This is a genomic window from Pseudomonas sp. MUP55 (assembly GCF_034043515.1).
Taxonomy (GTDB): Bacteria; Pseudomonadota; Gammaproteobacteria; order Pseudomonadales; family Pseudomonadaceae; genus Aquipseudomonas.
Window position 1 is genome coordinate 3,607,969 of record NZ_CP138214.1, and the last position, 57,671, is coordinate 3,665,639.

The 57,671-nt window shown below is 62.1% G+C and carries 50 protein-coding genes (2 of these 50 only partly in view); 23 read left to right on the top strand and 27 right to left on the bottom strand.

Translation table 11 applies throughout. The features are described from left to right. The 3 genes from SC318_RS16160 to SC318_RS16170 form a co-directional block, all read right to left on the bottom strand. A protein-coding gene (locus tag SC318_RS16160; protein ID WP_320427604.1) for a translocation/assembly module TamB domain-containing protein crosses the window boundary here: on the bottom strand, positions 1-800 show its 5' portion. The gene continues 2,887 nt to the left of window position 1, outside the view; only the first 800 of its 3,687 coding nucleotides appear in the window; the start codon lies at positions 798-800; the stop codon falls past the left edge of the window. After that, positions 800-2,527 carry an autotransporter assembly complex protein TamA gene (locus SC318_RS16165; RefSeq protein ID WP_320427605.1) on the bottom strand — a complete coding sequence of 576 codons (1,728 nt, stop codon included), beginning with the start codon at positions 2,525-2,527 and terminating at the stop codon, positions 800-802. The genes SC318_RS16160 and SC318_RS16165 overlap by 1 nt, the downstream gene beginning before the upstream one ends. Positions 2,528-2,591: 64 nt before the next feature. Beyond that, complete coding sequence (locus SC318_RS16170) at positions 2,592-3,242, bottom strand: GNAT family N-acetyltransferase (RefSeq protein WP_320427606.1); 651 nt, start codon at positions 3,240-3,242, stop codon at positions 2,592-2,594. 170 nt (positions 3,243-3,412) lie between these two features. Between SC318_RS16170 and xthA the strand changes: the two genes are divergently transcribed. Both xthA and SC318_RS16180 read left to right on the top strand, forming a co-directional pair. Then, positions 3,413-4,225 carry an exodeoxyribonuclease III gene (gene xthA, locus SC318_RS16175; RefSeq protein ID WP_320427607.1) on the top strand — a complete coding sequence of 271 codons (813 nt, stop codon included), beginning with the start codon at positions 3,413-3,415 and terminating at the stop codon, positions 4,223-4,225. A gap of 199 nt (positions 4,226-4,424) precedes the next feature. After that, the gene (locus SC318_RS16180; RefSeq protein WP_413817646.1) at positions 4,425-5,756 is read left to right on the top strand and encodes a substrate-binding domain-containing protein; all 1,332 of its coding nucleotides are present in this window, start codon (positions 4,425-4,427) and stop codon (positions 5,754-5,756) included. Positions 5,757-5,876: 120 nt separating this feature from the next. Here the strand turns inward: SC318_RS16180 and SC318_RS16185 are convergent, their stop codons facing one another. After that, positions 5,877-7,106, bottom strand: coding sequence for an acyl-CoA dehydrogenase (locus SC318_RS16185; protein WP_320427609.1), 1,230 nt, complete (start codon positions 7,104-7,106; stop codon positions 5,877-5,879). A gap of 151 nt (positions 7,107-7,257) precedes the next feature. On the opposite strand from SC318_RS16185, the gene SC318_RS16190 reads away from it, so the two are divergent. From SC318_RS16190 to SC318_RS16200, 3 genes are all read left to right on the top strand, one after another. After that, positions 7,258-8,193, top strand: coding sequence for a LysR family transcriptional regulator (locus SC318_RS16190; protein ID WP_320427610.1), 936 nt, complete (start codon positions 7,258-7,260; stop codon positions 8,191-8,193). A gap of 114 nt (positions 8,194-8,307) precedes the next feature. Beyond that, a complete protein-coding gene (locus SC318_RS16195; RefSeq protein WP_003174785.1) occupies positions 8,308-8,700 on the top strand; it encodes a MerR family transcriptional regulator in 393 nt (130 codons plus the stop codon). 15 nt (positions 8,701-8,715) lie between these two features. Continuing rightward, a complete protein-coding gene (locus SC318_RS16200) occupies positions 8,716-9,615 on the top strand; it encodes a hydroxymethylglutaryl-CoA lyase (RefSeq protein ID WP_320427611.1) in 900 nt (299 codons plus the stop codon). 746 nt (positions 9,616-10,361) lie between these two features. Here the strand turns inward: SC318_RS16200 and SC318_RS16205 are convergent. Then, positions 10,362-11,993 carry an AMP-binding protein gene (locus SC318_RS16205; protein WP_320427612.1) on the bottom strand — a complete coding sequence of 544 codons (1,632 nt, stop codon included), beginning with the start codon at positions 11,991-11,993 and terminating at the stop codon, positions 10,362-10,364. A 150-nt stretch (positions 11,994-12,143) separates the two neighbouring features. On the opposite strand from SC318_RS16205, the gene SC318_RS16210 reads away from it, so the two are divergent. The 4 genes from SC318_RS16210 to SC318_RS16225 all read left to right on the top strand — a co-directional run bounded on the left by SC318_RS16210 (position 12,144) and on the right by SC318_RS16225 (position 17,760). Beyond that, positions 12,144-13,307 carry an isovaleryl-CoA dehydrogenase gene (locus tag SC318_RS16210; protein ID WP_320427613.1) on the top strand — a complete coding sequence of 388 codons (1,164 nt, stop codon included), beginning with the start codon at positions 12,144-12,146 and terminating at the stop codon, positions 13,305-13,307. A 105-nt stretch (positions 13,308-13,412) separates the two neighbouring features. Further along, the gene (locus SC318_RS16215) at positions 13,413-15,017 is read left to right on the top strand and encodes a carboxyl transferase domain-containing protein (RefSeq protein ID WP_320427614.1); all 1,605 of its coding nucleotides are present in this window, start codon (positions 13,413-13,415) and stop codon (positions 15,015-15,017) included. A gap of 14 nt (positions 15,018-15,031) precedes the next feature. After that, complete coding sequence (locus SC318_RS16220) at positions 15,032-15,838, top strand: gamma-carboxygeranoyl-CoA hydratase (protein WP_320427615.1); 807 nt, start codon at positions 15,032-15,034, stop codon at positions 15,836-15,838. Continuing rightward, positions 15,835-17,760, top strand: a complete 1,926-nt coding sequence (locus SC318_RS16225; RefSeq protein WP_320427616.1) for an acetyl/propionyl/methylcrotonyl-CoA carboxylase subunit alpha — start codon at positions 15,835-15,837, stop codon at positions 17,758-17,760. The genes SC318_RS16220 and SC318_RS16225 overlap by 4 nt, the downstream gene beginning before the upstream one ends. On the opposite strand, the gene SC318_RS16230 is transcribed toward SC318_RS16225, so the two are convergent. After that, positions 17,757-18,392 carry a LexA family protein gene (locus tag SC318_RS16230; RefSeq protein WP_320431247.1) on the bottom strand — a complete coding sequence of 212 codons (636 nt, stop codon included), beginning with the start codon at positions 18,390-18,392 and terminating at the stop codon, positions 17,757-17,759. The genes SC318_RS16225 and SC318_RS16230 overlap by 4 nt on opposite strands. A gap of 129 nt (positions 18,393-18,521) precedes the next feature. On the opposite strand from SC318_RS16230, the gene SC318_RS16235 reads away from it, so the two are divergent. Further along, positions 18,522-18,872, top strand: a complete 351-nt coding sequence (locus tag SC318_RS16235; RefSeq protein WP_306493530.1) for a DUF6124 family protein — start codon at positions 18,522-18,524, stop codon at positions 18,870-18,872. 462 nt (positions 18,873-19,334) lie between these two features. Beyond that, positions 19,335-20,486: a M14 family metallopeptidase gene (locus SC318_RS16240; RefSeq protein WP_320427617.1), complete on the top strand. Its 1,152-nt coding sequence runs from the start codon at positions 19,335-19,337 to the stop codon at positions 20,484-20,486. Between the two features lie 19 nt (positions 20,487-20,505). On the opposite strand, the gene SC318_RS16245 is transcribed toward SC318_RS16240, so the two are convergent. The 5 genes from SC318_RS16245 to SC318_RS16265 form a co-directional block, all read right to left on the bottom strand. Continuing rightward, positions 20,506-21,045: a cytochrome b gene (locus tag SC318_RS16245; protein WP_320427618.1), complete on the bottom strand. Its 540-nt coding sequence runs from the start codon at positions 21,043-21,045 to the stop codon at positions 20,506-20,508. Then, on the bottom strand, positions 21,042-22,124 hold the full coding sequence (locus tag SC318_RS16250) for a catalase family peroxidase (protein WP_320427619.1): 1,083 nt from the start codon (positions 22,122-22,124) through the stop codon (positions 21,042-21,044). Before SC318_RS16250 ends, SC318_RS16245 begins: the two co-directional genes overlap by 4 nt. A 121-nt stretch (positions 22,125-22,245) precedes the next feature. Further along, entirely contained in the window at positions 22,246-23,010 is a 765-nt protein-coding gene (locus SC318_RS16255) for an enoyl-CoA hydratase-related protein (RefSeq protein ID WP_320427620.1), read from the bottom strand. Between the two features lie 42 nt (positions 23,011-23,052). Further along, positions 23,053-24,348 (bottom strand): FNR domain-containing protein, encoded by a 1,296-nt coding sequence (locus tag SC318_RS16260; protein ID WP_320427621.1) that lies wholly within the window; start codon positions 24,346-24,348, stop codon positions 23,053-23,055. Further along, on the bottom strand, positions 24,341-25,948 hold the full coding sequence (locus SC318_RS16265) for an amino acid adenylation domain-containing protein (protein WP_320427622.1): 1,608 nt from the start codon (positions 25,946-25,948) through the stop codon (positions 24,341-24,343). Before SC318_RS16265 ends, SC318_RS16260 begins: the two co-directional genes overlap by 8 nt. 194 nt (positions 25,949-26,142) lie before the next feature. On the opposite strand from SC318_RS16265, the gene SC318_RS16270 reads away from it, so the two are divergent. Both SC318_RS16270 and SC318_RS16275 read left to right on the top strand, forming a co-directional pair. Beyond that, positions 26,143-26,649 (top strand): sigma-70 family RNA polymerase sigma factor, encoded by a 507-nt coding sequence (locus SC318_RS16270; protein ID WP_320427623.1) that lies wholly within the window; start codon positions 26,143-26,145, stop codon positions 26,647-26,649. Further along, positions 26,646-27,383: an anti-sigma factor family protein gene (locus SC318_RS16275; RefSeq protein WP_320427624.1), complete on the top strand. Its 738-nt coding sequence runs from the start codon at positions 26,646-26,648 to the stop codon at positions 27,381-27,383. Before SC318_RS16270 ends, SC318_RS16275 begins: the two co-directional genes overlap by 4 nt. Here SC318_RS16275 and SC318_RS16280 read toward each other — a convergent pair. The 7 genes from SC318_RS16280 to SC318_RS16310 form a co-directional block, all read right to left on the bottom strand. Then, positions 27,380-28,381: a Csu type fimbrial protein gene (locus SC318_RS16280; protein ID WP_413817563.1), complete on the bottom strand. Its 1,002-nt coding sequence runs from the start codon at positions 28,379-28,381 to the stop codon at positions 27,380-27,382. The two genes, SC318_RS16275 and SC318_RS16280, sit on opposite strands and share 4 nt — an antisense overlap. Next, positions 28,378-30,726, bottom strand: coding sequence for a fimbria/pilus outer membrane usher protein (locus SC318_RS16285; protein WP_320427625.1), 2,349 nt, complete (start codon positions 30,724-30,726; stop codon positions 28,378-28,380). Before SC318_RS16285 ends, SC318_RS16280 begins: the two co-directional genes overlap by 4 nt. 72 nt (positions 30,727-30,798) lie before the next feature. Beyond that, a complete protein-coding gene (locus SC318_RS16290; protein WP_306493537.1) occupies positions 30,799-31,587 on the bottom strand; it encodes a fimbrial biogenesis chaperone in 789 nt (262 codons plus the stop codon). 25 nt (positions 31,588-31,612) lie between these two features. Next, positions 31,613-32,104, bottom strand: coding sequence for a Csu type fimbrial protein (locus tag SC318_RS16295; RefSeq protein ID WP_320427626.1), 492 nt, complete (start codon positions 32,102-32,104; stop codon positions 31,613-31,615). Continuing rightward, positions 32,104-32,646, bottom strand: coding sequence for a Csu type fimbrial protein (locus SC318_RS16300; protein ID WP_065894984.1), 543 nt, complete (start codon positions 32,644-32,646; stop codon positions 32,104-32,106). Before SC318_RS16300 ends, SC318_RS16295 begins: the two co-directional genes overlap by 1 nt. An 18-nt stretch (positions 32,647-32,664) precedes the next feature. Next, positions 32,665-33,210, bottom strand: a complete 546-nt coding sequence (locus SC318_RS16305) for a Csu type fimbrial protein (protein WP_320427627.1) — start codon at positions 33,208-33,210, stop codon at positions 32,665-32,667. Continuing rightward, positions 33,204-33,695 (bottom strand): Csu type fimbrial protein, encoded by a 492-nt coding sequence (locus SC318_RS16310; RefSeq protein WP_320431249.1) that lies wholly within the window; start codon positions 33,693-33,695, stop codon positions 33,204-33,206. Before SC318_RS16310 ends, SC318_RS16305 begins: the two co-directional genes overlap by 7 nt. Before the next feature lie 222 nt (positions 33,696-33,917). On the opposite strand from SC318_RS16310, the gene zapE reads away from it, so the two are divergent. Together zapE and SC318_RS16320 are read left to right on the top strand one after the other, a co-directional pair. Next, positions 33,918-35,012: a cell division protein ZapE gene (gene zapE, locus SC318_RS16315; protein ID WP_320427628.1), complete on the top strand. Its 1,095-nt coding sequence runs from the start codon at positions 33,918-33,920 to the stop codon at positions 35,010-35,012. A gap of 40 nt (positions 35,013-35,052) precedes the next feature. Further along, positions 35,053-36,354, top strand: coding sequence for a protein kinase (locus SC318_RS16320; protein ID WP_320431250.1), 1,302 nt, complete (start codon positions 35,053-35,055; stop codon positions 36,352-36,354). Positions 36,355-36,474: 120 nt separating this feature from the next. On the opposite strand, the gene SC318_RS16325 is transcribed toward SC318_RS16320, so the two are convergent. Continuing rightward, positions 36,475-37,182 (bottom strand): YebC/PmpR family DNA-binding transcriptional regulator, encoded by a 708-nt coding sequence (locus SC318_RS16325; RefSeq protein ID WP_320427629.1) that lies wholly within the window; start codon positions 37,180-37,182, stop codon positions 36,475-36,477. A 98-nt stretch (positions 37,183-37,280) separates the two neighbouring features. Then, entirely contained in the window at positions 37,281-38,138 is an 858-nt protein-coding gene (locus SC318_RS16330; RefSeq protein ID WP_320427630.1) for a LysR substrate-binding domain-containing protein, read from the bottom strand. Between the two features lie 111 nt (positions 38,139-38,249). Here SC318_RS16330 and SC318_RS16335 point away from each other — a divergent pair, with 111 nt between their 5' ends. The 3 genes from SC318_RS16335 to SC318_RS16345 all read left to right on the top strand — a co-directional run bounded on the left by SC318_RS16335 (position 38,250) and on the right by SC318_RS16345 (position 40,881). Next, positions 38,250-39,359 (top strand): 2-aminoethylphosphonate--pyruvate transaminase, encoded by a 1,110-nt coding sequence (locus SC318_RS16335; RefSeq protein ID WP_320427631.1) that lies wholly within the window; start codon positions 38,250-38,252, stop codon positions 39,357-39,359. 28 nt (positions 39,360-39,387) lie between these two features. Next, positions 39,388-40,215, top strand: coding sequence for a phosphonoacetaldehyde hydrolase (gene phnX / locus SC318_RS16340; RefSeq protein ID WP_320427632.1), 828 nt, complete (start codon positions 39,388-39,390; stop codon positions 40,213-40,215). A 111-nt stretch (positions 40,216-40,326) separates the two neighbouring features. Next, a complete protein-coding gene (locus tag SC318_RS16345; protein WP_306493545.1) occupies positions 40,327-40,881 on the top strand; it encodes a cytochrome b in 555 nt (184 codons plus the stop codon). Position 40,882: 1 nt separating this feature from the next. Here the strand turns inward: SC318_RS16345 and SC318_RS16350 are convergent, their stop codons facing one another. Then, positions 40,883-41,773, bottom strand: coding sequence for a 1-aminocyclopropane-1-carboxylate deaminase/D-cysteine desulfhydrase (locus SC318_RS16350; RefSeq protein WP_320427633.1), 891 nt, complete (start codon positions 41,771-41,773; stop codon positions 40,883-40,885). A 52-nt stretch (positions 41,774-41,825) separates the two neighbouring features. Next, complete coding sequence (locus tag SC318_RS16355; RefSeq protein ID WP_320427634.1) at positions 41,826-43,865, bottom strand: oxidoreductase; 2,040 nt, start codon at positions 43,863-43,865, stop codon at positions 41,826-41,828. Between the two features lie 210 nt (positions 43,866-44,075). On the opposite strand from SC318_RS16355, the gene SC318_RS16360 reads away from it, so the two are divergent. The 3 genes from SC318_RS16360 (at position 44,076) to SC318_RS16370 (ending at position 47,585) form a co-directional block, all read left to right on the top strand. Next, positions 44,076-45,206 carry a carbon-nitrogen hydrolase family protein gene (locus SC318_RS16360; protein ID WP_320427635.1) on the top strand — a complete coding sequence of 377 codons (1,131 nt, stop codon included), beginning with the start codon at positions 44,076-44,078 and terminating at the stop codon, positions 45,204-45,206. A 4-nt stretch (positions 45,207-45,210) separates the two neighbouring features. Further along, a complete protein-coding gene (locus SC318_RS16365) occupies positions 45,211-46,245 on the top strand; it encodes an AraC family transcriptional regulator (RefSeq protein WP_320427636.1) in 1,035 nt (344 codons plus the stop codon). 332 nt (positions 46,246-46,577) lie between these two features. Then, the gene (locus SC318_RS16370) at positions 46,578-47,585 is read left to right on the top strand and encodes a transketolase-like TK C-terminal-containing protein (RefSeq protein WP_320427637.1); all 1,008 of its coding nucleotides are present in this window, start codon (positions 46,578-46,580) and stop codon (positions 47,583-47,585) included. 24 nt (positions 47,586-47,609) lie between these two features. On the opposite strand, the gene SC318_RS16375 is transcribed toward SC318_RS16370, so the two are convergent. Beyond that, positions 47,610-48,080, bottom strand: a complete 471-nt coding sequence (locus tag SC318_RS16375; protein ID WP_320427638.1) for a MarR family winged helix-turn-helix transcriptional regulator — start codon at positions 48,078-48,080, stop codon at positions 47,610-47,612. A gap of 144 nt (positions 48,081-48,224) precedes the next feature. On the opposite strand from SC318_RS16375, the gene aceE reads away from it, so the two are divergent. Then, positions 48,225-50,885: a pyruvate dehydrogenase (acetyl-transferring), homodimeric type gene (aceE, locus tag SC318_RS16380; protein WP_320427639.1), complete on the top strand. Its 2,661-nt coding sequence runs from the start codon at positions 48,225-48,227 to the stop codon at positions 50,883-50,885. 1 nt (position 50,886) lies between these two features. Here aceE and SC318_RS16385 read toward each other — a convergent pair whose 3' ends face one another. After that, positions 50,887-51,705 (bottom strand): DUF2242 domain-containing protein, encoded by an 819-nt coding sequence (locus SC318_RS16385; protein ID WP_320427640.1) that lies wholly within the window; start codon positions 51,703-51,705, stop codon positions 50,887-50,889. A gap of 232 nt (positions 51,706-51,937) precedes the next feature. On the opposite strand from SC318_RS16385, the gene nhaA reads away from it, so the two are divergent. Beyond that, positions 51,938-53,281: a Na+/H+ antiporter NhaA gene (gene nhaA / locus SC318_RS16390; protein ID WP_320427641.1), complete on the top strand. Its 1,344-nt coding sequence runs from the start codon at positions 51,938-51,940 to the stop codon at positions 53,279-53,281. Positions 53,282-53,362: 81 nt separating this feature from the next. Here nhaA and SC318_RS16395 read toward each other — a convergent pair whose 3' ends face one another. The 3 genes from SC318_RS16395 to lon form a co-directional block, all read right to left on the bottom strand. Next, the gene (locus SC318_RS16395; RefSeq protein WP_320427642.1) at positions 53,363-55,237 is read right to left on the bottom strand and encodes a SurA N-terminal domain-containing protein; all 1,875 of its coding nucleotides are present in this window, start codon (positions 55,235-55,237) and stop codon (positions 53,363-53,365) included. A gap of 231 nt (positions 55,238-55,468) precedes the next feature. Further along, the gene (locus SC318_RS16400) at positions 55,469-55,741 is read right to left on the bottom strand and encodes an HU family DNA-binding protein (protein ID WP_003174819.1); all 273 of its coding nucleotides are present in this window, start codon (positions 55,739-55,741) and stop codon (positions 55,469-55,471) included. A gap of 150 nt (positions 55,742-55,891) precedes the next feature. Further along, a protein-coding gene (gene lon / locus SC318_RS16405) for an endopeptidase La (RefSeq protein WP_306493559.1) crosses the window boundary here: on the bottom strand, positions 55,892-57,671 show its 3' portion. Its footprint extends 617 nt past the window's final position; only the last 1,780 of its 2,397 coding nucleotides appear in the window; its start codon lies beyond the right edge, outside the window — the gene reads right to left on this strand; it ends in the stop codon at positions 55,892-55,894.

Sequence of the window (57,671 nt, forward strand, 5' to 3'; positions counted from 1 at the left end):
AGCTGATTGAGCTGCAAGGTATCGGGCAGATCGGCGCTGGGTTTGAAGGCGTCCGCGGTGATGCGCACTTGCGCCGGCAGGTTGTCCGCCAGCGGCTGCAACTCGCCACTGAGCTTGGCCGGCAGGTAGCCGCTGCTGTCAGCGTCGAGCTTGAGTGTCTTGAGCAGGTCACCGTCGACCTTGAGGGCAACCGTCCAGGGCGCGCCGCCCGGCGCATAAGGCAGGCTGAGTTGACCGCTGGCCGTCAAAGGCCAGTCGCCGACCGGTTGCAGCAGGCCGGACAAGTCCAGCACCAGGTCGTCCCGTTGCAGGTGCACCGCGTCGATCTGCATGCCTTCGGCAGTCCAGTGCGCCGCCAGTTGCAGGCCCTTGAGTTGTTCACTGCCGTTAAACAGCAACGTACCGACACGAACCTCGCCCAATTGGATGGCAAGTGGCAGTTTCAGGTCGGGCAACGTGATAGGCCCGCTGCTGCTTTCTTCGGCGCTGGCCGCAAATTGCAGGCTGACCTGCTCCACGTCCAGCGTGTCGATGCACAAGGTCATGCGCAGCAAGCACGCGGGAGACCAGGCAAACGTCGGCGCATTCAGCTCGACGCGGCTGCCGTCTTGTTCCCAGATCAGATGATCGGCGCGCCAGTGGCCGCCCAGACGCCCCTCGAAATTCTCGACGCTCAAGCCCGGCACCTGGCCCAACGCCCAGCGGCTGCCTGCCTGGGTACCCAATACCGACCACAACACCAGCAGCACCATCACCAGGGTTGCCAGCAGTACCGCTCCGGCTATTTTCAAACCACGCATCACAGCTCAGGCCCCATGGAAAAGTGCAATCGAATGCCGCCCGGGTCTTCCAGGGCATGGGCCAGGTCCAGACGAATCGGGCCAACCGGCGAAACCCAGCGCACCCCCACACCCACACCGGTTTTCAGGCTGGGCAGTTCCAGGTTGTTGAACGAGTTGCCCTGATCGATAAAGGTCGCGATCCGCCATTTATCGGCGATGGAATACTGGTACTCGGCACTCAGGGCCACCATATAGCGGCCGCCGATGCGATCCCCCCGGTCGTTTTCCGGTGACAGGGTCTGGTATTCATAGCCGCGCACGCTCTGGTCGCCACCGGCAAAGAAGCGCAGCGACGGCGGCACCGACTGATAGCCATTGGTGGCACTGCCGCCCAGTTGCGCGCGGCCCAGGAAGCGGTGGTTATCCCACAAGGTGGTCAAGCCCTTGATCGTCGCGGTGCCGTACAACAGGTTGGTGTCCGAACCGAACCCTTCCTTGGCCACCTTGCTGTCGAACATCAGGCGATAACCATGGTGCGGATCGATGCGGTTGTCGCTGCGCAGGTAGGAATAGCTGATGCCGGGCATCACCAGGTTGCTCATACCCGAGTCATTGCCCAGGCGATATTCTTCACGCTGGTATTTGAGCGAGATCACCCGCGTCCAGCCGCTGGGCAACTTGCTGTGCCATTCGGGGCCGATGGTGAGCAACTTGCTCAAGGTGTCGGTGTTGGCCAGCTCTTCGTTCTGGTAACCGCCGGCGAAGCGCAGTTTATCCGTGAGCGGTGGGTCGAGCGGGATGTCATACCACAGGCCGACGTTCTGCCGCGGCGCCGACAGCTCAGCTTCCCAGCCGTAACTGTGGCCCTGGGGATTGACCCAGTGGCGCGTCCAGTTGGCCCGGCCCCGAGGGCCGACGTCGGTCGAGTACCCCAGGCCCAGGCCCATGGTGCGTGGCTTGCGCGTGTCCAGTTGCACGGCCACCGGAATCACGTCGTTGGTTGAGGCCGTGGGGCTGGCGTCTACCCGCACGCTTTCGAAGAAGCCACTGGCCTGCAGGTTCTGGTTGAGTTCGGCGATCAATTCGGAGTCGTAGGGTGTACCGCTTTCGAAGGGCACCATGCGGTGCAGCAATTGCTCATCAAATGGCGTATCGCCGCTGAAGCTGACCTTGCCCATGCTGTAGCGCGGGCCGCTGTCGTACACCAGCTCGATATCAGCGACACCCGCCTGGGGGTCTACGGAGAGCGTCTGGCGCGTGAAGCGCCCGCTGAAAAACCCATAGCGCGACGCCTGGTTCTGGATCAGACGCTTGGCATCGTCGTAATGGCCATGATTGAGCACCGCGCCGGGCTTGAGGTCGTCACTGGCGGGCACGCGAAACGCCTTGAGGCTGGCCGCCGGGCCATCGACCCGGAGGGTTACGTTGCGCAAGTGCACTGGCTCGCCGGGCTCGATGGTCAGGGTCAGGCGCGGGTTCTTGCCGCCCTTCACCTCGCTGGCGATCTGTGGCTGATAGAAGCCCAGCGCCTGGGCCGCTTTGCGCGCCTGTTCTTCGGCGCCGCGACTGAAGCGCAGCAGCGCTTCTTCATCACGATCGCCCACACCGCCGATGTAGCCTTCGATGTTGGCTTTCAGCGCGTCGTTTGAGGGCTTGATCCGCACGTCCAGTTCGCTTTGCGCCATTACGCCGCAGCTTGTGAACAGCAGAATCAAGCCGCTGGTAAATCTGTCTGGAAACTTCATAGGCGCGGATGCTACACGAGCGAGAGCGGATGTTTGAACCCGGATTTGTCTGAATAAATCTGTCTCAAGCCGTTGCGGCAGTTAACGCCTGGGGGTTGGGATGGAAAAACACATGTTCAAGGACAGGCCCTACGGCAATCTCACCGATTTCCTCATAACCCTGGCGCTTATAGAAATCCAGGTAACGGGAATTGCCCGTGTCGAGCACCACGCCCGAGGAGTGCGGGTCCTCGGCACACCAGTTGTGGACCGCTTCCAGCAATTGTTCGCCGTAATGCTGGCCTTGCAGTTGCGGATGAATGCCCAGCAATGGCAACACATGCACCGATTCGCTGGGCAGGCACGCCAGCACGGCCTGATGGTATTCCAGGTAACGCCGCGTACCGCGCACGCCGGTGCTCAGCCACATGCGGATCTGCCACGCCCAGCTTTCAGTGATTCCCAGGCGCCGCTGCGGCGGAGCGATCAGGGCGATGCCGATCAAACGGTCGTTGACGAACAAGCCAATGGCCGGAAGCTTCTGGAAAAAATGCTGCTTGACCAGCTCGCGCACGGTGGCCCGTACCCGCTGCTCATAACCCGGCCGCTCGGCCTCGAAGATGTAGGCGAAGGTCGGCTCGTGACGGTAGGCCTGGTACAGCAGGGAGCGCGCTTCGCGGGAATAACCGCTATTGAGCAGGCGGATCTCGGCAGCGGCTGTCGAAGTGTCAGGCATAACAGTCAATCTCCTGGACGCCACTCAACGAGGCGGCGTTCTTATGGGTACGAACCTGCGCAGCGCCAGTCGTTCCCTGACCTTAGCAGCGCATGCCGGCGGCCGCCACGCTGGCCCCCGTCCGACTTGTCGGCTAGCATCGCCCTTTTGCCAGAACTGGACTGCCGACCATGAAAATCGTCTCCTTCAATATCAACGGGCTGCGCGCCCGCCCTCATCAGCTGGCGGCGCTGATCGAAAAGCATCAACCGGATGTCATTGGCCTGCAGGAAACCAAGGTCCACGATGACCAGTTCCCGTTGGCTGAAGTCCAGGCGCTGGGCTACCACGTTTATTACCATGGCCAGAAAGGCCACTACGGCGTGGCCCTGCTCTCGCGCAAAGAGGCGTTGAGCGTGCACAAAGGCTTTGCCGGCGATGAAGAAGACGCCCAGCGCCGTTTCATCTGGGGCACCTTCGCCGACGAGCACGGCAATCCGGTGACCATCATGAACGGCTATTTCCCCCAAGGCGAAAGCCGCGACCACCCGACCAAATTCCCGGCCAAGCAGCGCTTCTACGAAGACCTGCAACAGCTGCTGGAAAGCCAGTTCAGCAATGACCAGGCACTGGTGGTGATGGGCGACGTGAATATTTCCCCGCAAGACTGCGACATCGGCATCGGCGCCGACAACGCCAAACGCTGGCTGAAAACCGGCAAATGCAGCTTCCTGCCGGAAGAGCGCGAATGGATGGCCCGCCTGAAAAACTGGGGCCTGGTGGACACCTTCCGCCACTTGAACCCTGAGGTGACCGACCGTTTCAGCTGGTTCGATTACCGCAGCCGGGGCTTTGAAGATGAGCCCAAGCGCGGGCTGCGCATCGACGTGATCATGGCGTCCACCGGGCTGGTGCCTCGGGTCAAGGATGCGGGGGTGGACTACGACCTGCGCGCCTTGGAAAAGCCGTCGGACCATGCGCCGATCTGGCTTGAATTGAGCTGATCTCTCTGATTCTACTCGGTTCAAATGTGGGAGGGGGCTTGCCCCCGATAGCAGTGTGTCAGTCAGCTGATCTGTAGCTGATACGCCGCCATCGGGGGCAAGCCCCCTCCCACATTTTGATCTGCGGTGTGTCAGTCATATGGTTGCAATCCAACTGACTTAATCTTGCGGCACTCCCTTTGGCTGACGAAGGTGCCGGCTGATGCTGCGCGTTCTGTTACTGCTCGCCCTTTTCCCTTTCTTCGCGCTGTCCGCCCCGCTGCCCCTGCCCGACCAAGGCCCGGCTTTGCGCATCCAAGGCTCAAACACCATTGGCGCGGCGTTGGGCCCGGCATTGGTCAAGGGTTTGATGGAGCGTCAGGGTGTGCAAAACGTGCACAGCGAACGCGTTGAGGGCGCCAATGAACAGCGTGTAATCGGCAAAACCCGTCAGGGTAAAACCGTGTTTATCGACGTCGCCGCCCATGGTTCCAGCACCGGGTTTGCCGCGCTGAAAAACCACAGCGCCGACCTGGCCGCCGCGTCCCGCCCGATCAAGGACGGCGAATTGGTTGACCTCGAATCCCTGGGCGACCTGAAAAGCGCCGGCGCCGAACACGTGATCGCCATTGACGGCCTGGCGATCATCCTTAACCCGCGCAACCCGCTGAACAGCCTCAACACCGAGCAACTGGCGCAAATCTTCAATGGCGAGATCAGCAGCTGGGAAATGCTGGGCGGCACTGGCGGAACCATTCATCTGTACGCGCGGGACGATCAGTCCGGCACCTATGACACCTTCAAGGAGCTGGTGCTGAACCGGCGCGGCAAACCGCTGGCAGCGTCTGCCCAGCGTTTCGAATCGAGCGAAGCGTTGTCCGATGCAGTCAGCCAGGACCCCCAGGGCATCGGTTTTATCGGCCTGCCCTACGTACGCCACGCCAAGGCAGTGGCGGTTAACGATGGCGACTCGCAACCGATGTTGCCATTGAGCAGCCTGATCGCCACCGAGGATTACCCGCTGTCACGGCGGCTGTATTTCTACCTGCCCCCAACAGTTCACAACCCGTGGGCCAAAGCCTTGGTGGACTTCGCCCAAAGCGCCCAGGGCCAGGCGCTGGTGGCGGCCAACGGCTTTATCGCCCAGCACGTGCAGGCGATGGAGGTAGAGCCTCGCGCCTCGATGCCTGAGGACTATCAGGCGATTGCGCGCAACGCCCAGCGCTTGACGGTGAATTTTCGTTTCGAGGAAGGCAGCGCCAGCCTGGACAACAAGGCGCGCCAGGACGTGCTGCGGGTGGTGGCTTATCTGAAAAGCCACGGCAAACTGCATGAGCAAGTGACGCTGGCAGGGTTTGGTGATGCCAAGAATGATCCGCAGCGCGCAGCCCTGCTGTCGAAGTTGCGGGCGATGGCCGTGCGCAGGGAACTGGTGAAAAGCGGCGTGGTGCTGCGCGATATTCGCGGGTTTGGCGCGCAGATGCCAGTGGCGGCGAACACGGCGGATGAAGGGAGGATCAAGAATCGGCGGGTGGAGGTTTGGGTGTATTGAACCCTGGGAACGGTGGTGTTTGAACTGGCCTCATCGGGGGCAAGCCCCCTCCCACACTTGGATTGGTGTACACCGGCAAAATGTGGGAGGGGGCTTGCCCCCGATATAGGCGACGCGGTGCTACTGCCCGCCGCGCATCAACTCTTTAGGCACATACTTGCCAATCTCGAACTTGCCAATCGCCGCACGGTGCACTTCGTCCGGGCCGTCGGCCAGGCGCAGGGTGCGTTGCATGGCGTACATGTAGGCCAGCGGAAAATCATTGGAAACGCCGGCACCGCCGTGAATCTGGATCGCACGGTCGATCACCTTCAGCGCCACGTTCGGCGCGACCACCTTGATCTGGGCGATTTCGCTTTTCGCGACTTTATTGCCCACGGTGTCCATCATGTACGCCGCCTTCAAGGTGAGCAGCCGCGCCATGTCGATTTCCATGCGCGAGTCGGCGATCTTGTCGATATTGCCGCCCAAACGCGCCAAAGGCTTGCCGAATGCGGTACGGCTGACTGAGCGCTTGCACATCAATTCCAGTGCACGTTCGGCCATGCCGATCGAGCGCATGCAGTGATGGATACGGCCCGGGCCAAGCCGGCCCTGGGCGATTTCAAAGCCACGGCCTTCACCCAACAAGACGTTTTCGTACGGCACACGCACATTGTCGAACAGCACTTCGGCGTGGCCATGGGGCGCATCGTCGTAGCCGAACACCGGCAGCGGACGTACGATTTTTACACCTGGAGTATCCACCGGCACCAGAATCATCGAGTGCTGCTGGTGGCGCGGCGCATCCGGATTGCTCAGGCCCATGAAGATCAGGATTTTGCAGCGCGGGTCACAGGCCCCGGAGGTCCACCACTTCTTGCCGTTGATCACCCATTCATCACCCTGACGTTCGGCGCGGGCGGCCATGTTGGTGGCATCCGAGGAGGCCACGTCCGGTTCGGTCATGGCGAAGGCTGAGCGAATCTCACCGCGCAGCAGCGGTTCCAGCCAGCGCTGCTTCTGCTCTTCATTGGCGTAGCGCACCAGCACTTCCATATTTCCGGTGTCGGGGGCTGAGCAGTTGAACGGCTCCGGCCCCAGCAGCGAGCGGCCCATGATTTCGGCCAGCGGTGCGTATTCGAGGTTGCTCAGGCCGGCGCCCAGCTCGGATTCGGGCAGAAACAGGTTCCACAACCCTTCGGCTTTAGCCTTGGCTTTGAGCGCTTCCATGATCGCGGTGGGCTGCCAGCGGTCACCTTCGCTGACCTGGCGCTCAAACACCGGCTCGGCCGGGTAGACGTAAGCGTCCATGAATGCGGTGACGCGTTCACGCAGTTCCTGAACCTTGGGCGAATAGGCGAAATCCATGAGCGGCTCCCTTCTCTGAGAGGTTGTTTAGGTCATGCAATCGATGCTAGAACAGCGCTGATAATTTACCTAGCCTATTCTCGGCGTGTATTAACATTCATCACCGATATATGATCGGCGTATGAATACCTAACAATAAGAGTGCAACGACATGAATCTGAGCAAGGTCGACCTGAACCTCTTTATCGTCTTCGACGCGATCTATACCGAAGCCAACCTGACCCGCGCCGGGCAGATTGTCGGCATTACCCAGCCGGCGGTATCCAACGCCCTGGCACGCCTGCGCGAGACCTTCAACGACCCGCTGTTCGTGCGCACCGCCCAGGGCATGGTGCCCACGCCGATGGCCCAGAACATCATCGGCCCGGTGCGCAACGCGTTGTCGCTGCTGCGGGTGTCAGTGCAGGAGAGCCGGATTTTCAACCCGCAGCAGGCGGCCAAGACCTATCGCATCAGCATGACCGACCTGACCGAAGCCGTGATTCTGCCAGCGCTGTTCCAGCGCCTGCGCCGCCTGGCGCCGACGGTGGTCATCGAGAGCTTTTTATCCAAACGCCGCGAAACCACCAAGGAGCTGGCCGCCGGTCGCCTGGATTTCGCCGTGGATGCGCCGCTCAACACCGACCCGCAAGTGCGTCACGTCAAGCTGATGGAAGACCGCTACGTGTGCGCCATGCGCAAGGGCCATCCGATGGCGGGCAAGGACAAATTCACTCTGGATGACTACCTGGCGCTGACCCATATTCATATTTCCAGCCGCCGCAACGGGCTGGGGCATGTCGACCTGGCCTTGGGCAAGATGGGCATCCAGCGCAAGATCGCCCTGCGCTCCCAGCACTATCTGATGGCCTCGCAAGTGTTGCAGCAGACCGACATGGTGATGACCGTGCCCGAGCGCTTCGCCCGTCGCCATGAACTGCATTGGTTCAACCTGCCGGTCAATGATGTGCCGGCGGTGGAAACCCACCTGTACTGGCATGAAAGCACCGACCAGGACCCGGCCAACCGCTGGATGCGCGAGCAGATGATCGAGTTGTGCCAGCAGGTGACGGCCCACGAGAAAAAGCTGGATAAACAGCAGGCCTGAAGTAGCCGAGTTCCCCTGTGGGAGGGGCTTGCCGCCGATGGCCTGCGCAGCAGGCCCTTGACGTTTACGTCAACCTGCAATTAGCTTAGCGCCAAGACCTTCTTGAGCATCGCCATGAGCACCACCTACAGCATTTCCGACCTGGCCCGCGAACTCGATATCACCACCCGCGCCATTCGCTTCTATGAGGAACAAGGTCTGTTGGCCCCGGAACGCCGGGGTCAGGAGCGTATCTATTCGGCGCGGGACAAGGTCAGCCTCAAGCTGATCCTGCGTGGCAAGCGCATCGGCTTCTCCCTGGCTGAATGCCGCGAGCTGATCGAACTCTACGACCCCACCAGCGGCAACCACATCCAACTCAACAGCATGCTGGCAAAGATCGCCGAGCGCCGTGAGCAGCTTGAGCAGCAGTTGCTGGATATCGAACAGATGAAGCTGGAGCTGGACACCGCCGAAGAGCGTTGCACCCAGGCCCTGGCACACACCATGAGCCAGGCCGGCCATTGATCAGAAGGTAACGCCATGTCCCTCCCCTCACACGTACGCCTGGTGGAAGTCGGCCCGCGCGACGGTTTGCAGAACGAAGCCCAGCCGATCAGCGTGGCCGACAAGGTTCAGTTGGTGGACGCCTTGAGCGCCGCCGGCCTGAGCTATATCGAGGTCGGCAGTTTCGTCTCGCCCAAATGGGTGCCGCAGATGGCCGGCTCCGCCGAGGTGTTCGCGCAGATCCAGCGCAAGCCTGGCGTGACCTATGGCGCGCTGGCGCCGAACCTGCGCGGTTTCGAAGATGCGCTGGCGGCTGGGGTCAAGGAGGTCGCGGTATTTGCGGCGGCGTCCGAGGCGTTTTCCCAACGCAATATCAACTGCTCCATCAGCGAGAGCCTGGATCGGTTTGCACCGCTGATGGCGGCGGCCCGGCAGCACGGGGTCAGCGTGCGCGGGTATGTATCCTGTGTGTTGGGTTGTCCGTATGAGGGCGACATCGCGGCGGCGCAAGTGGCGGCTGTCGCCCGTGAGCTGTATGCCATGGGCTGTTATGAAGTGTCCCTGGGCGACACGATCGGCACCGGCACGGCGGGCGCGACCCGGCGGCTGTTCGACGTGGTCGGGGCCCAGGTGCCGCGTGACAGACTTGCCGGCCACTTCCACGACACCTACGGCCAGGCAATCGCCAATATCTACGCCAGCCTGCTGGAAGGCATCCAGGTGTTCGACAGCTCTATCGCGGGCCTCGGCGGCTGCCCATACGCCAAGGGCGCCAGCGGTAACGTCGCCACCGAAGACGTGGTGTACCTGCTCAATGGGCTGGGCATCGAGACGGGTATCGACCTGGAGCGCTTGATTGGCGCGGGCCAGGGGATCAGCGAGGTGCTGGGCCGCGCGACCGGATCGCGGGTAGCGAAAGCGCGTAACGCCAGTTGAGTAGCACAGCTGTGACAATGTGTTACCGCACGCCGACGTAGCGGGTAACGCGGGAACATAATCTGTCGCAATTTATGAAAGATATTTCTCGAGTAAAAATCAAAGCATTGATTTTAAAGGACTTTTAAAAGTTGGCACGGCTTCTGCTATCTCTATGGCATAACAAGAATAAAAAGCGCCAAACCTAATAAAAATAAGACGGAACGACTCTGACATAACAAAAACAACACGGCAGAGACGCAGCTAACAGATTTTTTTGGAGAAGATGTGCTTCGCAGGGTACGGCATGCCGAAACCCGCAACCGGTTAGAGAAAAATAAAACTACCTCAGGTAGCTACCCACTGGTTGGATCGTTAACGAAGAAGCAGATCAGCGTTCAAAAAAATACGTTTGCTCTTGACCCCGGATGGGGGTCGCCAAAAACAGCGGTAAAGGGTAACGGTTGCCAAAAACAACAATAGGCCGCCCCTCAATAATAAAAAAAGAGCACGCAACGACACATTAAAGGGGACCTTCGGGTCCCCTTTGTGTTTTTCGTCATACGCCGGATGTACCGCCCGTAATCGCGCTCCGTGGGAACGAACGTGGCCCATTGTAGGAGCGAGCTTGCTCGCGAAAAACGTCCAGGCAACGTGTTCATTCTGAATAAACGCGCAGGCCCTGGGTTCTTCGCGAGCAAGCTCGCTCCTACAAAAGCATCAGGGCAAGCCAAAACGGCCGGCACGCCCATCCCCGCAGGGAGCGGTCAACGAGCCTGGAGCTCCTCGATGGAGATTTCGCGCATGCGGAATTTCTGGACCTTGCCCGTCACCGTCATCGGAAACGCATCCACGAACTTGAAGTACCTGGGCGTCTTGAAGTGGGCGATGCGGCCCTTGCACCAGGTTTGCAGCTCCAGTTCGCTCGCCACCTGGCCCGGGTGGAATTTGATCCAGGCGACAATTTCTTCACCGTAGCGATCATCGGGAATGCCGATGACCTGCACATCGGCCACTGCCGGATGGGTGAAGAAAAACTCCTCAAGCTCCCGTGGGTACACATTTTCGCCACCGCGAATGATCATGTCCTTGTTGCGCCCGGCGATGCACACATAGCCGTGTTCATCCATGCTCGCCAGGTCGCCGGTGTGCATCCAGCCTTCCCCGTCGATGGCGTCGCGGGTGCCCTCGGGGTTGTTCCAGTAACCGAGCATCACGCTGTAGCCGCGCGTGCACAACTCGCCTATCTCACCGCGTGGCAGTGTGTTGCCATCAGCGTCAATGATCTTGTTTTCCAGGTGCGGTTGAGTGCGCCCAACGGTGGTCACGCGGCGCTCGAGGTCGTCATCGGCGCCGGTCTGCAACGACACCGGGCTGGTTTCGGTCATGCCGTAGGCGATCTGCACTTCACTCATGTGCAACTGGCTAATGACGCGGCGCATCACCTCGATCGGACAGGTCGACCCGGCCATGATCCCGGTACGCAGGCTGGATAATTCGAACTCGTCGAGGCGTGGGTGATCGAGCAGCGCAATAAACATGGTCGGTACGCCGTACAGCGCCGTGGCGCGTTCTTCGGCGACGGCAGTGAGCGTGAGCAGCGGGTCGAAGCCGTCATTGGGGTAGATCATGGTGGTGCCGTGGGTGATGCAGGCCAGGTTACCCATCACCATGCCGAAGCAATGATAAAGCGGCACCGGGATCACCAGGCGGTCCTGCGCAGTGAGGCCAAGGCTTTGCCCAACCATGTAGCCGTTATTGAGGATGTTGCGGTGGCTGAGGGTGGCGCCCTTCGGAAAGCCGGTGGTGCCGGAGGTGTACTGGATGTTGACGGGCTGATCGGCCTGCAGACTGGCTTGGCGCGCGTGCAATTGCTCAAGGGGAACCTGCGCGGCCAGCGTCGACAACGCTGACCAGGGCAAAAATTGCGCTGGCGGGTTGGGGTCAAGGCTGATGATGGTGCGCACGTCAGGCTTCAGCGCCTGCAGCATGCCGTGGTAATCGGAGGTCTTGAACGAGCCGGCGCACACCAGCCACTGGCAGCCGGACTGCTTGAGCACGTACTCCAATTCACTGCTGCGATACGCCGGGTTGATATTGACCAGAATCACGCCGAGCTTGGCGCTGGCGATCTGGCTGATGCACCACTGCGCACAGTTTGGCGCCCAGATGCCGAGGCGGTCACCGACCTGCATACCCAGGGCCATGAACGCACGGGCGTGCACGTCCACCGTCTCGGCCAGTTGTCGCCAGGTGTAGCGGCAATGCTGATGGCGCACCACCAGTGCTTCGCCATCCGGGTAGCGTGCCACCGTACGGTCAAAGGCCTGGCCAATGGTTTCGGCCAGCAAGGCCTTGTCCTGGGAGCCACGGCTGTAGCTCAGGTTCGGTTGATCCATAACGACCCCTGTTGTCTTTTTTGTAGGTTGACGTAAACGTAAACTACGATTGACAGCGCCTTAACGCAAGTTTACGTTAACGTAAAGGTGAGCGCCCTCCTCCGCGCCTCGCCCGCACAACAACAAAAGCTCACATTAAGGTGCCCGTCCATGAGTTACCCGTCCCTGAACTTCGCCCTCGGTGAAACCATCGACATGCTGCGCGACCAGGTGCAGTCCTTCGTGGCCAAGGAAATTGCACCGCGAGCGGCCCAGATCGACATCGACAACCTGTTCCCCGCCGACCTGTGGCGCAAGTTCGGTGACATGGGCCTGCTGGGTATCACCGTGCCGGAAGAGTACGGCGGTGCCGGCCTGGGTTACCTGGCGCACGTGGTGAGCATGGAAGAAATCAGCCGTGGCTCGGCCTCGGTGGCGCTGTCATACGGCGCCCACTCCAACCTGTGCGTCAACCAGATCAACCGCAACGGCAACCATGAACAGAAGCTCAAGTACCTGCCCAAACTGATCAGCGGCGAGCACATCGGCGCACTGGCCATGAGCGAGCCGAATGCCGGCTCCGACGTGGTTTCGATGAAATTGCGCGCCGACAAGCAGGGTGACTTTTACGTACTCAACGGCAGCAAGACCTGGATCACCAACGGTCCCGATGCCAACACCTATGTGATCTACGCCAAGACCGACCTGGAAAAGGGTGCCCACGGCATCACTGCGTTTATCGTCGAGCGTGACTGGAAAGGCTTCAGCCGCAGCACCAAGTTCGACAAGCTGGGCATGCGCGGTTCCAACACCTGCGAGCTGTTTTTCGATGACGTGCACGTACCGCAGGAAAACATCCTCGGCGTGCTCAACGGCGGCGTCAAAGTGCTGATGAGCGGCCTGGATTACGAGCGCGTGGTGCTCTCCGGCGGCCCCACCGGCATCATGCAGGCCTGCATGGACCTGATCGTGCCCTACATCCACGACCGCAAGCAGTTCGGCCAGAGCATCGGCGAATTCCAGCTGATCCAGGGCAAGGTCGCCGATATGTACACCCAGCTCAACGCCAGTCGCGCCTACCTCTACGCGGTGGCCCAGGCTTGCGAGCGCGGCGAAACCACGCGCAAGGACGCAGCCGGGGTGATCCTCTACAGCGCCGAGCGCGCCACGCAAATGGCCCTCGATGCGATCCAGATCCTGGGGGGCAACGGCTACATCAATGAATTCCCCGCCGGGCGCCTGCTGCGCGACGCCAAGCTGTACGAAATCGGCGCCGGCACCAGCGAGATTCGACGGATGTTGATCGGTCGCGAACTGTTTAACGAGACGAAATAAATTTCGTCAGCGGCAAGTGACAAGCTTCAAGCAGCAAGAGGACGGTGCTCTTGCTTCTAACTTGTAGCTTGTAGCTCGAAACTCAAAGCTGCTACGGAGTAGCCCATGCTTCTACACACCCAGCTCAACCCACGCTCGGCGGAGTTCAGCGCCAATAGCGCGGCGATGCGCCAACAGGTCGATGCGCTGCATGCCCTGCTCGCCCAGGTACAGCAAGGCGGCGGCGCCAAGGCTCAGGAACGCCACACCTCGCGCGGCAAGTTGCTGCCACGCGAGCGCATCAATCGCTTGCTCGACCCCGGCTCGCCGTTCCTCGAATTGAGCCAGTTGGCCGCCCATCAGGTGTATGGCGAAGACGTGCCGGCCGCCGGCGTAATTGCCGGCATTGGCCGCGTGGAAGGCGTCGAATGCATGATCGTCGCCAATGATGCAACGGTCAAAGGCGGCTCCTATTACCCGCTGACCGTGAAAAAACACCTGCGCGCCCAGACCATCGCCGAGCAGAACCGCCTGCCGTGCATTTACCTGGTGGACTCCGGCGGTGCCAACCTGCCGCGTCAGGATGAAGTGTTCCCGGACCGCGAACACTTCGGGCGGATCTTCTTCAACCAGGCCAACATGAGCGCCCAGGGCATCCCGCAGATTGCCGTGGTGATGGGCTCGTGCACCGCCGGCGGCGCTTATGTGCCGGCCATGGCCGACGAAGCGATCATGGTGCGCCAGCAGGCGACTATCTTTCTCGCCGGCCCGCCGCTGGTGAAGGCCGCCACCGGCGAAGTGGTCAGTGCCGAAGACCTCGGTGGTGCCGACGTGCACTGCCGAATCTCCGGCGTGGCCGACCATTATGCCGACAACGATGAGCATGCCCTGGCCCTGGCCCGGCGCAGTGTGGCCAACCTCAATTGGCGCAAGCTGGGTGAATTGCGCCAACGCCCGCCCGTGGCGCCGCTGTACAGCAGCGAAGAGCTTTACGGCGTGATCCCGGCCGACGCCAAGCAGCCGTTCGATGTGCGCGAAGTGATCGCGCGGCTGGTGGACGGTTCGGTGTTCGATGAATTCAAGGCACTGTTCGGCGCCACCCTGGTCTGCGGTTTTGCGCACCTGCACGGGTATCCGGTGGCGATCCTGGCCAACAACGGCATTCTGTTCGCCGAAGCCGCGCAGAAAGGCGCGCACTTTATCGAACTGGCCTGCCAGCGCGGGATTCCGCTGCTGTTCTTGCAGAACATTACCGGCTTCATGGTCGGCCAGAAGTACGAAGCTGGCGGCATCGCCAAGCATGGCGCCAAGTTGGTCACGGCGGTGGCCTGCGCCAAGGTGCCCAAATTCACCGTGATCATCGGCGGCAGTTTCGGTGCCGGTAACTACGGCATGTGCGGTCGCGCCTATGACCCGCGCTTTCTGTGGATGTGGCCCAACGCACGCATCGGTGTGATGGGCGCCGAGCAGGCGGCGGGCGTGCTGGTGCAGGTCAAGCGTGAGCAGGCAGAGCGCGCAGGCACTGCGTTCAGTGCCAGCGACGAAGCGGCCATCAAGCAGCCGATTCTCGACCAGTATGAAACCCAGGGCCACCCCTACTATTCCAGCGCACGCTTGTGGGATGACGGCGTCATCGACCCGCTGCAGACCCGCGACGTGCTGGCCCTGGCGCTGTCCGCCACCCTGAACGCCCCTATCGAGCCGAGCCGCTTCGGCGTGTTCCGCATGTAATCGGAGCTGTACCCATGAGCGATTTCAACACCCTCGAACTGATCACCGACCCCCGTGGCTTTGCCACGCTGTGGCTCAGTCGCGAAGCCAAGAACAACGCATTCAACGCCCAGATGATCCGCGAACTGATCATCGCCCTCGACCACGTACAGGGCGACCCGTCCCTGCGCTTTCTGGTGCTGCGCGGGCGCGGCAAGCACTTCAGCGCCGGTGCCGACCTGGCCTGGATGCAGCAGTCGGCCGAGCTGGATTATCACACCAATCTGGACGACGCCCGTGAACTGGCCGAGCTGATGTACAACCTGGCCAAGCTGAAAATCCCTACGCTGGCGGTGGTGCAAGGCGCGGCCTACGGCGGCGCGTTGGGCTTGATCAGCTGCTGCGACATGGCGATTGGCGCGGATGACGCGCAGTTCTGTCTGTCGGAGGTGCGTATCGGCCTGGCGCCAGCGGTGATCAGCCCATTCGTGGTGCAGGCCATCGGTGAACGCGCGGCCCGTCGCTATGCGTTGACGGCCGAGCGGTTCGGCGGTCAGCGTGCGCGCGAGATCGGGTTGTTGGCGGAAAGCTACCCGGCCGATGCGCTGGACCAACAGGCAGACACCTGGGTCGCCAATCTGCTGCAAAACAGCCCGGCGGCGATGCGTTCGAGCAAAGATTTGTTGCGCGAGGTGGGCAACGGCGCCCTCACCCCGGCGCTGCGACGCTACTGTGAAAACGCCATCGCACGTATCCGGGTCAGTGCCGAGGGCCAGGAAGGCTTGCGCGCATTTCTGCAAAAGCGCGCGCCGAGCTGGCAGTCCAAGGAGCCGCACCCATGACCGCACTCACTACCGTATTGGTGGCCAACCGTGGCGAAATCGCTTGCCGGGTGATGCGCACCGCCAAGGCGATGGGGCTGACCACCGTGGCCGTGCACAGCGCGATCGACCGTGATGCCCGGCACAGCCGCGAAGCGGATATTCGCGTCGACCTGGGTGGCAGCAAGGCCACGGACAGCTACCTGCAGATCGACAAACTGATTGCCGCCGCCCACGCCAGCGGCGCCCAGGCGATTCATCCGGGCTATGGCTTCCTCTCGGAAAACGCCGGGTTCGCTCGGGCCATCGAGGCCGCGGGCTTGATCTTCCTCGGCCCGCCCGCCTCAGCAATCGACGCCATGGGCAGCAAGTCGGCGGCCAAGGCGCTGATGGAAACCGCAGGCGTGCCGCTGGTGCCCGGTTATCACGGCGAGGCCCAGGACCTGGAGACTTTCCGCGAGGCCTGTGCGCGCATCGGTTACCCCGTGCTGCTCAAGGCCACGGCCGGCGGTGGCGGCAAGGGCATGAAGGTGGTCGAGGAGGTCAGCCAGTTGGCAGAAGCCCTGGCCTCCGCCCAGCGTGAGGCGCTGTCGTCATTTGGCAACGGGCAGATGCTGGTGGAGAAATACCTGCTCAAACCGCGCCATGTGGAAATCCAGGTGTTTGCCGATCAACACGGCAACTGCCTGTACCTCAATGAGCGCGATTGCTCGATTCAGCGGCGTCATCAAAAGGTCGTGGAAGAAGCACCCGCGCCGGGGCTCAGTAGCGATCAGCGCAAGGCCATGGGCGAAGCGGCGGTGCGCGCGGCGCAGGCGATAGGCTATGTCGGCGCGGGGACGGTGGAGTTTTTGCTGGATGCCCGCGGCGAGTTTTTCTTCATGGAAATGAATACGCGCCTGCAAGTGGAACACCCGGTCACCGAGGCGATTACCGGCCTCGACCTGGTGGCCTGGCAGATCCGCGTGGCCCAGGGCGAGGCGCTGCCGATCACCCAGGCGCAGGTGCCGCTGAGGGGCCATGCGATCGAGGTACGGTTGTACGCCGAAGACCCGGCCAATGATTTCCTGCCGGCGACCGGGCGGCTGGCGGTGTATCGCGAGTCCAACCCAGGTCCGGGTCGACGCGTGGACAGCGGCGTCGAGCAAGGGGACAGCGTTTCGCCCTTCTACGACCCGATGCTGGGCAAGCTGATCGCCTGGGGCGAGGACCGTGAACAGGCGCGGCTGCGGCTGCTGAGCATGCTCGACGAATTTGCAGTGGGCGGGCTCAAGACCAACCTGGGCTTCCTGCGGCGTATCGTTGGTCATCCGGCATTTGCTGCGGCTGAACTGGATACCGGATTCATTCCGCGCTATCAGGAACAGCTGCTGCCGGCAGCCGGTGCGCTGAGCGACGAGTTCTGGCAGGCGGCGGGTTCGGCCTTCATCCAGAGTTTGCCCAGCGGTGACGGGCCGTGGGCTGCCACCCAGGGTTTTCGCGCCGGGTTGCCGGCGCAGGTCTCGCTGCATTTGAGCTGCAATGGGCAGGATCGGCTGGTCACCCTGACAGGGCCATCGGCGCCTCTCACTGGTGAGCAACTGGTGCTCGAACACCAGGGTGTACGTCGCTCACATCTGGCGGTGCGCAATGAAGAAACGGTGTACCTGCGCTGGGATGGCGAGATGCAGGCCGTCAGCCTGTTCGACCCGATTGCGGCGGTCGATGCCAGCCACTCCCATCAGGGCGGTCTCAGCGCGCCCATGAACGGCAGCATCGTGCGGGTGCTGGTGGACATCGGGCAACGCGTGGAAGCCGGTGCGCAACTGGTGGTACTTGAAGCGATGAAGATGGAACACAGCATCCGCGCACCCGAGGCGGGTGTGGTCAAGGCGCTGTTCTGCCAGGAGGGCGAGATGGTCGCCGAAGGCAGTGCGCTGGTGGAACTGGAAACGGCGGACTAGAACTTCGCCGTGGCTTGCACGACGACGCCAAGGATTCGGCAATCGTCGGTGAACAGCAGCTTGGGATAGGTCGGATTGAGCGGCGCCAGGTAAAGCTGGCCGCTGTCGACCTGCAACTGGCGAAAAGTGGCCTGGGGGTTGTCGAGCCACTGCGCAACCACCAGTTTGCCGGGCTCGGCAGCGATGGCCGGGTCGACCAGGATCAGCATGCCGGCGCTGATACTCAGGCCGCTGGGGGCGGTCATGGCGTCGCCGATCACCGGCAGCCAGAAGGCGTCGCCGTGGGCGTGGTAATCCGTCAATTCGAAGCGTGCCGGCCCATAGCTGGCGCGTGCTTCGCGCAGTTCGCACACGCCGTTCCAGTCGCTGACCGGGTAACGAAAATACGGGTTGTAGTGGTGCATCCCTGGCGCCTCTGCCTGCGCCCTCTCGCGAATCTCCAGCGCCACCTCCAGGTCGCCCAGCCCCAGCTCCGCCAGCACCCGGTTCATGTCCGCAAGGCTCGGCACGCGGCGCTTGTTGAGCCAATGACCCACACCGCCCTGGGACATGCCCAGGCGCTCCGCCAGTTCATCCTGCGTGACCTTGCGGTCTTTCATGTTGGCTCGCACCAACGCTATCCAGTTATCCATGGCGCTGACAATACGTTGCGTATTTTGCAGGGCAATAAACAGTTTGTAGTAATCCATAAAACGACATAAATACGATACGTACTATCATCGGTATAAGGTTTTCGACACCCACCCGGAGTACCGCGCCTTATGACGACAAGCCCGTATCACCTGCCTGAAACACCTGAACACACTGAGCTGAACGACCTGCGCTGCAGCGGCGCCGCCCAGCGCGCGCTCGACTATTACCTGAAAGAAGATATGTCTGCACCCGCTGCCGACGCGGCCTTCTTCACCATCAAGTCAGGCATCAGCCAGGAGGAAGCGCTGGTGCATGCCTCGGACCTGCTGCGCAGTGCCGCGGCAACCGCCTACGAGTCGGCAAGCAGCCATCAAGGCAACCATCGCGACCTGGCGTTTTCAGTGGTGTATTTGATTGATATGGCGAAGGCGATGGTGGAGCGGTCGTTACGAGCGCCAGAGGCTCAGACCCAGGTGTGACGCGCGCGCGAAAAAAATTTCTATCGAGCGGCTAAAAACATTTGACTTGCAAATGATAATGATTATTATTGGACCAGCTGATCGCGAGATCAGTCGATAGACCAAGAGACCTTAGGTCGGACTCCTGGAATATCTCCTCATCAGGCTAATCACGGTTTTTGACCCGGCTCTTTGGCCGGGTCTTTTTTTTGCCAGTTATTCCTGGCGTGGCTTCAGGCTAATGAAGACTGTGTGCTGCTTGATGGCGCGCATGGTAGCAAAAGACTATCGCGAAAAGAAAGGCGCACCAAGGCTCGAACCCCGATCTTTGCGATTTAGCGCTTGAGAATCAATCTCATAGAACCTAAGCTGCTGCGGCGTCACGGAAGACGCCCCCTCCCCCATGCAACAATTTTGCTTCCGGAATTTACCTGCCGCCTGTGTAAGATAGCCGCCACATCCTCGTATTCAGGCAACCAGACTATGACCGTGGCCTTGACTTCCATCAAGATCAGCACTGACTTCGACAGCGGCAATATCCAGGTTCTGGATGCCAGCGATGCCTACCAGTTGTTGCTGGCAATCAAACCCGACACCCGTAGCCAACACTACCAGTGGTTCCACTTCAAGGCCGAAGGCATGCACGTGGGCCACACCCACACGTTCCGCCTGAGCAACGCGGGCCACTCGTCTTACAAGCATGCGTGGAGCGGCTATAACGCCGTGGCGTCCTATGATCATGTCAATTGGTTCCGTGTGCCGTCGCGCTTTGATGGCGAGATCCTGCACATCAGCCTCCAGACCCAGGAAAAACAAGCCTGGTTCGCCTACTTCGAGCCATACAGCCGTGAACGTCACGACTGGCTGATCGAGCAAGCCCTGAAGTACGCCGGCGTCAAGCTGCTCGCCACCGGCAAGAGTGTCGAGGGCCGCGATATCCAGCTGCTGCGCCGTGGCAAAGGCGGCGAAGGCCGACGCAAGGTGTGGATCATCGCCCAGCAACATCCCGGCGAACACATGGCCGAATGGTTCATGGAAGGCGTCATCGAACGCCTGCAACAGGACGGTGACGCGGAGTTGAAGAAGCTGCTGGCGGTGGCCGACCTGTACCTGGTGCCCAACATGAACCCCGATGGCGCCTTCCACGGCCACCTGCGCACCAACGCCATGGGCCAGGACCTCAACCGTGCCTGGCAGAGCGCCAGCCAGGAACTCAGCCCGGAAGTCCTGTTCGTGCAACAGCAGATGGAGAAACATGGCGTCGACCTGTTTCTCGATATCCACGGCGACGAAGAAATCCCCTACGTGTTCACCGCCGGCTGCGAAGGCAACCCCGGCTACACCCCGCGTCTCGAAGCCCTGGAAAAACATTTCCGCAGCCATTTGAGCCACTTGACCCGTGACTTCCAGACCACCCACGGCTACACCCGCGACCTGCCCGGCCAGGCCAATATGACCCTGGCCTGCAACGCAGTCGGTGAGAAGTACGATTGCCTGTCCCTGACCCTGGAGATGCCTTTCAAGGACAACGACGACGCGCCCAACCCGAAAACCGGCTGGTCCGGTGAACGCTCCAGGCAACTGGGCAAGGATGTGCTGAGCAGCGTGGCCGATATCATCGGCCACGTGCGTTAACCGTCAATCAAACGCCTGATCAGTGCCGGGTGCCCGTCATGCTTTGCAGCACGCCGTCGCGGCGGATCAACCCGTGGAACAGCGCGGCCGCCAAATGCACCAGCACGGTCAGGAACAGCAGGTAGGCAAGATAACCGTGGGCCTTGCGCAATAGCGCAAACAACGGTGCATTGGCCGACACCAATGCCGGCAGTTGCACCGAGCTGCTGAGCATGACCGGGTCACCGGCCGCCGAAATCATTGCCCAACCCAGCAATGGCAGCACCAGCATCAGCCCGTACAGCACCACGTGGGAAGCCTTGGCTGCCAGCACTTGCCACAGCGGCAAGTCCGCTGGCAGCGGCGGCTGGCGCGTGGAAAAACGCACTGCCAGACGCACAATGACCAGCGCCAGAATGGCGATCCCCAGCGGCTTGTGCAGGTGAATCAGCCATTCGTGCCGCTCAGACACCGACGCCGCCAGGCCCGCGCCGATAAACAGCATGGCGATGATCATCAGCGCCATCAGCCAGTGCAGCAAACGCGCCAACGGGGCGAAAAACCTTGGTTGAGCCTTCATGGCTTCGACTCCTGGGAGGCACCGTGCAACGGGCTGACTTCACCGGCACGGCGCAGATAAGAACTGGCATAGGCAGCTGAGCGTGCAGCCAGCAGCGGGTCATTGGAGGCCTCGATGCCGCTGGGCAGAACCAGCGGGTCGAAGTTGATATCGCGGCAATCGCCATCGGCTTGCGGCTGACTGCTCTGCAACAACAGGCTGCCGGCGTTGAGCACCTTGTGTTCACCGGTCCAGGTCTTGCTGGCGTCATCCAGCGGATCGCCAGGGTTGGCCAGCGTCATGTTCAGTTGCCAACGCAGAGGCCCCGCAGCCAGGCGCTGCACCAGGTCTTTTTCCAGGAAGTCGCCGCCCTCTGGCGCGGTATCGCCTGCGGCGTCCTGACTCTGCGGCACCACGGCCCAGCGCACGGCCTGGCGCTTGCCATCGGCGCTCACCAGGTAAAATGCATTGATGCCGTTATAGGTCTCGGTCGCGTAACTGGCCGATGGCTTGGCAGTTTTAACCCATGCCAGGAACGGCGCCGTCTCCGGGTGTGCGGCAAAAAACGCCGGCATGCTCGCCGGGTTCGGCTTGCCGGTGGCCGGGTCCGGTGCGCCGGCCTTGAGCAACTGATAGAACGCCTCGGGCGTGCCCACCGGGAACACCGGCATGCTGTTCATCCCCGTACGCCACTGTTGGCCGTTTTCCTGGCTGAACTGCACGGCGAAACTGCGGATCGGCACGCTGCTGTCCGGTGCATAAGGGTTGCCGCTGGGCAACGCAAAACGACCGATCACCGGGGTTTTTGCCTCGTTGAACAACTGGGCGCTGGAGTAAGGGCGTACCTCGGGGCTGCTCTCGAAATACCCGGCCACGCACACACCCTTGGCATGGTTACGCCGGAATCCCGGATGCACACCGTTGTTGGTTTCCAAGGCATTGACCAAGGTTTTTGGGCGCAGGCGTTGTGGGTCGAGGGTGCCGTTGACGTAGGCAAATGCCCCGGCAACAACCGCCACCACAGCACCGATACACGCGAGCCTGGCGAGCAGGCTGGTGGTACTCAGAGGCGGAAGCGGCGGCGGTGACTGATCAACCATGAATAGCTCCAGGGCACGTGGCCGCAGGGGGAAAGTGTCATGAGACGAATCCCATGTAGGTTTATTCCCCCTCTACTGTAGTTTTTTTCATGGCAAGCGCACGTGCAGGCTAAACGTCCTGCTAACGCTGGTTGAACAATGCCGGTCGTTTATTGAGGAAGGCTTGCATGCCCTCCTGCTGATCCGGGGTGGCAAACAACCCATGAAACAACCGGCGCTCCAGACGCACGCCCTCATGCAACCCAAGCTCCAGGGCCTGGTCCACCGCCTCGCGCGCGGCCCGCGTGGCGGTTCGTGAAAACCCGGCAATCTGCGCGGCCACCGCCAGCGTCTCGTCCAGCAAGTTCGCCGCCGGGTAAACGCGCGACACCAACCCTGCCCGCTCCGCCTCCGGGGCCGTCATCGGCCGGCCAGTCAATATAAGGTCCATGGCCTTGGCCTTGCCGATCAGCCCGGTCAGGCGCTGGGTCGCGCCCATACCCGGGATCACGCCCAGCTTGATTTCCGGCTGCGCAAAGGTCGCCGTATCGGCGGCAAAAATCATGTCGCACATCATGGCCAGCTCACAGCCCCCGCCGTACGCATAACCGGCCACTGCGGCGATCGTTGGTGTGCGTAAGCGTGTAAACGCTTCCCAGCCGACGAAGTAGTCTTCATTGAGCATGTCCAAATAGGACTTGCCGCTCATTTCTTTGATGTCGGCGCCCGCCGCGAACATCTGCGCAGTGCCGGTGATGACAAAACAGCCGACTTGGGGATCCTGGTCGAACGCCTCCAGGCTACTGATCAACTCGGCCATCACCGCCGAACTCAGCGCATTCCTCATTTCAAGACGATTAAGCCTGGCCAGAACCACCCGACCATGACGCTCCAGCAATACATTCATAAGCACCTCGACTGATTGATGTTTCTTGCAGACACCGTTGTTTCAGGAATCCCAGATTGCGCCATAGGCGGGTATTGCCTGGGCTTCGAGCGCTTGCACCAGGCGTTGAGTCAGCGCCTGGTTGGCAATGCAAATCACGGCTTCGGCGTCAAAGGTGCGCACCGCGCCGTAGGCCAACTGCACCAGGTCGGGCTTACCTTGTTGATCGGTGTCCCAGATCAATGCGGTGGGCTGGACGCGCAGTATTTCGTCGACCAATTCATCCCCGTAGGTTTTCCTCGGACTGCGGGTGGACCAGATCAAGTGAATCGGCACCTGCGCGGCCAGCAAGTGCGGCATGACCGGGCCAATGCCGCTGCCGGTGGCGATATACACCACCGATTTGAATAAGGTTTCCACATTGGCCACGCCGGCGGTGGTGATGCCCTTCACCCAGACATGGCTGGGCAAGTCCTCGATAAACCGTCCGGTCCAATCCCCGGCTCGGGAGATGATCAGACGAAAGCCCGCCTCGCCCGGCGCCGGTATATTCGCGAAGGAATGCCACTCAAGCAGCGGGTTGCGGCTGATTGCCGTGGATGAGCCGGCGAACGGCGTGGTGTGGCTCAGGCGCGTTACCACCGCATGCCCGGAAGGCCGCGCATGTTCAACGGCCACTTTACGCAACCGCAACCACGGGAGCAGGATGCTCACTGTCAGCAGTACCAGCATCCAGAACGCGCTACTGTGCAGCAGACTCGATGAGGACTGCGTTGCCATCAGCACTGTTTGCCACCAGAACAACAGCAACGCACTCCAGCCGGCAAAGCGATGAACCCGTTCAAAACCATTGTGAAAACGACTGCGAATCGGTGGGAGCGCCATTACCACCATGAGCAGCAACAGGCTCAGCAGCGCGACGCTGAGCCACAACCCTGTCGACGACTCGCTGCCCGGTAGCTGCGCGAAGCTCGACATCTGGACACACACCAACGCTGCAAACCAGGCAGTGGCCGCCAAGGCCGCGCCGCTGTGCAGCCCTCCGAAATGGAACACTTTGGCCGCTCGGCGGCGCACCCACAACGGCCAACACGGCGGAACCCGCGTGGCCAGCCAGAACAGCGCATTGATCACGTATTGCTGGCGTATCAGAATGGCGACCGACAGATTGATCAGCACCAAGTCCGACAGCATCGCCAGCGTGATCGCCTTAAGGTCCACAGCCAGCAGCACGGTGGCGTTGCTCATCAGCACCAATATCGCCAAGCGGTTGTAGTAAGAAAATACGGGCAGTGACTTCAAGCGCCGCCATAGCGCCGGCTTAGGTGGCAAAACAGCGCGGGTCAATACTTCAATCATGGCCAGACTCCGTGGTGGCGCATGCCGGCGTCGCTGCCTGATATTCCTCGGCCAGTCGCAGCAAGGCGGCTTTGTCGATCTTGCCCCTGGCGGTCATGGGAAACGCCTCCAGCGCGTAGATGGACTTCGGCACGCAGTAGTAGGCCAGGCGCTGGTGACACGCGGATCGGCAGTCCTGCGTGTCGGCACTGGCTGGCGAGACAAAGGCGACCAGGGTGCGCTCGTCCACTTTCAACGTGACCGCCCGCGTGCAACCGGCGCCGGCTTCCAGGGCGGCGGTTACCGCGTCCAGCTCCACGCGAAACCCGCGAACTTTGACCTGGTCATCGACGCGTCCCAAGTGTTCAAGCCGGCCGTCGGCGGTCCAGCGCCCCAGGTCCCGCGTGCGGAACATCACCGCATCGCCCCCCAGAAACGGGTCCGGGCGGTATCGTTCCTGGGTCAACACTGGGTTGTTCAGATAGCCTGCAGTCACCCCTGCACCGCCGGCCCACATCTCTCCGATCTCGCCTAAAGCGCAGGCGCGCCCCTGATCGTCGAGCACATACACCGTGTTATTGGGTGTCGGCCGGCCAATGGTCAACAGCGTGCCTGGCACGTGGCGGTGCAATGTGTTGACAATAGTGGTCTCGGTCGGCCCGCAACCGTTGTAGAACGTACAGTGCTCGGCCCAACGCTCGGCCAGGGCCTGAGCACAAGGTTCTCCGGCGACCGCGACCACGCTCAGGCCTGGGCATTGCAATGGATCAAGGGTGGCCAGTATCGACGGCGTCGCAATCAAGACGTTGCACTGCGCGGCTGTCTGCGCAATGTCTTTGCCGCGAATCAGCAAGGTCGCCCCTTGGGCCAGGCAACCGAGTATTTCCCAGGCTGCCATATCAAAGCCGATGTTAAGAACCTGCCCTACGGTAATGCCGGGGCCCATGCCCATCCGCCCGGGCGAGGTCAGCAAGATGTTGCACACGTTGCGATGGCGGACACACACACCATTGGGGCGTCCGGTGGTCCCGGACGTAAACAGCACGAAACACAGGTCATCGGGTTCAACCATGGCGACCACCTGCTCGCTTTCTTCGGCGACCCAGGGCATTTGCGCAAGAAACGTGTCCAGGCACAGACTGCGCGGGGCCGCATCAGTCGGCAGGCGTTCGAGCAGGTGCGACAGGGTCAGCACCAGCGGGCTGCTCAACGCTTCGAGCACCTGTCCCAGTTGCAGGGTGGGCACGATTCTGGCGTCCTGCGGGACATAGGCGGCCCCTACCTTCAATACCGCCAGCAACCCCACCAGCATCGCAATCGAACGCTCGACGAACAACCCCACCGTGTCGCCGCGCTTGACCCCCCGTTCAAGCAGGTGCACCGCCAATCGGTTGGCTTGGCGGTTGAGCTGCTCATAACTGATGCGCTGTCCTGCGCAGATCGCCGCTGTTGCTTGGGGCGCCCGCCGCGCTTGCGCTTCGATCGCGTGGTGCACATTGGCGTAGGCGGGCTGGACCGAGGGCCCACACCCCCATTGTTCGAACAGGATTCGCTCTGAGGCAGACAGGTGGGGCAGTGCCGCGCCACAGAGAAAGCGTTTATCCACAGGTGACAACGTCATGAACACACCCTCATTGTTTGTCTGCCGGCTCAGTGCCGACAGGTACAAGGGTGGATGGAGCGCAACACCTGGGATTACAGAGTCACCATTCAAATAGACTCATCCCACTCAAACGGCTAATACTTCTTTCGATCAAACAAGGAATAACTTACGCGCACGAGCGTCTACCCAGCACAACTGAGTAGACTGAACCCATGCATGAACTCGACGAACAGTTACGTGAACTCATCCCCAGGCTGCGGCGCTTCGCCGTGTCCCTGACCCGTAACGCCAGCAGCGCCGACGATCTGGTGCAGTCGACCCTGGAACGGGCGATCATCGCGTGGGCCGACAAGCGCATCGAAGGCGACCTGCGCGCCTGGCTGTTTTCGATCCTCTACCGGCAGTTCCTCGATGCCCATCGGCGCAACCGACGCTACGCACGCATGCTCGAATTCTTCACCGGCCGCGACGATGCGCAGCCGTCGGTGGAACGCACGGTGATGGCCCAATCCACCCTGAAAGCCTTTGACCAACTCAATACCGAGCAGCGCGCACTGCTGCTGTGGGTGTCGGTCGAAGGCTTGAGCTACAAGGAAGTCGCCAACATTCTCGAAGTGCCCATCGGTACGGTGATGTCGCGCCTGTCCCGCGCCCGCCAGGCCCTGCGTCAACTCAGCGATGGCGAAATTGCCAGCCCTTCCCTGCGGATACTCAAATGATCAGCCTGCCCCCCAGCGAACGCGACCTGCACGCCTACGTCGATCACCAGTTACTGGACAGCGATCGCCGAATGCTTGAAACCTGGCTGGCGAGCCACCCCGACGTGGCCGCCCAAGTGCACGCCTGGCAACAGGATGCACAACTGCTGCGCGCCTCGTTAAGCGGTGCCCTGCAACAGCCGAGCAACCCGGCACTGGACCCGGCGCTGATTCGCCAGCGCATCAGGCACCAGTCCCGCCGCCACCTCGCCACCGCGGCGCTGCTGCTGATTGCCGTCAGCCTCGGCGGGCTGGGCGGCTGGCACGCCCGGCAAGCCACCCAGCCAACGTTGCTGCCGATGGCCGATGCCATGCAGGCGTATCGCTTGTTTGCCCAGGACGGCATCATGCCCGCCGACTACAACGCCCAGGACCGCAGCACCATGCAGGCCTGGCTCGACCGCTATTTCAACCAGGCCCATCGCTTGCCCGACCTCAGCCAGGCCGGGTTCAAGCCGGTCAGCGGGCGCTTGCTCACCACCGATCAAGGCGCGGCGGCCATGGTGCTGTACGAAGACGCACAAGGTCGGCGCATCAGCTTCTACATCCGTCCGCCTGGCCCGAACAATGGCTTCCTGCCGCGCGGCAGCCGCAGCGCCGACGGCTTGCAGGCCGACTACTGGTCGGGCGGTGGCTACAACTACGCGATGGTCAGCCCGGTCGATCAGGTCACCGCGCCGCAAATGCGGTTCTAGAAACCCACGTCCAGCACCACGTTGTCCACGTAGGTGCCAGCAGGCGGCGTGGGCTGGTCGGTGTAGATCCGGGCGTTGTAGTTGTACACCTGGCTGCCCGTGCCCAAGCCGTTGCCGGGATTGACCTCGGCCGAGGAACTGGCCCGCCGCGCCGCGCCAACACTGCCCCAACGGGTGGTACCGGCACTTTTGAACAGGTCGTAGGCCAGGTAGTTGGCGCCGGACATCATCCGCCGCCGCCCACCAACGCTGACCGGGTTCTGGCCGTCGCTCAGCCCCACGGTGTAGGCGCTGCCCTTGGTGCAGGCGATATTGATGGTCTGCCCGGTCACGGCGGTGAACCCGCTGACCACTGGCGCACTGCCAAAGCTGACATTGGGGGCGGTGATCTGGCAGTCATTGGTCACGTTCATGCTCACCGTCAGTGAACCCGTGCCGCTGCCGATGTCGCGTCCCAGACAGATGCCGCCCAGGCCGATCCCTGAGCAGTAATTCCAGCTCCAGGCGATGTTCAACGTCTCGGTATACAAACCCGCGGCGACATTGCTGCCGGTGATGCTGCTCACATACAGCGGCACGGTTTTCGCCCCTGGCCCGGCGATCAGGCCGAGGATCTGGGCAATGCCGCCCGAGCCACCAAAATCGAACTGCGTGCCTCGGGTGATCGGGTAACTGGTGCTGTTAGTGCCATACAGTGTGTAGCCGATCACATCACCGGTCGGCCCGACCATGCCGGTTTTGGTCGAGGTAACAGTGGCGTAGAAGTGGTCAGTCGACACCAGCAGCGATATCAGCGCCGAGGTGCAACTGAGCCCGGCGTTGGTGGTGGAACTGGTCTGCGCGGCGGTGCGCACAGTCATCGAACTGATCGAGCCGAAACTGGCCGGCACCGTGGACACCACCGAACACGCCGCCATTACCGGGCCCGAACACAGCAGCCCTACCCCATACAGCCATCCCTTGCCTCTCACTCGCACGCTCCCTGTGCAATCGCTCATTGACAGACTAACGGCCCGATCAGCGGCACGTCCTGTTGTTGCTCATCAATGGTGAAGGTCGCCTGGCAGGTGCGGCCCTCGCCGAGGGTGACCTGCAGCGTGTTGTGGGCGCTGAGGTTTTCCAGGTAGACCAGGCCATCCCACCCTACCACCGCCTGGGTGTTGCTCTGCTCATGCACCACCAGGCTGCCCAGCGGCAACTCCTGATGCTGGCTGTCGACCAGGGTGATGCTCGCGGCAAGCACCCGGCGCAGTGGAAACTCCAGCAGGTAGCCACTGCCACGGCGTACCGACACGCGCTGCTCCACGTTTGGGCTCTGCACATTGGGCGGCAGGTTCAGCGGGTCGATTTCATATTTGCCGCGGTAATAGGCGCTGCTCCACGGCACCAGCAAATGGCCCTTGCTGTCGGTCTCACCGACCAACTGGTTTTCATAGCGCACCGGAATCCCGGCGAACCCCTGGGTGCTTACCACCACAAAGGCATCGTTGATGCGGTTGGCGGCGAAGACGTTACCGCCCATCCACACCAGCGAACCGCTGGCATCCGCCCAGCGCGTCTCGGCGTCGCTGCTGCCGTACACACCGGCCTGCAATTGCACCGACTGCAAACGCCAGGTCAGGTCGGCCTGGCGATAGGTGGGGCCGTCGCCCTGGGCGTAGCCAAGGTTGTAGCCCACCCCACCTTCGCTGGGCACTGCGCGACTGTAGTTGATGCGCTGGCGACTGGCGCCGGCCTTGCTGCGCTCGGTGCTCAAGGCCAGGCTGCCATTGAGATCGAAGGGCACCACCAGTTGGGCCTGCATCGCCCAGTTGCTGTCACCGATTTCGCGGTTGGCCGACAGGTACACGCTGGAGTTGCGCCATAGCGGTTTGCTCCAGCTCAGGTTGAGCAGGCGCGTGCGCGAATCATCCGCCGCCTGCACGTCGAAATAGCCCACGCCAAGGCTGCCGAACCGCTCCAGATTGAGGCTCAGGGTGACTTGTTCGCTGCGCTTGCTGAGGCTGGCGTACGGCGTGTCGACCAGGGTCAGGTCGGCATACGCGTCGCGCCGTTCGACGCGTTGGTACATCAGGCTGTAGCGCGTGCTGTTGTACTGATAGCCCAGGCTCAGTTGCTGGCCGCTGCGGCTGTCGAACTGGCTCTGGCTGACGGCGGTATTGAGCACGCCGAAATTGCCCAGGCGCAGGTTGCCGCCAAGCCCGCCGAGGGTCAGGTCGCTGGACGCTTCGGCGTGGCTTTCCAGGGTCAGGTTGTCGGAATACCCGTAGCGAAACGTACCGCTGGCCACGCCCGGTCCGTAGCCGAAATCACGCACGGTGTAATCACGGCGCAAGGTGCCGGCGGCCACGGAAAAATCGCTCAGGCCGTGTTGCAGCAGGGTGCTGGTGACATAGAACGGTACGGTGGTCGACACCTGGCGACCGAGGGCGTCGGTGGTGACCACCACGGCCTCGCCGGCACCATTGATAAAGGGGATGTTGGTCAGCGTATAGGGCCCGGGTTGCAGCTGCGCGCTTTCGGACTTGTAGCCGTTGATGAACAGGTCGACCGACGACGGCACCGCCGCCTCACCGGCAAATTGCGGCAAGGGGTACGTCACCAGGTCCGGGCGCACGGCAAAATCGCGCGACAACTGTACCCCGCCCAGGCGCACTGAACTGCTCCAGGGCAAGGCACCGCTGATCACATCCCCGGCTTCATAGGTGAGCAGTCGTTCATCATCGGAGAAGCGCCACGTGGTGTCATAGCGCCGGTAACCGTTGTTGAGCGTGCTGTCGCTGAGCCCACGGGTCAGGCTCTGGCGCAACTGCCCGGTGTTGGACAAGGTGCCCCAGTTATCGAACAGGCGCACCTCGTTCCAGGCCGCGAGGTAGCTGCCGCCTTCATCGGTGTCGTTGAAATACACGTCGTAGTTGAGCAAGGCGCCGAAGCTGCTCATGGCTTGGGTGCGCGGGTAGGTATTGCGGTTGCCGATAAATTGTTCCTGCAGCCATCCCGGCGGCACATCCAGCAGCAGGCGCTGGCCATTGCTGTCGTAATCGCTGTGCAGGCCAGGCACCTTGTCCAGCGCCACACTGCCGTCGGGGTCGCCGGGCAGTTTCATGCCCACGTCCTGCAAGGCGCTGGCCGGCACATAGAGCTGCCCGGCCCGTTGATCGACTGCGATGACACGGCCGGTGTCCATCTGGTTGACCACCAGTTGCAAAAACAGCTGTGCATCGGCGACCGCCTCCATACTGCTCGGCGGCGGCGGCAGGTCGCCCGCTACGGCAGCGCCCCACAGCCCACTGGCCACTGCCACCGATGGCCATATAGCACGAGCCCAACCACGACTCAGCATGGCGTTGCGTCCTTCAATGGACCTCTCCATCCTGTCAAAACCCGGGCGTGCGCCCGTCCCGCGACACGCTGTTTAGCGTTTCGGCGCCAGGCTCTCCAACTGCGCGGCGCCGTTGACCCTGACCTGCAACGGCTGGTCGGCCGACACGGCGTCCGGCACCGGCCAGCGCATGGTTGCGCCCGGCAGTACATAGCCGAGCAAGCCCTCTACCAGCGGTCGCGTCTGCCCACTTTGTTTGAACGAGGCATCCGTCAACCGCGCATGCACGGCGCCTTGGTTATGCACCTCGATATAGCTGCGCCCGGCCACATTGACTTTGCGCCAGCTCAATTGCGGCTTGCCCGCGCCTTTGGGGTCGCGCTGGCGGGTCGCGTCGTCCTTGCTCCACAGGCCGGCGCCATAGGCAAACAACGGCACCGAGTAGCGCATCTGGAAACGAATCGCCGCCGCCGTGTTCTTGCCCTCTGGTGGCGCCGGCACCTGCAGCGCCGAGGGGATTTCATCGATGATGATGCGATAGGCCAATTCTTGTCCGGGCGGCACTTCACGGGTGCGGGTCAGGCGCACCAGTTGCTTCTGCCCCGGCTCGATCTTCGCCACCGGCGGGCTGCCGATCACATCGCGCTGGTTCTGGTATTGCTCGTCGAAGCCGTTCTGGCTCCAGGCGAACACGCGCACCTGCAGGTTGGCCGTTTCGCTACCCCGATTCTCCAGCCACAGCGCGCTGGCCTGTTGGTCGGCCTCCAGCACCGGATCGATGGGCCAGATCAGCACCGAGCTGGCCGCCTGCGCGAGCCCGGCCGTGCCCAGGGCACTCAAGACAACACCCGCGGCCCACAACCGCCGGGAAGGTGAACGCATAAAACCACTCCTTATACCGATAGCCCTACCACGACAGCTGCACCTGCAGCGTGTCGCTGTATATCCCCCCAGGCTGATTGCCCGGTAATACCACCCGCCCGTAAATCGGCAGGCTGATGTTGTTCGCATCGCTGTAGCTCACACTGACGCTCTGGCTGATCCCCAGGCTCTGGCTGAAGGCTGCATCGCGAAACAATTGGTAAGCCACCCGCGCGCTGCCGCTATTGAGCTGCAGATTGCGCCCGGTGCTGCTGTGCAGCCCGCCGTCGACACTCATGCTCAACGCCACGCCCGGGGTGCATTGCAGCGTCACACCGCCGGTCAGCGCGGCGGTCACGGTGCTGGTGGCCAGGGCCGAATAACTGCCGTAGGCCAGCGCGCCGTAGTTGCTGGCGCCGCCCACGATCAGGCACCCCGGTGTGATGGTCGCGCTGACCTGGAAGCTCTGGCTGGTGACCGCCGACAACGGCAGCGGCAACGCCAGCCCGCAAGCCAGCAACAGTGCGCGCAGCTTCACTAGAACGTCAGTTCCACGGCGACGGTGTCGGTGTAGACGCCTGCCGGCAGCCCCGGCTTGCCCACCGCACGCCCATACAGGCCCACGGTTTGCGCCACACCGGTACTGGCTGCGAGGGTAATCACGCCGTCGATCGCCAGCAGCGAGGAGAAACCGCTGTCGGTGTAAAAGTCGTACGGCACAAAGTTACCCGCGCCATCGGCCAAGGCTCGAGTGCCGCCCGGGGAAGCGCCATCATGGGCACCGGCGCGCACTTTGACCGCAGGGGTGGTGCCCGCCGAACACAGGATCGACAGCGCACCGCCTGTTCCGGTACCGCCCAGCAGCTGGGCATTGGCACTGGTAAACAGGCTGTTGGTCGTACCAAAGTTGAGGCTACCGAAGTTCAACCCGGTGGCGGCACCGGAGCCGTTGACCTGGCAGCTGGCGATCAATGTCAGGCTGGAGCTGATCTGCCCGGTCACGGTGGTCGCGGCGTTGAGGCTGGAGGCCATCGCCAGGCCCAGGGCACAAACGCCTAATCGAGATACGAGTACATGCATGATATCCATCCTCATGGTTTACCAATCCAGAGTCACCGTCAGGGTGTCTGTATAGATGCCGGCCGGGAGGGCCCTGGTATTCGCCACCACGTAGCCAAATACCGGGATCGGTACCTGGGTGCCATGGCGCACGGCGAAATTGCGTTGCTGGCCGATGCTGTAGGTGCTGCGGCCCAATGCATCGGCCGCCAGCCGATACGGTATAGTGTGGCGGCCATTGCTCAGGCGGCGGGTGGTGCCGTCGCCATTGGCGCCACCGTCGATGGTCACGGTGAAGCTGCTGACCACCGAGGGGTTGCAGGACACTGACAGCGGAGCCTTGTCGGTGTCGGAAATCGACGCGCCCAGGGTGTCGTTCCAGGTCGGCCCCTGCTGGCCGAAATCCAGGCGCGCGGTGCCGCGCTCGGGGGTCACCGGCGCGGTTTCCATACCCTTGCTGACCTCGCAACTGGCGATGATCACCAACCGTGCGTGGATCTGCCCGTTGACCGTGCCGGCCTGCGCGCCTTGCGCCAGCCACAGCAGGCTGCCCAGGGCCGTGGCGACCAGGTAGCGGCTTACCATGTGACCGTGACCTTGAGCAGGTCGGAATAACGGCCGACGGCGGGGATGTCCTTGAGCGGTTCGATACGGCCGTACAGTGGCAAGTCGACGGAACCGGTGTCCGGCACACGGCCGCTGACGGGCACGTTGACCGGTAACGGAATCAACCGCGCGGCATCGGCATAGATGCGATAGGGAATGGGCTTGCTCGCAGGCGTTGCGTTGACCAGATAACGCACTTCGCCGACACCGCCATGCAGGCCGCCGTCAACGCGTATTTGATAGGGAGTATCAGGGTTACATTCCAGCCGCGGCTGACGCTGGCTGATCAGCGCTGCACTCAACGGGCCTGCCGGGTCATCCAGACGCGGGACGCGGCCGAAATCCAGAACCCCAAGCTGTTCGATGCCGGCATCGCGCGTGGTACCGACCAACTGGCAACCGCGCTGCACGTCGATGCGCACCTCCACCTGGAGCTGCGCGGCGAACGCCGTGTTGCAGAGCATCGCGGCCGTGATTGCCAGTACTGTTCGTTCCTTCACTGCCCCAAATCCTTATACAGGGGTGACTCCTTGGTACAAGGGTAGTCACTGGGGGAGATTCTGCCAGTCTGGTCAGGAAAGCCCGTGCGTCATGCCTTTTTGAGATGGCTGGGCGCATCCTGGCTATTGGTCAAATCGCGGCGAGCATCCTAAAGTGAGCGACCACCGAAACAAGAGTGACGCGCTTTGACCGTGCTTTCCCTGATCCGGCGTCTGCTAGGCACTACCCCCCCAAGCCCGCAGGCCTCGCCTATCCCGGCATTCTTCCAGAACAAGGCTGAGCAACAGGGGTACACCCTGAGTGCCGGACAGACCCGTGCAATTGCCGCCATGGCCCGCGAGACCCAACACCTGCTAAACGGTGAGCCCACGCGCAGCCTGTACCTGCACGGCCCGGTGGGGCGCGGCAAGAGCTGGTTGCTCGACGGCTTTTTCCAGGCGCTGCCGATCAGCGCCAAGCAGCGCGTGCACTTCCACGACTTTTTCGCCGCACTGCACCGAGGCATGTTCCAGCATCGCGCGCAGGACGATGCGCTGGCCGTGACGCTGGACGAACTGCTGGCAGGTTGCCGCGTGCTGTGTTTCGACGAATTCCACGTGCACGATATCGGCGATGCCATGCTCATCAGCCGCTTGTTCAAGGCCTTGTTCCAGCGCGGCGTGCTGGTGCTGGTGACGTCCAACTACGCGCCCGAGGGCCTGCTGCCCAACCCGCTGTACCACCAGCGCTTCAAACCGGTGATCGACCTGATCGCGGCGCGCATGGACGTGCTGGAGGTCAGCGCGCCGGAGGATTTTCGCCGCCTGCCCCAAGCCCATGCCGAGCAGCGGTTCAGCACCGGCCAGTACGTCTGGCCAGGCAGCGTAGCGCAACGCGCGGCACTCGGGCTGCCCGACGCGAATTGCCCGGCGTTGCCGCTGGCCGTCGGCAACCGGCAGTTGCAGTGCCGCCGCCGTGAAGCGCGCAGCATCGCGTTCACCTTCAACGACCTGTGCGAACAGCTCACCGCCGTGATGGATTACCTGCTGCTGTGCCAGGACTTCGACCATTGGATCATCGACGGCCTGCCCCACCTTGCCGACTGCCCGATAGCCGTGCAGCAACGCTTTATCAACCTGATCGACGTGCTCTACGACCGCGACAAACACCTGATCCTGATCGGCGAGCAACCGCTGGAGCAGGCCTTGAGTGGCAAGGCCATTGACCTGGCCCGGACTGCCAGCCGCCTGGGGCAATTGCAAGGGTACAGCGCGCAACCTGCGCCCGACCCGGTATCATGAGCGCCTTTTCACGCCCCTTTGCCGAGTGACCGCGCCGTTGATCAATACCCTCGCCCAACTCAAGGCCGGCCAATTGGCCGGTGCCACACGCCTGGACCTGGCCTGCGGATTGACCGAATTTCCTCGAGAAATCTTCGAACTGGCCGACTCGCTGGAAATCCTCAATCTGACGGGCAACGCCTTGAGCAGCCTGCCGCACGACCTGCACCGCCTCAAGCATTTGCGCGTGCTGTTCTGCTCGGACAACGCGTTCACCGAACTGCCGGAATGCCTGGGCCAGTGCGCCACGCTGAGCATGATCGGCTTCAAGGCCAACCAGATCCGCCACGTGCCTGCCGCCGCCCTGCCGCCGCAGTTGCGCTGGCTGATCCTCACCGACAACTGCATCGACCAGTTGCCCGACGCGCTCGGCCAGCGCCCGCTGCTGCAAAAACTGATGCTGGCCGGCAACCAACTGACCCAGTTGCCGCCCAGCCTGACCAAGTGCGCAAACCTTGAATTGATCCGCATCGCGTCCAACCGCCTGACCCACCTGCCCCACTGGCTGCTGACGATGCCGAGCCTGACGTGGCTGGCCTATGCCGGCAATCCGGTGGAGACGGCCGTGGACGTGGCGGGTGATGACGCGACAGCCGATATTGCCTGGGCCGAACTGGAACTGGGCGAAGTGCTCGGCGAAGGCGCCTCCGGCATTATCCGCAAGGCGGTGTGGACGCCCCATGCGCTGCCGGTGGCGGTCAAACTGTATAAAGGCACGATCACCAGCGACGGTTCGCCGCTGCATGAAATGCAAGCGTGCATCGCCGCGGGGCTGCACCCTAACCTGATCAAGGTGCAGGGGCGTGTCGTCGGCCATCCGGATGACCAGGCCGCGCTGGTGATGGACCTGATCGACCCGAGCTACCGCAACCTCGCGGCGCTGCCAAGCTTGGCGTCCTGCACCCGGGATGTGTACGCGCCTGGCACGCGTTTGAGCCTCGACGTGGCATTGCGCATGGCCCGCGGCATCGCCTCGGTGGCGGCGCACCTGCACCGGCACGGCATCACCCATGGCGACCTGTACGGTCACAATATTCTGTGCAATAGCGCGGGCGAGTGTTTACTCGGGGACTTTGGCGCGGCGTCGTTTCATGCCACGGCGGACACCCTGGAAACCAGGGCGTTGCAACGCATTGAAGTGCGCGCCTTTGGGGTGTTGCTGGGAGAGTTGCTGGAGCGGGTTGAAACGACGGTGGCAGGCGAACTGCAAGCCCTGCAGCAAAGCTGCTGCCAGCCCGACGTGCTGGCGCGCCCGAGCTTCGCAGATATCGAACTCGCGCTTCAACCCATCCAACACCACTAACCAATGTGGGAGGGGGCTTGCCCCCGATGGCGGTGTATCAGCCACACTCTCCGTGCCTGACCCACCGCTATCGGGAGCAAGCCCCCTCCCACATTTTGACACCCTGCATTCAGATAAGAATCAGCCCGCCAGACCGACGAACATATCCTGCACGTCATCATGGTTGTCCAGGCCTTCCAGGAAGGCTTCGACTTCGGCCATCTGCTCCTCGCTCAAGCCGGTCACCGGGTTCTTCGCGATGTAGCCCAGCTTGGCCGACAGCACGGTGAAGCCCTGCTCCGGCAAGGCTTTCTGCACGGCGTCCAGGTCGGTGGTTTCGGTGATGAACAGGCTGGTGCCTGCTTCTTCGCCGTCTTCGAAATCCTGGGCGCCGGCTTCGATGGCGGCCATTTCCGGGTCTGCGTCCGGGGTGTCCGGCGACGCTTCGATCAGGCCGACGTGGTTGAAGTCCCAGGCTACCGAGCCGGAAGCCCCCAGTTGGCCCTTGCGGAACGCCACACGGATTTCCGCCACGGTGCGGTTGATGTTGTCGGTGACGCATTCGACGATCAACGGCACCTGGTGCGGGGCAAAACCTTCGTAGGTCACGCGGTGGTACTGCACGGTTTCACCGAGCAGACCGGCGCCCTTCTTGATCGCGCGGTCCAGGGTTTCCTTGGGCATCGAGGCCTTTTTGGCCTGCTCTACCACCAGACGCAAGTGGGCGTTGGTCGAGGTGTCCGCGCCGTTGCGGGCGGCGATGGTGATTTCTTTCACCAGCTTGCCGAAAATCTTGCCCTTGGCATTGGCTGCCGCTTCTTTATGTTTGACTTTCCACTGTGCGCCCATGACTCACTCTCTGCTGTCCATCGCGCCGAAACGTCTACTGGCCGGCGCTTTGGGGGCAGAGTTTATAGCGCAAGAACGCATCGTTCCACCAAAAACCCTCACGGCGCCAACTCGAAAAACGCCTGGATCAAGCGCAACGCCCGGCGCCGCTCCAGGCAGCCGAGGCTATGTCGATTCAGCAGGCCATCACCCAGGATCGGCACCGCGTGTACGCGCGGGTCCTGACTGACCTCTATCGAGGACACCACCCCAACCCCCAACTCGGCGGCCACGGCCTCGGTCACCGCTTCACGGCTGTCCAGCTCCAGCAGCACCCTGGGGTGGACCTGGGCGGCCAGGCACGCGTCATCGAAGGTGCGTCGGGTGATGGAGCTGGGCTCGCGCAGCACCATGATCACCTCGTTCAACTGCGCCAGTTCAATGCCCTTGGCCTGCGCCGCCCACGGATGCGCCGCCGGTACCAGCGCACACATTCGTGACTCGCCCACAGGCTGCAGGTGCAGGCCATTGCGCGGCTCCACTTCGGTCAGCACCGCCACGTCGGCATGCTCCGACAACAAGGCGGCGAGGGTTTCCTGAGCGTTGCCCAAGCGCAGGTTCACGGTGATGCCGGGGTAACGTGCACGCAGGCGCGCAATCATCGGCATCACCAGGTGCGGGCCGTCCGCCGCCACTTCCAGGCGCCCGGTGAGCAGCTGGCGGTTGGCTTCGAGCATGGCTTGCGCCTCGTCCACCAGGCCAAAGATTGCGCGGGTGATCGCCGCCAGGCGCGCGCCCTCTTCGGTCAGCTCCACCCGCCGCGCAGTGCGGCGCAACAACGGGATCTGGTAGTGCTCTTCCAGGGCCTTGATATGCCCGGTCACCGCCGGCTGGCTGATGAACAGCCGGGCCGCCGCACGGGTAAAACTGCCCTCGCGGGCCACGGCATCGAATGCGCGCAGTTGGAACAGGTTCATAGCTATCGGCCTCACTGATAGCTCGCATAACAACAAACAATTTGATTGATAACAAGCCAAACTGCAATTTAGGCGCCGTAGAGTCGACCCGTTGTTTTGCGAGGACCCGAGATGAACCCTGCCGTGCCACTGCTGCTTACCCCCGGCCCCCTGACCACTTCACACCGCACCCGTCAGGCGATGATGGTGGACTGGGGTTCGTGGGATGAGCGTTTCAATCAACTCACCGCCAGCGTCTGCGAGCAGCTGTTGGCAATCATCCATGGCGCCGAGCACCACCATTGCGTGCCGTTGCAAGGCAGCGGCACCTTCGCCGTGGAAGCCGCCATCGGCACCCTGGTGCCGCGCAACGGCAAGGTGTTGGTGCTGGTGAATGGCGCCTACGGCAAGCGCCTGGCGAAGATTTGCGAAGTGCTCGGCCGCGCGTTCAGCACTTTTGAAACCCTGGAGGACGAACCCACCGCCGCTGCCGATGTGGACCGCCTGCTGCACGCCGACGCGTCCATCACCCATGTCGCGCTGATCCACTGCGAAACCAGCACCGGCATCCTCAACCCGCTGGCGCAGATCGCCGAGGTGGTCAAACGCCACGGCAAGCGCTTGATCATCGACGCCATGAGCTCGTTCGGCGCGCTGCCCATCGATGCGCGCGAAGTGCCCTTCGACGCGCTGATCGCCGCCTCCGGCAAATGCCTGGAAGGCGTGCCGGGCATGGGCTTTGTGTTCGCTGACAAAACCGCGCTGGCCGCAAGCCAAGGCAACTCTCACTCCCTGGCGATGGACCTGTTCGACCAGCACAGTTACATGGCCCAGACCGGTCAATGGCGCTTCACCCCGCCGACCCACGTGGTCGCCGCCCTGCACGAAGCACTGCTGCAATACCACGAAGAAGGCGGCCTGCCCGCCCGCTCCCAACGCTACGCCCACAACTGCAAGACGCTTCTGGAGGGCATGGCCGAACTGCGCCTGCGCAGCTTCCTGCCGGCGGCGATCCAGGCACCGATCATCGTCACCTTCCACGCCCCGAAGGACCCGCGCTATCAGTTCAAGGCGTTCTACGAACGGGTCAAGGCCAAGGGTTTCATCCTGTACCCGGGCAAGTTGACCCAGGTGGACACCTTCCGCGTGGGCTGTATCGGTCAGGTGGATGCCGCAGGCATGCAAGCCGCGGTCAGGGCCATCGCCGAGGTGCTGCAGGACATGCACGTGCAGGACATCTGATCTTCCCCCTACCGACAGGATTTGCACCATGAACTATCAGCACCCCACCACCCTCCAGGCCGTCATCCTCGATTGGGCCGGCACCGTGGTCGACTTCGGCTCGTTTGCGCCCACGCAGATTTTTGTCGAGGCCTTCGCCGAGTTCGGCGTAGAGGTTTCTATCGAAGAAGCCCGCGGCCCGATGGGCATGGGCAAGTGGGACCACATCCGCACGCTGTGCAACCAGCCACCGGTTGCCGAGCGCTACCGCAAGGCGTTCGGCCGCACGCCCACGGACGACGACGTAACGGCGATCTACCAGCGTTTCATGCCGCTGCAGATCGAGAAAATCGCCGAACACTCGGCCTTGATCCCTGGCGCCCTCGATACGTTGGCCGGGCTGCGTGCGCAAGGTCTCAAGATTGGGTCCTGCTCCGGCTATCCCAAGCCAGTGATGGACAAGGTGGTCGCCCTGGCCGCAAGCAACGGCTACATCGCCGACCACGTGGTCGCCACCGATGAAGTCCCCAACGGTCGCCCATGGCCGGCCCAGGCCCTGGCCAATGTGATTGCGCTGGGCATTGACGATGTGGCGGCATGCGTGAAGGTCGACGACACCGTTCCGGGCATCCTCGAAGGCCGACGCGCCGGCATGTGGACCGTGGCGCTGACCTGTTCCGGCAATGCCCTGGGCCTGACCTACGCGCAATTCCGTGCGCTGGACAGCGCCACCCTGGCCAGCGAGCGCCAGCGTATCGAAGCGATGTTCGAAGGTTCACGCCCGCATTATCTAGTGGACACCATTGCCGACCTGCCGCAGGTGATCGCCGACATCAACGCGCGCCTGGCTCGCGGAGAAATGCCGCAGAGCCACTGATTGAGGTCAAGGCCACGGCATTTGCAACAGGCGAAGCGCTTGAAACAGGCATACAGTTAACTCACTCCGTCAAAGAACGGAGGCATGCCCTGACAAATGAGGAACCCAGCGATGCCGTGGAAAAATTCCGATACGCGCTACAGCACCATGTCGATTGCGCTGCACTGGTTGATGGTGGTGCTGCTGGCGGTGGTGTACGCCTGCATTGAACTGCGCGGGCAGTTCCCCAAAGGCAGCGGCGCACGCACGCTGATTGTGGAAATGCACTTCATGCTTGGCCTGACTGTGTTCGTGCTGGTGTGGTTGCGCCTGTTTGCCCGCAGCCTGGGCGTTGCGCCGAAAATACTGCCGGCACCGCCGCAGTGGCAGAGCCTGCTGGCAACACTGACGCATGGGGCGCTGTACGCCCTGATGATCGGCATGCCGATTGCCGGTTGGCTGATCGTCAGTGCCGAGGGGCATTCGGTGATGTTCTATGGGATGGAATTGCCGCCGTTGATTGGCGAGAACAAGGCATTGGCCAAGCAGATCGAGGGCTGGCATGTGTGGTTTGGCAAAGCCGGCTATTGGTTGATCGGGCTGCATGCGCTGGCCGGGATCTTTCATCACTACGTGCTGCGCGATAACACCGCGTTGCGCATGATGCCAGGCAGGAGCGGGCACTGAGCTAGGCCTCAAAACCTCGGCGGCCTTGCAAACCGCCGGTGTGGACGAAAATCAGCCGGGTGCCAGCCGCGAAGCGTCCGGCCTCGATCTGCTGCTTGAGCGCCAGCAACGCCTTGGCGGTGTAGAGCGGCTCCAGGGGAATGCCGCAGGCCTGTTGCGTGCGCTCCATGAACTCAAGCAACAGCGGGTCGACCTTGGCAAAGCCGCCACGGCTGGCGTCCAGCAAGTGGTAGCCGTGCTGCACGATGGCGCTGACGTTCTGCGCCACGCCGTGATCGTCCGGCACTGCCATTGCGCCGTACACCGCATGCGCCCCCGCCTCGGCCAGCACCAGGCCGGCCAGGGTGGTTCCGGTGCCGGCTGCCAGCCACCAGGCGTCGTAATCGGCCCAGCCCAGGTTATTCAATTGAGCCCTTGCCTGTTCGACCAAGACCCCGCAGCCCATGGCCCCCGTCAACCCGCCACCGCCTTCCGGCACGGGATACAGCTGCGGGTACTGCTCGCGCCAGGGCAACCAGAACCCCGGCGCATGCCGCTCGCGATAACCGCCATACCCCAGCCAGTGCAGGTGCATGCCGAAGGCTTTCAGGTCGAGTACGGTGGGCGTGTCCTGGGGATGGCCGCGCAACAGGCCGACGGTGGCAAAACCAAAGCGCTTGCCCGCCGCCGCCAGCGCGTGCAGGTGGTTGGAGTACGCCCCGCCAAGGCTGATAATGCCGCTGGCGCCGGCCTGTTGCGCCTGGGCCAGGTGGCCGCTGAGCTTGAACCACTTGTTGCCGCTGATCAGCGGGTCGATGCGGTCCAGCCGCAATACGGCCAACTCCACCCCCTGCAGCCAGTCCAGCTGCACGGGTTCAAGCGGGGCGTGGGGCAGCCAATCGAAAGGACCCATGAAGGCGCATCTGCATGAAAAAGGAGCGGCAGTCTAGCACCGCTCCTTGTCTTCACAGCTCGGCGGCGAGGCGCGAGCCCTGATTGATGGCGCGCTTGGCGTCCAGCTCGGCCGCCACATCCGCGCCGCCAATCAGGTGCACGTTCTGCCCGGCGGCGACCAGGCCGTCATGCAACTCGCGCAGCGGGTCCTGGCCGGCGCAGATGACAATGTTGTCCACCGCCAGCACCTGAGGCTCACCCTCGGCACCGATGCGGATGTGCAGACCTTCATCATCGATCTTCAGGTATTCGACGCTGTTCAGCATTTGCACCTGTTTGTTCTTCAAGCCGGTCCGGTGGATCCAGCCGGTGGTCTTGCCCAGGCCGTCGCCGACCTTGGACGCCTTGCGTTGCAGCAGGAACACCTCACGCGCCGGCGCATGCCGCTCGGGCTTGATCCCGGCGACGCCGCCACGGGCCTCAAGCTGGGTGTCGATGCCCCACTCTTTCCAGAACGCTTCACGGTCCAGGCTGGTGGACACGCCCTGATGCACCAGGAATTCCGACACGTCGAACCCGATGCCGCCAGCGCCGATCACCGCCACACGCTTGCCGACCGGTTTGCGCTCGAGGATCACGTCGAGGTAGCTGAGCACCTTGGCGTGCTCCACGCCTGGGATCGCCGGGGTGCGCGGTGCGATACCGGTGGCCAGGATCACTTCGTCATACCCGCCCGCCACCAGCTGCGCCACGTCCACGCGGGTGTTGAGGCACAGCTCGACATGGGTGGTCTGCAGTTTGCGCTTGAAGTAGCGCAGGGTTTCGAAAAACTCTTCCTTGCCCGGCACGCGCTTGGCGATGTTGAACTGGCCGCCAATCTCGCTGGCAGAATCGAACAGCGTCACTTGGTGGCCGCGCTCGGCAGCCACTGTGGCCGCCGCCAGGCCGGCGGGGCCGGCGCCGACTACCGCGATTTTCTTGATCTGCTTGACCGGCAGGTAGTTGAGCTCGGTTTCATAGCACGCCCGCGGGTTGACCAGGCAGGTGGTCAGCTTGCCGCCGAAGGTGTGGTCCAGGCACGCCTGGTTGCAGCCGATGCAGGTGTTGATCTCGTCGGCACGCCCGGCCGCCGCCTTGTTGACGAAGTCCGGGTCGGCGAGAAACGGCCGCGCCATGGAGACCATGTCGGCATCGCCTTCGGCGAGGATCTGCTCGGCGATTTCCGGGGTGTTGATGCGGTTGGTGGTGATCAGCGGAATCTGCACCGCGCCGCGCAACTTGGCGGTGACCTTGCTGAACGCACCGCGCGGCACCTTGGTGGCGATGGTCGGGATGCGCGCTTCGTGCCAGCCGATACCGGTGTTGATCAGGGTAGCGCCGGCCTGCTCGATGGCCTTGGCCAACTGTACGACTTCTTCCCAGACACTGCCGCCTTCGACCAGGTCGAGCATCGACAGGCGGAAAATAATGATGAAATTCGGACCTACCGCTTCACGCACTCGGCGCACGATTTCCACGGCCAGGCGCATGCGGTTTTCAAAACTGCCGCCCCAACGGTCGGTGCGGTGGTTGGTGTGGGCAGCGAGGAACTGGTTAATGAAGTAGCCCTCGGAGCCCATGATTTCCACGCCGTCGTACTCGGCCACCTGGGCCAGCAGCGAACAGGTGACGAAATCCTGGATCTGCTTCTCGATGCCTTCCTCGTCCAGCTCCCTGGGCTTGAACGGGTTGATCGGCGCCTGGATCGCACTTGGCGCTACCTGCTTGGGGCTGTAGGCATAACGCCCGGCGTGCAGGATCTGCATACAGATCTTGCCACCGGCCTCGTGCACGGCCTGGGTGACGATCCGGTGCTTTTGCGCTTCTTCCTCGGTGGTCAGCTTGGCCGCGCCCGCATACACGCCGCCCTCATCGTTCGGGCCGATGCCGCCGGTCACCATCAGGCCCACACCGCCACGGGCACGCTCGGCGAAGTAAGCCGCCATGCGCTCGAATCCACCGGGCTTTTCTTCCAGGCCAGTGTGCATGGAGCCCATCAGGGTGCGGTTGCGCAGGGTGGTAAAACCCAGGTCCAACGGGGCCAGCAAGTGCGGGTAGGCAGCAGCGGTCATGGTACAGCTCCACAACGGATCATCACGGGACGTGGAGCGCTCGAATGGCACCCCATCGGTTTATACCCCACAGACTAAGAGGCGATCAGCTACCGCTCAATGACCGAAACTGACAACTTATTGATCCAAATGCACAGCGCCCCTTGGCAAGCCGGGCCATGGGCCCTACCCTGTCGCGAACCCTGTCTCCGGTCTGTTGTCTGTTGCCCCATGCGCAAATTACTCGTGTTCACCATCAACATGGCCCTGGTTGCCGCCCTCGCCGCGTATCTGGTCTGGACCCAGGAGCGCCCCGTGGCGCATTACCTGTCGGACCTGCGCATCACCCTGGCCGTCAATGAAGGCCAACCGGCCGACCGTGGCAACCTGCTGGGGATCCAGCCGGAGCTGTTTCCCGCCGACTACCAGAGCCTGGAACGTCTGCACCTGAAGCTCTCGGCCTATCTGCAAAAGGCCCGTGAAATGGGCTTGATCAACGACAAGACCATCGTGGTGCTGCCGGAACACATCGGCACCTGGCTGATGCTGGTCGGCGAGAAAGACGAGCTGTACCAGGCCACCCACCTCAAGGACGCCATGAACTGGCTATCCATCAGCAACCCGGTGCCGTTCCTGCGTGCCTGGATCAGCGCCACCGGCGACAACCGCATGGACGATGCGTACTTGCGCATGAAAGCGCCGGGCATGGCGCGCGATTATCAGGTGCTGTTCGGCGGGCTGGCCAAGGAGTTCGGCGTGACCCTGGTGGCCGGCTCCATCGCCCTGCCCAACCCCACGGTGAGCCTGGGGCAACTGCAGGTCGGCCACGGCGCGCTGTACAACGTCAGCCTGGTGTTCGCCGCCGATGGCCTGCCCTTGGGCCAGCCGCAGCGTCAGCTGTACCCGATCTATGACGAACGCGGCTTTATCGAACCCGGCGATGAAAACGTCGTCAGCGTGGTCGACACCCCGGCCGGGCGCCTGGGCATTCTGATCGGCAGCGACAGCTGGTACCCGGACAACTACCGCAAGCTCAACGAACAATCAGCCCAGCTGATTGCAGTACCGGCCTACGTAACCGGGCGGGACACCTGGGACCGTCCTTGGCGCGGTTTCAAGAGCGTGTCGACCCCGTCTGAAGTCAGCCTAAAGCCCGAAGAAACCAGTGAGGGCGAAGCCTGGAGACGCCTGACCCTGATCAGCCAGCCGCCCATCAGCCAGGCCACGGCGGGCATGAGCGTGTTCCTGCGCGGACAGTTCTGGGACCTGGGCAGCGCCGGGCAAAGCTTTCTGAGCCGCAACGGGCAGCTGTTCGCCGACGGCGATGCCCGTGGCGCGCGCCTGCTGAATATCTGGCTGTAAGCGTGTGAAGCCGGTGCGCCTGGGGGATTTGTCGGTGGGCTTCGTGCACACCCTGGCCGATGCCATCCATAGCCACGGCCTGGACCCGCAACCCCTGCTGCTGCAATACGGCCTGGACCCTGCACGCCTGGCCGAAGCCGGTGCGCGCCTGTCGATCCCGCGCTATATGCGCCTGGGCCATGCAGCCATCCAACTGACCGGCGATCCGGGCCTGGGCCTGCGCATGGGCCAGCTCAGTCGCCTGAGCCAGGCCGGGCTCGCCGGTGTCACCGCCGCCCAGGCGCCGAATGTGCGTGAAGCTGCCCGCACGCTGACGCGTTTCGAACCTTTGTATGGCTCCAACTACCGCGGACAATCGAGCTTTCATGAGGACGCCGAAGGCGCCTGGCTGAGGTTCTATTCCATCAGCCCCTACAATGCCTATAACCGCTTTGTGGTGGACTCGATCATCGCCGGCTGGCTGCATCAACTGTCGAGCCTGGCGCAACAACAGGTGCAGGCCCAACGCATTGAAATCGAGTTCGACGTCCCCGAGTACAGTGACTTATATGGCCTGCTGGGGGACGCACCGGTGCAGTTCGGCGCCGACAACAATCAACTGCGCCTCAGCCAACCCACCCTGGCCCTGCGCAACCCGCAATACTGTCCAAGTACCTGGCAACTATTGCTGCAGCTGTGTGAACGGGAACTGGAGCAACTGACCCGCACCCGCAGCCTGCGCGAGCGCATCACCCGTTTGCTCGGGCCGATGCTCAATGGCGGCCGGGAACCCGACCTGGAGGAAGTGGCGGCGCGCTTGAAGCTGCCCACCTGGACACTGCGACGCAAACTGACCGACGAGGGCACCCAGTTCCGCGCGATTCTCAACGACACCCGCCGCGACCTGGCCATGACCTACATCCGCGACACGGAACTGGCCTTTGGCGAAATCGCCTACCTGCTCGGTTTTGCCTCGGCCCAAGCCTTCCAACGCGCCTTCAGGCGCTGGAACAACCAGACCCCAGGGGAATTTCGCCGCAGTCAGCGGCATTCCGCCTGAAGTCGGGCTTACAGCTCGGTGGCATCGTCGACCGGATCCAGCGGGTCGAATTCGAATGCCTGGTACTCCAGCAGTTCTTCCTGGTAATCGTCCATGGTGGACTCCTTGTTGAGTTTAATTCGGCCGCACGATTAATGACCTGCACCCGCAGCGTAAAGTGCCGTCATGACGAAAAAATGTCTGCGCCGTGACATTCCTGCCTTTGAAGATTAAACGTGTCAGGGCCACGCTGATTTAAATGGCGATTTTTAGATGCACTTGCAATCATTGCAATTGCAATCATTAACCGGACTCCGTTAGGGTAGGCGCACCTGTCGTCTGGAGCCACGCCCATGCCCGCCTCTACCGCAAACGCCGCGCAGTGGTGCATCGACGCACTCAGCACCTGCGCAGACTCGCGCAGCTCGCCGCTGTACACGGTCATGACCATGGCCAGCACGTTGGAATTCAGCCGGCACGCCTGGGTGATTCGCGGCCAGTCACGCAGCCGACGCGCAGGCAACTGGCCCACGTGGTTTGCGCGCAACACCGGCGAAAAACCCATGCTCTACCTGCACAGCGTGACGTCGTCCGCACAGTTGCGCGCATTGTCAGACTGCACCGCCCAACGCGGCATCTTGTGCAATGACAGCGAAACACAGCCATCCCCTTGGCCGAAGGGCGCGCACCCGTCGCTGCCACTGTGGCTGTCGACCGATCCACGCTGCACACCCTACGACCCTGCCTCGGGCGAAGAAGCACGCACGATCGTATTGGCCGGGTTGCGCACGTTATATGTCGATGGCAAGCCAGGGTTTTATTACCTGGCGTTGCATGATCAGGAAAGCGCCATTGCACCTCAGACGCTGGATCCTGAAGGCACGATCAAGGGCATGTATCCGGTTCGGCAACTTGGCAGCGTGGAAGCTGTGCGATTGCTCGGCGCCGGCCGGGCCTTGGCGGAGGTGCTGCACGCCGCGCAGTTGCTGGAGCATGAATGGGGCATCACCGCGCACGTATGGAGTTGCCCCAGTTACACACGGTTGGCCCGCGAGGCGGCGGCCGCTGAGCGCTGGAACCGCCTGCATCCGCTGGCGCCCAGGCGTAGCTGCCATTTGCGCGACTGCCTGGCGGGGAGCCGAACCCCGGTGATCGCCGTTACTGGCTACCCACAGACGGTCGTTGACCCGTTGGCGGCGCATGTGGACACGCGCTTCGTGGCGCTGGGCGCAGGCTCGGTGCAGGCAGCAGCACCGAACCGTTACTGGATTGCAACCTTGGCGCTGAAAGCCTTGGCCGATGACGGGCATCTGGACACACAGAAAGTGGCAGACGCCCTGCAACGCTATTGCCTGAAATGAGCTGGGATGCAGCAGCTTGCGCACTCAGGTTTTGCGTCGACCACGGGTTTGCACACCCGCATCCATCGCCAGTCCCGCCGTGCGCTCCAGCGCATCGGCAAAGGCCTGGCGCTGCTCAGGCTCGATCTGCGACAAGAACAGCTCGTCAACGGTGCTTTCGTAGATTTTCCACATCTTTTTGCGCAGGGTGCGGCCCGCCTCGGTGATCGAGGCAAACGCCGCTCGGCCATCACCGTCGGAACGCGAGCGCACCACCAGACCGTCTTTTTCCAGGCGGTCGACCAGACGGGTGAGGTTGTAACGCTCGATGGCCAGCACATCGGCCAGTTCATGCATGCGGCGAGTGCCTTCAGCGCCGCTTTCCAGCCCCCACAACGCGTCGTACCAGGCATACGGCGGCAGTTGCGCCTCGGCCAACCGGCGCTCGATCTCACGGATGACCGTCCTGTGGGCCCTGACAAAACGGAACCATACATCAGGCTCTTTCGACGACATGCAACACCATCCGGGGATTTTCAAGAAGGTTGCAATAGTAGCTCATCCCAGGCTAAATTCCGGCATGTCGTTGCAATTGCAACTACATTGCACCGCGCCCACAAGGAGTCCGCCGCCTGGAATCCGCCTACCCTGGAGCCTTTTATGAACCCCAATAACGCAGCATCTCTGGACAACGATCCACAGGAAACCCGCGAGTGGCTGGACTCCATCGAATCGGTGCTGTCTGCCGAAGGCCGCCCGCGCGCCCATTACCTGATCGACCAGTTGCTGGATTTCGACGTAGCGCGCCACGGCGACTTTTATGGACGGGTGACCACCCCTTACGTCAATACCATTGCCGTCGATCGCGAGGCGCCCTACCCCGGCAATCTCGACATCGAACGCCGGACCAATGCGTTTATCCGCTGGAACGCCATGGCGATGGTATTGCGTGCCGGCAAACACTCAGGCGTAGGTGGGCATATCGCGACCTATGCGTCAGCCGCGGTGCTCTACGACGTAGGCTTCGACCATTTCTTCCGTGGCCGAACCGATACGTTCGACGGCGATCTGGTGTACATCCAGGGCCATTCCTCCCCAGGCATTTACGGTCGCGCTTATCTGGAAGGCCGCATCAACGAAGCCCAACTGGATAACTTCCGACGCGAGGCCGGTGGCGAAGGTCTGTCTTCCTACCCTCATCCACGGCTGATGCCGGACTTCTGGCAATTCCCAACGGTGTCCATGGGGCTCGGGCCGATCACTGCCGCTTACCAGGCGCGCTTTATGCGTTACCTGGAATTTCGCGAGCTCAAGCAACACCAGGATCGCAAGGTATGGGCGTTCCTCGGTGACGGCGAAATGGACCAGCCGGAATCACTGGCGGCCATCTCCCTGGCGGGGCGCGAAAAACTCGACAACCTGATCTTCGTCGTCAACTGCAACCTGCAACGCCTGGACGGCCCAGTGCGCGGCAACGCCAAGGTGATCCAGGAATTCGAAAGCTTGTACCGTGCCGCCGGCTGGAATGTGATCAAGGTGATCTGGGGCGGTGGCTGGGATGCGCTGCTGGAAAAGGACCACAGCGGCCTGCTGCGCCAACGCATGATGGAATGCGTAGACGGCGACTACCAAACTTACAAATCTCAGAATGGCGCCTACGTACGCGAACATTTCTTCGGCAAGTATCCGCAGCTGCTGGCACTGGTTGCAGACATGTCCGACGACGATATCTGGAAACTCTCACGGGGTGGGCATGACCCGGCCAAGGTCTACAACGCCTACGCCGCCGCGGTACGCCACAAGGGCCAGCCCACTGTGATCCTGGCCAAGACCGTAAAGGGCTTTGGCATGGGCGAGGCCGGCGAAGGCCAGAACATCAATCATCAATTGAAAAAGATGGGTGCCGAGGCGGTAAAAGCCTTCCGCGATCGCTTCGGGCTGGACGTGGCCGATGACCAGCTCGACGAGATCCCTTACCTAAAACCCGCCGCAGACAGTGCAGAAGCCCACTACTTCAGCGCCCGACGCCAGGCCCTGGGCGGGTACGTGCCGGCTCGGCACAGCAGCGTCGCGCCTCTGACGATCCCGCCCCTGTCCGCATTCGCCACTCAACTCAAGGACACCGGCGAGCGCGCCATTTCCACCACCATGGCGTTCGTGCGCATTCTCGGCACGCTGCTCAAGGACCCGCACCTGAGCAAGCTGATCGTACCCATCGTGCCGGATGAGTCGCGCACCTTCGGTATGGAAAGCCTGTTCCGGCAGATCGGCATCCACTCCGCCGTTGGCCAGCTATACACCCCACAGGACGCTGGGCAACTGAGCTACTACAAAGAGAGCAAGGATGGACAGATCATGCAGGAAGGCCTGAATGAATCCGGTGCCATTTCTTCATGGATCGCGGCGAGTACGTCCTACAGCAACCACGGCCTGATGACCGTGCCTTTTTATATTTTCTACTCGATGTTCGGCTTCCAACGCGTCGGCGACCTCGCCTGGGCGGCGGGTGATGCACGCGCCCGCGGCTTTCTGCTGGGCGCCACGGCCGGGCGCACCACCCTGACGGGTGAAGGGTTGCAGCATGACGATGGGCACAGCCATATCCTGGCGTCAGTGATTCCTTGCTGCGTAGCCTACGATCCGACTTTTGCCTACGAGCTGGCGGTGATTATTCGCGAAGGCATGCGACGCATGTATGTCGAGCAGGAAGACATTTACTACTACATCACTCTGCTCAACGAAAACTACCCGCACCCGGCAATGCGCGAAGGCGTCGAGACGGGCATTCTCAAGGGTATGTATCCGTTGAGTACCCACCACCAATCACGCGTGCAACTGATGGGCAGTGGTTCGATTCTACGTGAAGTGATCGCCGCAGCCGCGCTGCTTGAGCGGGACTTCGCCGTGCACAGCGATGTCTGGAGCGTCACCAGCCTGACTGAACTGCGCCGCGACGGGCACGCGATGGAACGCTGGAACCTGTTGCATCCGAGCGATGAACCGCGCCTGAGCTATGTGGAACAGTGTCTCGCCGACAAGACCGGACCGGTGGTGGTCGCAACCGACTACATGAAACTATTCGCCGACCAGATTCGCCCCTTCGTACACGGCCGCCGCTTTGTGGCGCTGGGCACCGATGGTTTCGGGCAGTCGGATACACGCGAAGCGTTGCGCGAGTTTTTTGAAGTGGATCGACATTTCATCGTGCTGGCGGCCCTGAAGGCCTTGGCAGATGACGGCGTGATCGGCCGTGACAAGGTCGTGGACGCCATCAGCCGCTACGGGATCAATGCCGACAAGGCAGATCCCGTAACGGTCTGAGCTACTGGGCTGGGGTCGGCAGAGGTGGAATCGCCTCTGTCGGCGCGGGCAGGTTCGGATTGGTCGGCGCAGGCGCGGGTTCTGTTACCGGTGTCGGTGCCGTCTCCGGGACGGGCTCTGCGCTTGGTGCGATGGGTGCGGCTTCGGGCGGCGGTGCGAGCGGCTGTGCAGCGGAAGGCGTGACAGGCGCTTCCTGAGGCGTGTCGACCTTCTCGGCTGCCGGCGCAGCTTTCTGCTCGGGCATGCCCAGCTCATCCTTGGGCTTCTCGGGAATATGCGCCGCCTGCTTCACTTCCTGGGGCAGGAACACATCCACCAAGGCAAAGTAACGCTCATAGAATTTGGGCGCCGAGACGGTCTCGCTCGCCACCTTGACCATCGAGTCATCGGTGGAGCCGATGGGCATCGACACCGAGCCCAATACCCCGACCCCGAGGCTGGCGGAGTTGTTGACCTTCTTCAGCGCATAGCGGTCCTGCAAGGCGTTGGCGAACATCGTCGAGTGATTGCTGCCTTTGCCATCGGCGGCACACACCACGTTGAAGCTGATCTGCAGGTGGGTCTCGCCGGTCTGTTGGAAACTCTTGTTGCCGGCCACCAACTTCGGGTCGCTGCTGGTGATGATATAGCCCTGGCTCAGCAGGGCACGACGCGCCGCTTCACAGGCCGCCACATCGCTCACCGGGTAATCGCGGGAAAAGGTGCCGGAATCGTCGAAATTCTCATGTTCATAAATAGCGGTCTTGGGCGACGAGCAACCCGCGGCGCCCGCCAGCACCAGCGCCAACCCTAGGTTTCGCAAGTGAAATGATGTCGACATCGAAAATCCTGAGAAAAACAGTCCGGGCGGTATTGTGCAACAGAACGGGGCCTGGGCGCGCGCATTCCTGTCGGTAAAACGTCACAAGCTGATGAGGCTGGCGCTGCGGAACATGACAAGTTTGTTTACAACTTATTCCCCAACTTCCTATTATCGCCCTGGGTGCGCTGCTGCATACGGCACAGCGCAGGTTAAAGGATAGCGTTGGTCGGGCCGCCAATGGAGATAGGTCGTGCCTGATAAACACCCTGCCATCCCCCGCCCTCAGCGTTTGGCCGAGGGCGCACTCTCTGCCCTCGGGCGCTTTTCGGACATTGAAGCCGTCAGCGGCATCGTCCTGTTATTGGCCGCCATCGTCGCCTTGATCTGGGCCAACAGCCCGGCGGCCGACACCTACGAGCACTTCTGGAATACCCCGCTCACCCTTGGCCTGGGCGACTACAGCGTCTCGCGCTCCCTGCACTTTCTGGTCAATGACGGCCTGATGACCATCTTCTTCCTGGTGGTAGGCGCGGAGATACGCCAGGAAATCAAGGACGGCGCCCTCGCCAACCTGAAGCTGGCCACGCTGCCACTGGGCGCTGCGCTGGGTGGCGTACTGATGCCGGCGATCATTTACACCGTGCTCAACCACGGCACCGCCGCCGCCAGTGGCTGGGCCGTACCCACCGCAACGGACATCGCCTTTGCCGTCGGCGTGCTGGCACTGTTGGGCAGGTCGATTCCCAGCGGCGTGCGTATCCTGCTGCTGGCCTTGGCGATTATCGATGACATCGTGGCGATCCTGATCATTGCTGTTTTCTTCACCGCCAGCCTTGATTACATGGGGCTGGTGATCGCCGTTGTCGGGCTGGCACTGGTGCTGGTTTTCCAGCGCATGGGCATCGGCAAGGCCGCTGTCTACCTGCTGCCGGGGGCAATCGTGTGGTTCGGCCTGCTCAAGACCGGCGTTCATCCAACGCTCGCTGGCGTGATCCTGGGGCTGATGACGCCGGTCAACTCCAAACCCAGCACCGAACGCCCGTTGGACACTATAGGCCGCACGTTCAACGAATTGATGGAGCGCTTCTCTCAGTCCCATGAAGGCCCAGGCCAAGTCACCCAGCCACTCAAGCAATTACGCGAAGCGCAGCGGGAAATATTACCGCCAGTGCAGCGGGTCCAATCGGCGTTGCACCCGTGGGTGGCATTCGGCGTAATGCCGCTGTTCGCCCTGGCCAACGCCGGTGTCAGCCTGAGCGGCTTCAACCTCGACGATCCCCTGCCCCACGGTGTGTTCATGGGCGTCGTCTTTGCCTTGGTGCTGGGCAAACCGTTGGGCGTGATGCTGGCCAGTGTCACGCTGGTCAAGCTCAACCTCTGTCAGCTGCCCGACGGCGTCACCTGGTCGGGTGTCGGCCTGGTGGGTCTGCTGGCGGGGATTGGCTTCACCATGTCGATCTTCATCTCGTCCCTGGCGTTCTCCGACCCGACCTTGCTGTCGGCGGCCAAGCTGAGCGTATTGACGGCTTCGACCCTGGCGGCGGTCGTCGGCCTGACCTGGGGCAAGCTCAAGTTTTCGGCCAGGAAAATCTAAGCAAGAGGCGCCGCCGCCTTTGACGCGCGCAAAAAAAGACCCCGGCCTCTTCAGGACGGGGTCTTTTTATTCAGGCCGACATCAGAACTTCTTGATGTCTGCCTGGGTTTCCAGCTGCTTGCGGTAGGCTGCAAAGTCTTGCTGGCCAATACGCGAAGCAAGGGCGCGACGGTATTGCGCCTTTTCTTCGTCCGTAGGCGCAGCCGCTTCATTGACGCCGTTCAAGCGCACGATCACCAGGCTGCCATCGCGCAGAGCGACGGTGGTGAAGGTCGGCTTGTCCTTCGCCGCAGGCTTGGGCATGCGGAACAGTGCTTGCAGCACGGCAGGATCGATCCCTTCCTGGCCACGGGTAGCGGCTTCGGTGACCTTCCAGGCCTGGCCATCAATCGGCTGGTTCAGCGCGGTCTTGCCATCACGCAGGCTGGCGATCAACTCGTCGGCATGGGTTTTGGCGGCGGCGCTGGCACGCTCCTTGGTCATCTGTGCGCGAATCGGCGCAGCAACCTGTTCCAGCGGCAGCTGGGCAGGTTTGCGGTGCTCTTTGGCACGCAGCACGATGATGGTTTCCGGGTCCAGCTCGATGGCGGTGCTGTTGGCACCTTCATCCAGCACTTCCGGGCTGAACGCGGCGGTGACCACGGCACGGTTGGCCGCGACGCCTTCGCCACCTTCACGGCCGAACGGCGCGGAAGTGTGCACGGTCAGCTTCAGATCGGACGCCGGCTGGGCCAGGTCGGAGGCTTCGAATGCCGCATCTTCCAATTGCTTGGTCGCTTCGACAAAGCGCTGTTCAACCTGCTGGGTCTTGAGTTCGCGGGTCAGCTTGTCTTTCAGGCTGGCGAACGATGGCACTTGTGGTGCCTCAACGCCCAGCAGCTTGATCAAGTGCCAACCGAACGTGGTGCGCACCGGCACCGACACCTGATCCTGCTTCAAGCCGTACAGAGCCGTCTCGAAGTCCGGATCGTAGACGCCAGGACCGGCAAAGCCCAGATCGCCACCGTTATTGGCCGAACCTGGATCCTGAGAGAACTCCTTGGCCAGCGCTTCAAACTTTTCGCCCTTGGCCAGGCGCGCCTGGATGTCTTCGATCTTGGCCTTGGCTTGCGCCTCGGTGACCTTGTCGTTGACCTCGATCAGAATGTGCGCGGCGCGACGCTGCTCAGCGAGGTTGGCGGTTTCTTTCTCGTAGGCAGCCTGCAGCTCATCGTCCTTGACGGTGACTTGGTCGAAGAACGACGACTTCTTCAGCTCCAGGTAGTCGATGACGACCTGGTCAGGGGTCATGAACTCCTTGGCATGCTGGTCGTAGTAGGCCTTGACTTCGTCATCGGTGAGTTTTACCGCTGCCGGGTCAGCCTTGATGTTGACGGTGGCGAAATCGCGGGTCTGTTTTTCCAGACGGGCGAATGCGAGCACCTCGGCGTCGGTCACGAAACCACTGCCGGCGATGCCTGCGCGGACCTGGCCGATCAGCATTTCCTGGGTCAGCATCTGACGGAATTGCAGGCGGCTATAGCCCAGTTGGCGGATCACCTGGTCAAAGCGTTCAGTGTTGAACTTGCCGTCCACCTGGAATTCCGGCGTCTGCAGGATCACCTGGTCCAGTGCCGCTTCCGAGAAGCCGAACTTGGAGTCAGCAGCGCCTTGCAGCAGCAGCTTGCGATCGATCAGGCCCTTGAGGGCCGCGTCGCGCAGCAGTTTTTCGTCCAGCAGCGAAGCATCGAAATCCTTGCCCAGTTGTTGCATCAGCTGGCGCCGTTGCATATCAACGGCCTGGCTCAACTCGGTCTGGGTGATTTCCTCACCGTTGACCTTGGCCACGTCCTGCTTGTTATTACCCGAAGCCTGGAAAATAGCCTCGATACCGGTGAACGCCATCAATGCGACGATGATCCCGATAATGGTCTTGGCAATCCAGCCTTGTGAATTGTCCCTGATATTTTGCAGCATGCGTCCCCCAGAAACGGTTGAACATCAAAAATAGGCAACCGTGGAGCGTGGGTAGAATCCGGATAGAAGAAAGGCGCATCCGAGGATGCGCCTTCTCGTAACTGGCGGAGCGGACGGGGGTTTGAACTCTGACCCCCGGCGTGGCGACCCCATGGATACGTGGGTCGGCTACCGCTCCGCTGCCAGGCCAGACCTGCGTCTGACCCGGGTAAGCAAAGGCTAGATCGAAGCTTAGTTAACGGCTTCTTTCAGGGCTTTACCGGCTTTGAAACCTGGTTTCTTGGCAGCAGCGATTTGCAGTGCTTTGCCGGTCTGTGGGTTACGGCCAGTGCGAGCTGGGCGGTCAGTCACAGAGAAAGTACCGAAGCCTACCAGTACCACGGAGTCGCCGGCCTTCAGAGCGCCAGTGACGGATTCGATTACTGCGTCCAGCGCACGGCCGGCAGCAGCTTTCGGGATATCAGCGGATGCAGCGATAGCATCAATCAGTTCCGACTTGTTCACTCTAAGTCCCCTTATATATCTATGAGTATGATTCTAAGTTTTTTTGGTAAAAAGCAAAAACCAGTGCTGAATGGCCTACAGACACTTAAGAGCCGCTTTATAACAAGGGCTCTAAAAAGCTGTCAAGGAAGCCCCCCAGGCTTCAACACATTAATGCGTGCTAATTCTTTCCTTGGAATCCGACTCGCGTTTCTCGTCCTTCGCGACTATCTCCGGAGCCACATCCGGCAAGGGCTCCGGCGCGTATTGCAGCGCAATTTGCAGGACTTCGTCAATCCATTTAACCGGTTTAATCTGAAGATCCTGCTTGATATTGTCAGGAATTTCCTTCAAGTCGCGGACATTCTCTTCAGGAATGATCACGGTCTTGATTCCACCCCGGTGTGCCGCGAGCAATTTCTCTTTCAAACCGCCGATGGCCAATACCTGACCGCGCAGGGTAATTTCCCCGGTCATCGCTACATCGGCACGCACCGGAATGCCAGTCAATGCCGACACCAGAGCCGTGCACATGCCTACACCCGCGCTCGGGCCGTCCTTCGGGGTCGCCCCTTCCGGCATGTGGATGTGGGTATCGTGCTTCTCGTGGAAGTCCAGGGGAATCCCCAGGCTCTTGGCGCGGCTGCGCACCACGGTCTGCGCGGCGGTGATCGATTCGACCATCACATCACCGAGGGAGCCGGTCTTGATCAACTGGCCCTTGCCCGGGATCACGGCCGCTTCGATGGTCAGCAACTCGCCGCCCACCTGGGTCCACGCCAGGCCAGTCACCTGCCCTACCTGGTCCTGCTGCTCGGCCAGGCCGTAGCGGAATTTACGCACGCCCAGGAAATGCTCCAGAGAGTCGGCAGTCACCTTCACCGAGAAGCGTTTTTCCAGCGCATGCTCTTTGACCGCCTTGCGGCAGATCTTCGCGATCTGACGCTCAAGCCCACGTACACCGGCCTCGCGGGTGTAATAACGCACGATGTCACGGATCGCTTCGACTTCAAATTCGATCTCGCCTTTCTTCAGGCCGTTGGCCGAAGTCTGCTTGGGCGCGAGGTATTTGACGGCAATGTTGATCTTCTCGTCTTCGGTGTAACCCGGCAGACGAATCACCTCCATCCGGTCCAGCAACGCTGGCGGGATGTTCATGGAGTTGGAGGTGCACAGGAACATGACGTCGGAAAGGTCGTAATCGACTTCCAGATAATGGTCGTTGAAGTTGTGGTTCTGCTCGGGATCGAGCACCTCGAGCAGCGCCGACGCCGGGTCGCCACGCATGTCGCTGCCCATCTTGTCGATTTCATCGAGCAGGAACAGCGGGTTGCGCACGCCCACTTTCGTCATCTTTTGAATCAATCTTCCTGGCATCGAACCGATGTAGGTCCGGCGATGGCCGCGGATTTCAGCTTCGTCACGCACGCCGCCAAGGGCCATGCGCACGAACTTGCGGTTGGTGGCACTGGCAATCGACTCCGCCAGGGAGGTTTTACCCACACCAGGAGGACCGACCAGGCACAACACCGGACCGCGAATTTTCTTCACGCGCTTTTGCACGGCGAGGTATTCGAGGATACGTTCCTTGACCTCTTCGAGGCCGTAGTGGTCGGCATCGAGGATTTCTTCAGCGCGGGTCAGGTCCAGGCGCACCTTGGTCTGGGCCTTCCACGGCACTTGCACCAGCCAGTCGATGTAGGAGCGAACCACGGTGGCTTCGGCCGACATCGGCGACATTTGCTTGAGCTTGTTCAGCTCGGCTGTTGCCTTGGTCAGGGCGTCTTTTGGCAGGCCGGCGGCATCGATACGCTTTTTCAGCTCTTCGATTTCGTTGTGGCCTTCCTCGCCATCGCCGAGTTCTTTCTGAATGGCCTTCATCTGCTCATTCAAGTAGTACTCGCGCTGGCTGCGCTCCATTTGTTTCTTCACGCGACCACGAATGCGCTTC

Bases quoted from the DNA above. Each gene is read 5' to 3' on its own strand.
- SC318_RS16185 (WP_320427609.1), bottom strand. From the start codon at position 7,106: ATGGATTTCGCCTATTCGCCCAAGGTTCAGGAACTGCGTGAACGCGTC.
- SC318_RS16290 (WP_306493537.1), bottom strand. From the start codon at position 31,587: ATGCGTTCACCTTCCCGGCGGTTGTGGGCCGCGGGTGTTGTCTTGAGT.
- SC318_RS16355 (WP_320427634.1), bottom strand. From the start codon at position 43,865: ATGACCGCTGCTGCCTACCCGCACTTGCTGGCCCCGTTGGACCTGGGT.
- aceE (WP_320427639.1), top strand. From the start codon at position 48,225: ATGAACCCCAATAACGCAGCATCTCTGGACAACGATCCACAGGAAACC.
- SC318_RS16255 (WP_320427620.1), bottom strand. From the start codon at position 23,010: ATGAATGTATTGCTGGAGCGTCATGGTCGGGTGGTTCTGGCCAGGCTT.
- SC318_RS16225 (WP_320427616.1), top strand. From the start codon at position 15,835: ATGACCGCACTCACTACCGTATTGGTGGCCAACCGTGGCGAAATCGCT.
- SC318_RS16335 (WP_320427631.1), top strand. From the start codon at position 38,250: ATGAACCCTGCCGTGCCACTGCTGCTTACCCCCGGCCCCCTGACCACT.
- SC318_RS16370 (WP_320427637.1), top strand. From the start codon at position 46,578: ATGCCCGCCTCTACCGCAAACGCCGCGCAGTGGTGCATCGACGCACTC.
- SC318_RS16285 (WP_320427625.1), bottom strand. From the start codon at position 30,726: ATGCTGAGTCGTGGTTGGGCTCGTGCTATATGGCCATCGGTGGCAGTG.
- SC318_RS16230 (WP_320431247.1), bottom strand. From the start codon at position 18,392: ATGGATAACTGGATAGCGTTGGTGCGAGCCAACATGAAAGACCGCAAG.
- SC318_RS16300 (WP_065894984.1), bottom strand. From the start codon at position 32,646: ATGCATGTACTCGTATCTCGATTAGGCGTTTGTGCCCTGGGCCTGGCG.
- SC318_RS16240 (WP_320427617.1), top strand. From the start codon at position 19,335: ATGACCGTGGCCTTGACTTCCATCAAGATCAGCACTGACTTCGACAGC.
- xthA (WP_320427607.1), top strand. From the start codon at position 3,413: ATGAAAATCGTCTCCTTCAATATCAACGGGCTGCGCGCCCGCCCTCAT.
- SC318_RS16220 (WP_320427615.1), top strand. From the start codon at position 15,032: ATGAGCGATTTCAACACCCTCGAACTGATCACCGACCCCCGTGGCTTT.
- SC318_RS16345 (WP_306493545.1), top strand. From the start codon at position 40,327: ATGCCGTGGAAAAATTCCGATACGCGCTACAGCACCATGTCGATTGCG.
- SC318_RS16210 (WP_320427613.1), top strand. From the start codon at position 12,144: ATGAGTTACCCGTCCCTGAACTTCGCCCTCGGTGAAACCATCGACATG.
- SC318_RS16395 (WP_320427642.1), bottom strand. From the start codon at position 55,237: ATGCTGCAAAATATCAGGGACAATTCACAAGGCTGGATTGCCAAGACC.
- SC318_RS16165 (WP_320427605.1), bottom strand. From the start codon at position 2,527: ATGAAGTTTCCAGACAGATTTACCAGCGGCTTGATTCTGCTGTTCACA.
- SC318_RS16195 (WP_003174785.1), top strand. From the start codon at position 8,308: ATGAGCACCACCTACAGCATTTCCGACCTGGCCCGCGAACTCGATATC.
- SC318_RS16200 (WP_320427611.1), top strand. From the start codon at position 8,716: ATGTCCCTCCCCTCACACGTACGCCTGGTGGAAGTCGGCCCGCGCGAC.
- SC318_RS16275 (WP_320427624.1), top strand. From the start codon at position 26,646: ATGATCAGCCTGCCCCCCAGCGAACGCGACCTGCACGCCTACGTCGAT.
- SC318_RS16280 (WP_413817563.1), bottom strand. From the start codon at position 28,381: ATGAGCGATTGCACAGGGAGCGTGCGAGTGAGAGGCAAGGGATGGCTG.
- SC318_RS16305 (WP_320427627.1), bottom strand. From the start codon at position 33,210: ATGGTAAGCCGCTACCTGGTCGCCACGGCCCTGGGCAGCCTGCTGTGG.
- SC318_RS16260 (WP_320427621.1), bottom strand. From the start codon at position 24,348: ATGATTGAAGTATTGACCCGCGCTGTTTTGCCACCTAAGCCGGCGCTA.
- SC318_RS16265 (WP_320427622.1), bottom strand. From the start codon at position 25,948: ATGACGTTGTCACCTGTGGATAAACGCTTTCTCTGTGGCGCGGCACTG.
- SC318_RS16360 (WP_320427635.1), top strand. From the start codon at position 44,076: ATGCGCAAATTACTCGTGTTCACCATCAACATGGCCCTGGTTGCCGCC.
- SC318_RS16215 (WP_320427614.1), top strand. From the start codon at position 13,413: ATGCTTCTACACACCCAGCTCAACCCACGCTCGGCGGAGTTCAGCGCC.
- SC318_RS16350 (WP_320427633.1), bottom strand. From the start codon at position 41,773: ATGGGTCCTTTCGATTGGCTGCCCCACGCCCCGCTTGAACCCGTGCAG.
- SC318_RS16325 (WP_320427629.1), bottom strand. From the start codon at position 37,182: ATGGGCGCACAGTGGAAAGTCAAACATAAAGAAGCGGCAGCCAATGCC.
- SC318_RS16245 (WP_320427618.1), bottom strand. From the start codon at position 21,045: ATGAAGGCTCAACCAAGGTTTTTCGCCCCGTTGGCGCGTTTGCTGCAC.
- SC318_RS16330 (WP_320427630.1), bottom strand. From the start codon at position 38,138: ATGAACCTGTTCCAACTGCGCGCATTCGATGCCGTGGCCCGCGAGGGC.
- SC318_RS16170 (WP_320427606.1), bottom strand. From the start codon at position 3,242: ATGCCTGACACTTCGACAGCCGCTGCCGAGATCCGCCTGCTCAATAGC.
- SC318_RS16190 (WP_320427610.1), top strand. From the start codon at position 7,258: ATGAATCTGAGCAAGGTCGACCTGAACCTCTTTATCGTCTTCGACGCG.
- SC318_RS16310 (WP_320431249.1), bottom strand. From the start codon at position 33,695: ATGCTCTGCAACACGGCGTTCGCCGCGCAGCTCCAGGTGGAGGTGCGC.
- SC318_RS16375 (WP_320427638.1), bottom strand. From the start codon at position 48,080: ATGTCGTCGAAAGAGCCTGATGTATGGTTCCGTTTTGTCAGGGCCCAC.
- SC318_RS16385 (WP_320427640.1), bottom strand. From the start codon at position 51,705: ATGTCGACATCATTTCACTTGCGAAACCTAGGGTTGGCGCTGGTGCTG.
- SC318_RS16205 (WP_320427612.1), bottom strand. From the start codon at position 11,993: ATGGATCAACCGAACCTGAGCTACAGCCGTGGCTCCCAGGACAAGGCC.
- SC318_RS16270 (WP_320427623.1), top strand. From the start codon at position 26,143: ATGCATGAACTCGACGAACAGTTACGTGAACTCATCCCCAGGCTGCGG.
- phnX (WP_320427632.1), top strand. From the start codon at position 39,388: ATGAACTATCAGCACCCCACCACCCTCCAGGCCGTCATCCTCGATTGG.
- SC318_RS16250 (WP_320427619.1), bottom strand. From the start codon at position 22,124: ATGGTTGATCAGTCACCGCCGCCGCTTCCGCCTCTGAGTACCACCAGC.
- SC318_RS16235 (WP_306493530.1), top strand. From the start codon at position 18,522: ATGACGACAAGCCCGTATCACCTGCCTGAAACACCTGAACACACTGAG.